Origin of the sequence: Halopseudomonas pachastrellae (genome assembly GCF_900114765.1) — a bacterium.
Taxonomy (GTDB): Bacteria; Pseudomonadota; Gammaproteobacteria; order Pseudomonadales; family Pseudomonadaceae; genus Halopseudomonas; species Halopseudomonas pachastrellae.
Genome location: NZ_FOUD01000026.1, coordinates 1 through 43,599 on the forward strand (window position 1 = coordinate 1; position 43,599 = coordinate 43,599).

At 60.4% G+C, this 43,599-nt stretch carries 42 protein-coding genes and 1 other RNA gene; 34 read left to right on the forward strand and 9 right to left on the reverse strand.

Going from position 1 to position 43,599, the window contains the following annotated elements:
- On the forward strand, positions 1-235 hold a 235-nt coding region (locus BM116_RS17290), incomplete at its 5' end, for a transposase (RefSeq protein WP_175494053.1).
- 142 nt (positions 236-377) lie between these two features.
- Here BM116_RS17290 and BM116_RS17295 read toward each other — a convergent pair.
- The 4 genes from BM116_RS17295 to BM116_RS17310 are packed head-to-tail and all read right to left on the reverse strand — an operon-like array spanning position 378 to position 3,743.
- Positions 378-944: a BON domain-containing protein gene (locus tag BM116_RS17295; protein WP_083728280.1), complete on the reverse strand. Its 567-nt coding sequence runs from the start codon at positions 942-944 to the stop codon at positions 378-380.
- Positions 941-1,534, reverse strand: coding sequence for a phosphoheptose isomerase (locus tag BM116_RS17300; protein WP_083728279.1), 594 nt, complete (start codon positions 1,532-1,534; stop codon positions 941-943). Before BM116_RS17300 ends, BM116_RS17295 begins: the two co-directional genes overlap by 4 nt.
- A gap of 11 nt (positions 1,535-1,545) precedes the next feature.
- Entirely contained in the window at positions 1,546-1,911 is a 366-nt protein-coding gene (locus BM116_RS17305; protein WP_175494055.1) for a YraN family protein, read from the reverse strand.
- An 8-nt stretch (positions 1,912-1,919) separates the two neighbouring features.
- Positions 1,920-3,743, reverse strand: a complete 1,824-nt coding sequence (locus BM116_RS17310; protein ID WP_083728277.1) for a penicillin-binding protein activator — start codon at positions 3,741-3,743, stop codon at positions 1,920-1,922.
- Positions 3,744-3,884: 141 nt separating this feature from the next.
- Between BM116_RS17310 and rsmI the strand changes: the two genes are divergently transcribed.
- From rsmI to lpxC, 18 genes are all read left to right on the forward strand, one after another.
- Positions 3,885-4,742, forward strand: coding sequence for a 16S rRNA (cytidine(1402)-2'-O)-methyltransferase (gene rsmI / locus BM116_RS17315; RefSeq protein ID WP_090475291.1), 858 nt, complete (start codon positions 3,885-3,887; stop codon positions 4,740-4,742).
- A 33-nt stretch (positions 4,743-4,775) separates the two neighbouring features.
- Positions 4,776-5,132, forward strand: an RNA gene (rnpB, locus tag BM116_RS17320) — RNase P RNA component class A.
- A gap of 299 nt (positions 5,133-5,431) precedes the next feature.
- Positions 5,432-5,887 (forward strand): division/cell wall cluster transcriptional repressor MraZ, encoded by a 456-nt coding sequence (gene mraZ / locus BM116_RS17325; RefSeq protein ID WP_083728275.1) that lies wholly within the window; start codon positions 5,432-5,434, stop codon positions 5,885-5,887.
- Positions 5,884-6,822 (forward strand): 16S rRNA (cytosine(1402)-N(4))-methyltransferase RsmH, encoded by a 939-nt coding sequence (rsmH, locus tag BM116_RS17330; protein ID WP_083728274.1) that lies wholly within the window; start codon positions 5,884-5,886, stop codon positions 6,820-6,822. Before mraZ ends, rsmH begins: the two co-directional genes overlap by 4 nt.
- Positions 6,822-7,127, forward strand: a complete 306-nt coding sequence (ftsL, locus tag BM116_RS17335) for a cell division protein FtsL (protein WP_083728273.1) — start codon at positions 6,822-6,824, stop codon at positions 7,125-7,127. The genes rsmH and ftsL overlap by 1 nt, the downstream gene beginning before the upstream one ends.
- The gene (locus tag BM116_RS17340) at positions 7,124-8,869 is read left to right on the forward strand and encodes a peptidoglycan D,D-transpeptidase FtsI family protein (RefSeq protein ID WP_083728272.1); all 1,746 of its coding nucleotides are present in this window, start codon (positions 7,124-7,126) and stop codon (positions 8,867-8,869) included. Before ftsL ends, BM116_RS17340 begins: the two co-directional genes overlap by 4 nt.
- Positions 8,866-10,317 (forward strand): UDP-N-acetylmuramoyl-L-alanyl-D-glutamate--2,6-diaminopimelate ligase, encoded by a 1,452-nt coding sequence (locus BM116_RS17345; protein WP_083728271.1) that lies wholly within the window; start codon positions 8,866-8,868, stop codon positions 10,315-10,317. Before BM116_RS17340 ends, BM116_RS17345 begins: the two co-directional genes overlap by 4 nt.
- Positions 10,310-11,698 carry a UDP-N-acetylmuramoyl-tripeptide--D-alanyl-D-alanine ligase gene (locus tag BM116_RS17350; RefSeq protein WP_083728270.1) on the forward strand — a complete coding sequence of 463 codons (1,389 nt, stop codon included), beginning with the start codon at positions 10,310-10,312 and terminating at the stop codon, positions 11,696-11,698. Before BM116_RS17345 ends, BM116_RS17350 begins: the two co-directional genes overlap by 8 nt.
- Before the next feature lies 1 nt (position 11,699).
- On the forward strand, positions 11,700-12,782 hold the full coding sequence (gene mraY / locus BM116_RS17355) for a phospho-N-acetylmuramoyl-pentapeptide-transferase (RefSeq protein ID WP_083728269.1): 1,083 nt from the start codon (positions 11,700-11,702) through the stop codon (positions 12,780-12,782).
- 10 nt (positions 12,783-12,792) lie between these two features.
- A complete protein-coding gene (gene murD, locus BM116_RS17360; protein ID WP_083728268.1) occupies positions 12,793-14,142 on the forward strand; it encodes a UDP-N-acetylmuramoyl-L-alanine--D-glutamate ligase in 1,350 nt (449 codons plus the stop codon).
- Complete coding sequence (ftsW, locus tag BM116_RS17365) at positions 14,139-15,317, forward strand: putative lipid II flippase FtsW (RefSeq protein WP_083728267.1); 1,179 nt, start codon at positions 14,139-14,141, stop codon at positions 15,315-15,317. Before murD ends, ftsW begins: the two co-directional genes overlap by 4 nt.
- The gene (gene murG / locus BM116_RS17370) at positions 15,307-16,380 is read left to right on the forward strand and encodes an undecaprenyldiphospho-muramoylpentapeptide beta-N-acetylglucosaminyltransferase (protein ID WP_083728266.1); all 1,074 of its coding nucleotides are present in this window, start codon (positions 15,307-15,309) and stop codon (positions 16,378-16,380) included. Before ftsW ends, murG begins: the two co-directional genes overlap by 11 nt.
- A gap of 34 nt (positions 16,381-16,414) precedes the next feature.
- Positions 16,415-17,821 carry a UDP-N-acetylmuramate--L-alanine ligase gene (gene murC / locus BM116_RS17375; protein ID WP_083728281.1) on the forward strand — a complete coding sequence of 469 codons (1,407 nt, stop codon included), beginning with the start codon at positions 16,415-16,417 and terminating at the stop codon, positions 17,819-17,821.
- Entirely contained in the window at positions 17,821-18,738 is a 918-nt protein-coding gene (locus tag BM116_RS17380; RefSeq protein ID WP_083728265.1) for a D-alanine--D-alanine ligase, read from the forward strand. The genes murC and BM116_RS17380 overlap by 1 nt, the downstream gene beginning before the upstream one ends.
- Before the next feature lie 11 nt (positions 18,739-18,749).
- Positions 18,750-19,610: a cell division protein FtsQ/DivIB gene (locus BM116_RS17385; RefSeq protein ID WP_083728264.1), complete on the forward strand. Its 861-nt coding sequence runs from the start codon at positions 18,750-18,752 to the stop codon at positions 19,608-19,610.
- Between the two features lie 9 nt (positions 19,611-19,619).
- Positions 19,620-20,852, forward strand: a complete 1,233-nt coding sequence (ftsA, locus tag BM116_RS17390; protein WP_083728263.1) for a cell division protein FtsA — start codon at positions 19,620-19,622, stop codon at positions 20,850-20,852.
- Between the two features lie 87 nt (positions 20,853-20,939).
- Positions 20,940-22,106, forward strand: a complete 1,167-nt coding sequence (gene ftsZ / locus BM116_RS17395) for a cell division protein FtsZ (protein WP_083728262.1) — start codon at positions 20,940-20,942, stop codon at positions 22,104-22,106.
- Positions 22,107-22,213: 107 nt separating this feature from the next.
- On the forward strand, positions 22,214-23,125 hold the full coding sequence (gene lpxC, locus BM116_RS17400) for a UDP-3-O-acyl-N-acetylglucosamine deacetylase (protein WP_083728261.1): 912 nt from the start codon (positions 22,214-22,216) through the stop codon (positions 23,123-23,125).
- A gap of 117 nt (positions 23,126-23,242) precedes the next feature.
- Here lpxC and BM116_RS17405 read toward each other — a convergent pair whose 3' ends face one another.
- On the reverse strand, positions 23,243-23,707 hold the full coding sequence (locus BM116_RS17405) for a DUF721 domain-containing protein (RefSeq protein WP_083728260.1): 465 nt from the start codon (positions 23,705-23,707) through the stop codon (positions 23,243-23,245).
- A 156-nt stretch (positions 23,708-23,863) separates the two neighbouring features.
- On the opposite strand from BM116_RS17405, the gene BM116_RS17410 reads away from it, so the two are divergent.
- From BM116_RS17410 to argJ, 3 genes are all read left to right on the forward strand, one after another.
- Positions 23,864-24,739, forward strand: a complete 876-nt coding sequence (locus tag BM116_RS17410; RefSeq protein ID WP_139056993.1) for a M23 family metallopeptidase — start codon at positions 23,864-23,866, stop codon at positions 24,737-24,739.
- A 182-nt stretch (positions 24,740-24,921) separates the two neighbouring features.
- A complete protein-coding gene (secA, locus tag BM116_RS17415) occupies positions 24,922-27,654 on the forward strand; it encodes a preprotein translocase subunit SecA (protein ID WP_083728258.1) in 2,733 nt (910 codons plus the stop codon).
- Between the two features lie 132 nt (positions 27,655-27,786).
- A complete protein-coding gene (gene argJ / locus BM116_RS17420) occupies positions 27,787-29,004 on the forward strand; it encodes a bifunctional glutamate N-acetyltransferase/amino-acid acetyltransferase ArgJ (RefSeq protein WP_083728257.1) in 1,218 nt (405 codons plus the stop codon).
- 40 nt (positions 29,005-29,044) lie between these two features.
- Here argJ and BM116_RS17425 read toward each other — a convergent pair whose 3' ends face one another.
- Positions 29,045-29,569 carry a GspH/FimT family pseudopilin gene (locus tag BM116_RS17425; protein WP_090475293.1) on the reverse strand — a complete coding sequence of 175 codons (525 nt, stop codon included), beginning with the start codon at positions 29,567-29,569 and terminating at the stop codon, positions 29,045-29,047.
- A gap of 129 nt (positions 29,570-29,698) precedes the next feature.
- Between BM116_RS17425 and BM116_RS19360 the strand changes: the two genes are divergently transcribed.
- From BM116_RS19360 to BM116_RS19230, 6 genes are read left to right on the forward strand one after another with little or no spacing between them, the layout of a single operon-like run.
- Entirely contained in the window at positions 29,699-30,163 is a 465-nt protein-coding gene (locus BM116_RS19360; protein ID WP_083728255.1) for a GspH/FimT family pseudopilin, read from the forward strand.
- Entirely contained in the window at positions 30,160-30,666 is a 507-nt protein-coding gene (pilV, locus tag BM116_RS17435) for a type IV pilus modification protein PilV (protein ID WP_133065870.1), read from the forward strand. The genes BM116_RS19360 and pilV overlap by 4 nt, the downstream gene beginning before the upstream one ends.
- The gene (locus BM116_RS17440; protein WP_083728253.1) at positions 30,663-31,457 is read left to right on the forward strand and encodes a PilW family protein; all 795 of its coding nucleotides are present in this window, start codon (positions 30,663-30,665) and stop codon (positions 31,455-31,457) included. The genes pilV and BM116_RS17440 overlap by 4 nt, the downstream gene beginning before the upstream one ends.
- Position 31,458: 1 nt before the next feature.
- Positions 31,459-31,980, forward strand: coding sequence for a pilus assembly PilX family protein (locus tag BM116_RS17445; protein ID WP_083728252.1), 522 nt, complete (start codon positions 31,459-31,461; stop codon positions 31,978-31,980).
- Positions 31,981-31,997: 17 nt separating this feature from the next.
- The gene (locus BM116_RS17450) at positions 31,998-35,240 is read left to right on the forward strand and encodes a PilC/PilY family type IV pilus protein (protein ID WP_083728251.1); all 3,243 of its coding nucleotides are present in this window, start codon (positions 31,998-32,000) and stop codon (positions 35,238-35,240) included.
- 5 nt (positions 35,241-35,245) lie between these two features.
- Positions 35,246-35,641, forward strand: coding sequence for a type IV pilin protein (locus tag BM116_RS19230; RefSeq protein ID WP_083728250.1), 396 nt, complete (start codon positions 35,246-35,248; stop codon positions 35,639-35,641).
- Between the two features lie 7 nt (positions 35,642-35,648).
- Here BM116_RS19230 and trmA read toward each other — a convergent pair whose 3' ends face one another.
- Positions 35,649-36,734, reverse strand: coding sequence for a tRNA (uridine(54)-C5)-methyltransferase TrmA (trmA, locus tag BM116_RS17460; RefSeq protein ID WP_083728249.1), 1,086 nt, complete (start codon positions 36,732-36,734; stop codon positions 35,649-35,651).
- Positions 36,734-38,026 (reverse strand): NCS2 family permease, encoded by a 1,293-nt coding sequence (locus tag BM116_RS17465; RefSeq protein ID WP_083728248.1) that lies wholly within the window; start codon positions 38,024-38,026, stop codon positions 36,734-36,736. Before BM116_RS17465 ends, trmA begins: the two co-directional genes overlap by 1 nt.
- A 123-nt stretch (positions 38,027-38,149) precedes the next feature.
- Here BM116_RS17465 and BM116_RS17470 point away from each other — a divergent pair, with 123 nt between their 5' ends.
- Positions 38,150-38,767, forward strand: coding sequence for a BamJ family beta-barrel-assembly machinery protein (locus tag BM116_RS17470; RefSeq protein WP_083728247.1), 618 nt, complete (start codon positions 38,150-38,152; stop codon positions 38,765-38,767).
- Between the two features lie 92 nt (positions 38,768-38,859).
- Here BM116_RS17470 and ispB read toward each other — a convergent pair whose 3' ends face one another.
- A complete protein-coding gene (gene ispB / locus BM116_RS17475) occupies positions 38,860-39,828 on the reverse strand; it encodes an octaprenyl diphosphate synthase (RefSeq protein WP_083728246.1) in 969 nt (322 codons plus the stop codon).
- 255 nt (positions 39,829-40,083) lie between these two features.
- Between ispB and rplU the strand changes: the two genes are divergently transcribed.
- From rplU to BM116_RS17500, 5 genes are all read left to right on the forward strand, one after another.
- On the forward strand, positions 40,084-40,395 hold the full coding sequence (gene rplU, locus BM116_RS17480; protein WP_083728245.1) for a 50S ribosomal protein L21: 312 nt from the start codon (positions 40,084-40,086) through the stop codon (positions 40,393-40,395).
- Between the two features lie 24 nt (positions 40,396-40,419).
- The gene (gene rpmA, locus BM116_RS17485; RefSeq protein ID WP_083728244.1) at positions 40,420-40,677 is read left to right on the forward strand and encodes a 50S ribosomal protein L27; all 258 of its coding nucleotides are present in this window, start codon (positions 40,420-40,422) and stop codon (positions 40,675-40,677) included.
- Positions 40,678-40,775: 98 nt separating this feature from the next.
- The gene (gene cgtA, locus BM116_RS17490) at positions 40,776-41,981 is read left to right on the forward strand and encodes an Obg family GTPase CgtA (RefSeq protein WP_083728243.1); all 1,206 of its coding nucleotides are present in this window, start codon (positions 40,776-40,778) and stop codon (positions 41,979-41,981) included.
- A gap of 66 nt (positions 41,982-42,047) precedes the next feature.
- Entirely contained in the window at positions 42,048-43,166 is a 1,119-nt protein-coding gene (gene proB / locus BM116_RS17495) for a glutamate 5-kinase (RefSeq protein ID WP_083728242.1), read from the forward strand.
- 203 nt (positions 43,167-43,369) lie between these two features.
- Positions 43,370-43,599: transposase (locus tag BM116_RS17500; RefSeq protein WP_175494056.1), on the forward strand; the 230-nt coding region annotated here is incomplete at its 3' end.

A 43,599-nucleotide genomic window follows, 5' to 3' on the forward strand; every position in this document is an offset into this window, starting at 1 on the left:
CAGGCGCAAGGAAACCGTCGAGCGCAGCTTTGCGGACGCCAAGGAGCTGCACGGGCACCGTTATGCCCGATTCCGTGGACTGCGCAAGGTAATGAAACAGTGCCTGCTGGCAGCCGCCTGCCAAAACATGAAGAAGATTGCCCGCCTGCTGGCGATGCTTTTACGCCTGCAATCCGGGATAAGGCGCGGCACTTGCCTGCGAGGCTGGAAATGGAGCTGCTCGGACGGTTTTTAGCGGTTAGCAGGCTAAATTACCCGACACCTGCAAAATCATTACAAACACCCCAGAAAAACGAAACCCCGCGAAAACGCGGGGTTCGTCAGCAGTCTGAGCCCCGCAAATGCGGGGCTTTTTGTTGTAGCTGGGGTGCGTATTGTCAGTCGAGGTATTCGAACAGCTTGACGATACGTTGTACCCCGCCGATCTGCTGCGCTTGCTGCACGGCAAGGTCGGCTTCATGGTGGGTAACCAAGCCCATCAGGTAGACCACGCCGGCCTCGGTGACCACCTTGATGCGGCTGCCAGGAATGGTGCCATCGGTGAGCAGGCGGGTTTTCAGGTTGGCGGTAATCAGGCCGTCCTGGTTGCGCGCTAGCAGTGACAGGCGCGGGCCGGCGGTCAACTCGTTATGTACCACCTTGACGCGCTGTACCTGTTTGGCCGCTTCGCCTGCGCGGGCGATCAGGTCGCCACGGGGCACCTGTCCGGCAAGCAGTACGACGCCGTTGTAGCTGGTGGCAACAATGCGCCCTTCAGACTCGATGGCGGTATCGGCCTTGTTGACGTTGACCGCTACCTTGGTTTCGATCAACTGGTCGTCGATGGTGCTGCCGAAGGTGCGGGTGCCATGGTTGTCTTCAATCGGTGTGTCACGCGTGGCGGTCAGTACGCTGCTGCAACTGGCGAGCAACAGCGACAGGGCAATAATGGACGCTCTGATCATTCTTCACTCCCGAACAGCTGGCGGTCGATCAGGTCGCACAGGCAGTGGATGGCCAGCAGGTGGACTTCCTGGATGCGCGCGGTGGATCGCGCCGGTACGCGGATTTCGACATCTTCCGGCAGCAGCAGTGACGCCATGGCGCCGCCGTCACGCCCGGTCAGGGCGACTACCTGCATTTCGCGGTCGTGGGCTGCCTGGATGGCCTGCATCACGTTGCCGGAGTTGCCGCTGGTCGAGATGGCCAGCAGCACGTCACCAGGTTGCCCCAGCGCGCGAATCTGCTTGGAGAAGACTTCCTGGTAGCTGTAGTCGTTGGCAATCGAGGTGATGGTGGAGCTGTCGGTGGTCAGGGCGATAGCCGGCAGGCTTGGGCGCTCGCGTTCAAAGCGGTTGAGCAGCTCGGAGGAGAAGTGCTGGGCGTCGCCGGCAGAGCCGCCGTTGCCGCAGCTGAGAATCTTACCTTCGCTGAGCAGGGCGTTGACCATGAGCTGGCTGGCCTGCTCGATGCTGGGGCAGAGCACCTCCATTGCGCGGGTTTTGGTTTCGATGCTGTCGGTGAACAGCTGTCTGATGCGGTGTTGCATATCCATAGGGAAACTCGCTAGCAAGTGAAAGCTTCTCGGATCCAGGTGTAGGAAGAGGGATCCGCGGGGTTGCCTTCGGCGGCAATGACGTCAAAGCGACATGGGCGGTTCGCCAGGCGGGGGTGGGTCAGCAGAAAGTGTTCGGCGGCGCGGATGACGCGCTGTTGCTTGCTGCGCCCGACGCTCTCTGCTGCACTGCCCCAGCGGCTTTGCTGCCGGTAGCGCACTTCGACAAATACTACTGTATCGCCGTCACGCATGACCAGATCAAGCTCGCCCTGACGACAGCGGTGATTGCGCGCCAGACAGCTTAGACCGGCCTGGCGCATGATTTGTTCAGCCATGCGCTCAGCCTGATTACCGGTTTTTTGCCTGCTGGTCAGGCGCAGCATCAGAGGGCGTTGGCGCTGCTGTCCGGGGCTGGCTCCAATACGCCGTTCTGGATTTCACCCCAGGACAGTTGGCGTTGGATGCGGCCACCCTGATCCAGCGAGAGGGTGCCGGTGGCGCCTTCTATGCGGGTATCCGGGTATTGGCGCATTTGCGGCAGGCGCGCAAACACGCGCTGGGTGTCCACGCCCATGGCGTACAGGCGCCCCAGGGCACCACTGGCCTGGGGCCAATTGCCTGTGACGGCGCCATACAGCGGGTCGTTGTGATCGAGCAGCCAGGGGATCTCGGCAATCAGCAGGCCTTCCAGGTCGGCGTTCTGCAGGCCGCTGGGGTCAATCTGGTAAGAGTGAGAAGTTGCATAGACCGGCAGGTCGGCGGCGTACTGGAAGGCCAGCGTCGGCTTGATCTGGCGTGCCTGCAGCGGCGTTGCGGCCAGGAACAGGGCATCCAGATCCTGGCGCGGCGTCGGTTGGGTCAGGACGTTGCCGAGAATGCCCTTGACGCGGTTGGCGCGTCGCTCGCTCTGCTGAATCTTCAGCAGCTCGCCCATCTGGTTGGCGACGGCGGCTGGCTGGTCAACCAGCTCCTGGCCAATGATGCTGCCACCCATGCCTTCCCACTCGGTAATGAAGGCGCGGTTGGCGCGCTGGCTCCAGTCATCGTGGGTGCTTAGCGTAGCAACGCGGCGGTGGCCGTCGCTCCAGGCGCGCTGGGCGGCAGAGCGGGCTTCATCCTCCGGTGCCAGGCCGAATTGGTAGAAGGTGCTGCCGGCGGCCGGTTGCTCGGCGTAGTTCAGTGCCAGCGTGGGCAGGGGCAGGCTTGAGGCGCTTGCCAGCTGGGCTACCTTGTCTTTTTCCAGCGGCCCGATCATCCACTGAACGCCCTCGCTCTGCGCCTGGTTGAGCGCATCAACCACTTGCGCGTACTGGGTGCTGTCGTACAGGGTGACCTGAGGCTGTTCCAAGCCTTCGCTCTGGGCCTGGTATTGGGCGGCCAGGAAACCGTCACGCAGCGCCTGAGCGGCACCGGCCAGCGGGCCGTTGAACGGCAGCAGCAGGCCAATGTGTGTCGGGCGGCTGGCGTGCAGCGATTCGATCTGTTGTACCGGCTGCGGCAGTTGGGCGGCAGCGGGATGGTTGGGGTGTTCTTCCTTCCAGGTTTGCAGTGCACGAATCTGCAGGTCGAGATTGCGCTCGGTGCGGGTGATCAGTGCCAGCTCCAGCCAGCCTGCATAGTCGCCGCTGGCGTTCTTGCTGGCTTGTTGCAGTGCGGCCGTATCTGCGGCGCTCAGGCTTTCCCAGATGGCCTGGCGGTTGCTGGCCTGGCGGCCGGCCGGGAGCAGGCCGTCGATATAGACGCGCTCTTGGGCGGCTTCGATGGGCTGGTTGTTGGCTTCCAGGATGTCGGCGCGCAGTTGCTGGATGCGCAGCTGTTCTTCAACGGGGCGCAAATCCAGTTGCTGCAGTGAGTTGTGCTGAATGGCGCGCAGTGCGCGCGGATTCTCGCCCAGTGCCAGTGCGCTGGTCGCTTGCAATTCGCTGAACCGAATTTGCTGGTCGGTCGGCAGGTCGCTTTGCGGGACGCGCTGCAGGATCTTCTGGGTTTGCTCGGGGTTGCCGGCATTGAGCGCCGTCTGGGCTGCGTGCAGGCGCAGCAGGTTTGCCTCGGCGCCCTCGCGGCGGTCAGCGTCCTTGAGGATTTCATCGACCGAGGCCTGTGGCGTGCGCGGCAGGTCGTCGAGGCTCTGAGGCGTGGAGGCGCAGCCCGCCAGTAGCGCAGACAGGGTCAGGGCGAGGGCGGACAGGCGAAGCGTGCGAGGCATGCGGAGGGTATCCTTACGTGCGGGCAAAGCAGACGGTTGGTTGGCGCTATTGTAGCCGTCGCGTTGGCCAATCTCCAAGGCGGGCGGCGACTGTCTGGCCCCTGCTGTACAATGCGTCACAAATCAGCTTCAGGAATCGCCATGACCATCGCTGCCGGCACCTTGTTTGTGGTCGCCACGCCCATCGGTAATCTGCAGGACCTGACACCCCGCGCGCTGCAGGTGTTGCGGGATGTCAGTCTGATCGCTGCGGAGGATACCCGCCACAGTGCGCGTCTTATGCAGCACTTTGGTATCGCCACTCCCATGACGGCCTGTCATGACCATAACGAACGAGACAAGGGGCAACGGCTGGTCGAGCGGATGCTGGCCGGTGATGATATCGCCCTGATCTCCGACGCCGGTACGCCGTTGATCTCCGATCCGGGCTTTCATCTGGTGCGTCAGGCCCGCGAGGCCGGAATAAAGGTGTCGCCGGTGCCGGGCGCCTGCGCCCTGATTGCTGCGCTGAGCGCTGCCGGTATGCCGTCTGACCGGTTTGCCTTTGAGGGCTTTCTCCCGGCCAAGGCGCATGGTCGCCAGCAGCGCCTGCGGGCCTTGCTTGAAGAGCCGCGTACCTGGCTGGTGTACGAGGCGCCGCACCGGCTGCTCGATTGCCTGCGGGACATGCAGCAGGTGCTGGGCGCGCAGCGGCGAGTGCTGTTGGCCCGCGAGCTGACCAAAACCTTTGAAACATTGCATGCGGCGCCGCTGGATGAACTGGTTGCCTGGGTGGCCGCGGATGCCGACCAGCAGCGCGGTGAGTGCGTCCTGGTGGTCGAGGGCGCGCCCGAGCCGGAGGCTGACGAGGTGAGCGCCCAGGCTCTGCATGTGCTGGATTTGTTGTTGGCCGAGCTGCCGGTCAAGCGGGCGGCCAGGCTGGCTGCGGAGATCACCGGGGTGCGCAAGAATCTGCTTTATCAGGTAGCGCTTGAGCGTGGTGATGGCACGGCGCGTTGACGGGGGCTGCGCCTGCCGCTACTCTTGCCGCCGAGAGTTGGCCGGGCAGTCGCTGTGGTGGTGCGCAAGCACTGTCATGGAGGAAAGTCCGGGCTCCACAGGGTAGAGTGCCAGGTAACGCCTGGGAGGCGCGAGCCTACGGAAAGTGCAGCAGAAAGCAAACCGCCTAAGCGCGCAAGCGCCGGTAAGGGTGAAAAGGTGCGGTAAGAGCGCACCGCGCAGCTGGTAACAGTCTGTGGCGTGGTAAACCCCACTCGGAGCAAGACCAAATAGGAATCCGTTGGTGTGGCCCGCACTGGATTCGGGTAGGTTGCTAGAGGTTGTCAGTGATGGCGATCCCAGAGGAATGACTGTCCTCGACAGAACCCGGCTTACAGGCCAACTCTTAATTTCTTTCCTGTGTGACATCCTTCGCTTTTAGAGCAAAAAAATCTTATTCCTCACAATTCACTTTAAGTTGTGGGGCGATCTTTTTGCTTTGGCTGTTTTTTGTCCTCCCTTATATACCCTCTTTGCATCCCCATTCCCGGTAAATAGCGCTAAACCACTGCTACGCAAGGGTTTTTTCCTCTGTGCGGCTATTGACGCTGTATGGGCGCATTTCTATAGTGTCGCAAAGTGGTGTTAAGTGGGTCGAAGTGGGAAATTTTGGCGCTTTCGACCGCCAACCAAGGAAAAAGGACTGCAGCGTGTTTCGCGGAGCCAATGCCATCAATCTCGACGCCAAAGGGCGACTCGCGGTGCCAGCGCGCTACCGCGACCGCCTGTTGGAGTCGTGTGGCGGGCAGTTGGTCGCGACTATCGCGCTGGAAGAGCGCTGCCTTTGGATCTACCCGCTGCATGAATGGGAAGTGGTCGAAGAGCAGCTGCGTAAGGCGCCGAACATGAATCCTGCGGTCAAGCGTCTGCAGCGCCTGTTGATTGGTAATGCCAACGATCTGGAGCTGGACGGCAACGGCCGCTTTGTTATTCCGCCGCTGCTGCGCGAACACGCCGGGCTGGATAAGAAAGTCATGCTGGTCGGGCAAATCAATAAATTCGAGCTCTGGAGTGAAGAAGCCTGGACGGCTACCACCAGTGCCTATCTGGACGAATCGCAGGAACCCGGCGAACTGCCGGAACAACTGCATTCGCTAAGTCTATGAGTGCCGCAACCGGCTATTCACATATCAGCGTGCTGCTGAACGAGGCGCTTGAGGGGTTGGCCATTCAGGCTGACGGCCTTTATATCGACGGTACTTTCGGGCGCGGCGGGCATAGTCGCGCGCTGCTTGCGCAGCTCGGGCCGGAGGGCAGGTTGATCGCCTTCGATAAAGATCCGGAGGCCATCCGGGTTGGCGACCAGCTAGCGGCCGAAGACGGCCGCTTTGTCGTTGTACAGCGCTCCTTTGCCGAGATGGCTGAAGAATTGCGCGCACGCGGTCTGGCCGGGCAGGTACAGGGCGTTTTGCTGGATCTGGGCGTGTCCTCGCCGCAGCTGGATGACCCGACTCGCGGCTTCAGCTTTCTCAATGACGGCCCGCTGGACATGCGCATGAATCCCTCTGCGGGGCAGAGCGCGGCCGACTGGATCAACAGCGCCAGCGAGGCGGATATCGCGACTGTGCTCAAGGAGTACGGCGAAGAGCGTTTTGCCAAGCGCATGGCGCGCGCTGTGGTAACCCGCCGCGCCGAGCAGCCGTTTACCCGCACTGCTGACCTCGCTGCCGTCATTAAAGAAGCCAACCCCGCCTGGGAAAAGGGCAAGCACCCGGCAACCCGTGCTTTCCAGGGTATTCGCATCTTTATCAATCGTGAGCTGGATGACCTGGCTGACGGCCTGCGCGCGGCGCTTGATGTGCTGGCGCCTGGCGGGCGGATGGCGGTGATCAGCTTTCATTCGCTGGAAGATCGCATGGTCAAGCAGTACATGCGTCGTGAGGCCAAGGGCGCGCCCATTCCGCGCGACCTGCCTATCCGCGATATCGATATCCCGGTGTCCATCAACCTGGTGGGCAAGGCGATCAAGCCGAGTGCCGCCGAGGTAGACGCCAACCCCCGTGCTCGCAGCGCCGTGCTGCGCGTAGCGGAGAAACGCTAATGACCGCCCCGGCGCCCCAATCCCGCCGCTCAGGCCTGCCTGCCGGCAGCGGCTGGCTGCTGCTGGTCGCGGTGCTGGTGATTGTCAGTGCGCTGGCGGTTGCATTCAGCGCGCACTGGAGCCGTCAGTTGCTGAACGAGCTGGCCGGTGAAATGGACGTGCGTGAAAAAGCGCAGGCCGAATGGGGGCGTCTGGTGCTGGAGCAAAGCACCTGGACGGCCTACAGCCGTATCGAACGCATTGCCACCGAGCAGCTCGGCATGAAGGTGCCCGAGCCCAGCGACGTGATTCTGGTGCAGCCATGAGAAAGTTCGCACTCAAGCCCAATGGCAGCCTCTACCCCTGGCGTTTCCGCCTGGTGGTGGGCGTGCTCGGCTTGTGCTGCGTGGCCGTGGGCTGGCGGATTGCCGAGCTGCACGTGCTGGACGAGGGCTTCCTGAAAAGCCAGGGCGACAAGCGCAGCGTGCGCCATGTGCCGATCCCGGCCCATCGCGGCCAAATTACCGACCGTAACGGCGAGCCGCTGGCGGTCAGCACCCCTGTGCTCACTATTTGGGCCAACCCCTCGCAACTGATCGATCAGCAGTCGCACTGGCCGGCGCTTGCCGCTGCGCTGGGCACTGACCTGTCTACCTTCAGCGAGCGCCTCAAGGCAAACGCCGACAAGGAGTTCATCTACCTGCGTCGCCGCATGACGCCAGCGGAAGGCGAGGCGGTGATGGCGCTGGATGTGCACGGCGTTTACAGCATTGAAGAGTACCGCCGCTTCTATCCAGCTGGTGAGGTCGCTGCCCATCTGGTCGGCTTTACCAACGTCGATGAGCAAGGACAGGAAGGGCTCGAACTGGCTTATGACCAATGGCTGCAGGGCGTGCCCGGTCGCCGCCAGGTCCTGCAGGATCGCCGTGGTCGCTTGATCAAGGATGTGCAGGTGGTTGCCAATGCGCGCCCTGGCAATGATCTGCGCCTGTCCATCGATCTGCGTCTGCAATACCTGGCCCACCGCGAACTGCGCGAGGGCATGCAGGAGTTTGGCGCCAAGGCAGGCTCGGTGGTGATTCTGGATGTGAAGACGGGCGAGGTGCTGGCCATGGTCAACCACCCGTCCTACAACCCGAACAACCGCTCCAACCTGCAGCCCAGCATGATGCGTAACCGCGCCATGATCGATGTGTTCGAACCGGGCTCGACCATGAAGCCGATTTCCATGACGGCGGCGCTGGCCACCGGGCGCTGGAAACCGAGCGATCAGGTAAATGTGTATCCAGGCACCCTGCGTATCGGGCAGTACACCATTCGCGACGTATCTCGCGCCCCGGGCGGCGTGCTGGATCTGGGCGGCATTCTGCTCAAGTCCAGTAACGTCGGCATGAGTAAGGTAGCGCTGGATATCGGCGGCGAGGCCGTGCACGACGCCATGCAGGCGGTCGGTCTGGGCGAGTACACCGGTGTCGGCTTCCCGGGTGAGGGTGTCGGCAAGCTGCCAACCTACCGTACCTGGCGCTCCGCTGAGACTGCCGCGCTGTCCTACGGCTACGGCTTGTCGGTTACTGCCGTGCAGCTGGCGCAAGCCTACGCGATTCTGGCCAACGACGGCCGCAAGGTGCCGATGTCGCTGCTGCAGGTAGATGAGCAGCCTGCTGGAGAACAGGTGTTGCCCGAAGAGGCGACACGCATGGTGCAGACCATGCTGCAAAATGTGATCGAGGCCGACGGCGGCACCTACCGGGCACGTGTGCCCGGTTACCACGTGTCCGGCAAGAGTGGCACCGCGCGTAAGGCCAGTACCTCTGAAAAGGGCTATCGCGAAGATTCCTATCGCTCACTGTTTGCCGGCTTCGGGCCGAGCACCGATCCGCGCATCGCCATCGCTGTGGTAATCGATGAGCCAAGCGAAGGTGGCTATTACGGTGGCCTGGTTGCGGCGCCGGTGTTTGGCGGCCTGATGTCCAACGTACTGCGTTTGATGAACATCGCGCCGGACAACCTGGCCGGCCTGCAGCAGGTAGAGTTGCCCGCGCCGCCTGCGGAAGGGGGGCGTGGATGAAGCTGTCTCAGTTGCTCCCTGACCTGACCCAGGCCGATACCGAGATTCAGGGCCTGGCCCTGGACAGCCGCCGCGTAAAGGCCGGTGATCTGTTTCTGGCCTGTGCTGGCCGCCAGCACGACGGCCGCCGCCACATTGAGCAAGCGGTTGCTGCGGGTGCGGTTGCGGTTGCTTTTGAGCCGGAAGGTTTCAGTGCCCCGGCGCTGGCTGTGCCCATGCTTGCGGTCAGCGGCCTGCACCAGCAGCTGTCGGCGTTGGCCGATCGCTTTTACGGCCAGCCCAGTGCTGCGCTGCAGGTGGTGGGCATTACCGGCACCAACGGCAAAACCAGTATCAGCCAGATGCTGGCCCAGGCGCTGAACCAGTTGGGTTCGCGCTGTGGCGTGATCGGTACCCTGGGCAGCGGTTTCCCCGATGCACTGATCGATCATGGCATGACCACCCCCGATGCCCTCGCCGTGCAGCGCCAGTTGGCCAGTCTGCAGGCAGAGGGCGCGCGTCAGGTCGCCATGGAGGTGTCGTCCCACGCGCTGGATCAGCAGCGGGTCGCGGCCGTGCGCTTTGCGGTCGGCGTGTTCACCAACCTGAGTCGCGACCATCTGGATTACCACGGCAGCATGCAGGCCTACGGTGAAGCCAAGGCCGAGCTGTTCAAGCGCCCGCTGAGTGCGGCGGTGATCAACCTGGATGACCGCTTTGGTCGCGAGCTGGCCGCCAGCTGCGCCTGCCCGGTCATTGGCTTCAGCCTGCAGGACAGCGGCGCTGCTCTGTATTGTGCCGACGTGCAATCCGACAGTCTGGGCCTGAGTGCCCGCCTTTTCATTCAGGGTAAAGAATTCAACCTGCGCAGCCCGCTGCTCGGTCGCTTCAACCTCAGCAACCTGCTCGCCGTGCTCGGCAGTCTGCTGGCGCTTGGAGTGGATGCTGACGCTGCGTTGGCGCAGGTGGCGTCACTGCTGCCGCCAGCAGGGCGCATGCAGCGCCTGGGTGGCGGCGCGCTGCCGCTGGTGGTGGTGGATTACGCGCACACACCGGATGCGCTGGAAAAAGCACTGGTCGCCTTGCACGAGCACGCGGCCGGTCGTGTTATTTGCGTGTTTGGTTGCGGTGGCGACCGCGACAACGGCAAGCGGCCGCTGATGGCGCGCATTGCCGAGCAGCACGCAGCGAAAGTTGTGGTGACCGACGACAACCCTCGTACCGAGGCGTCGGCACAGATCATTGAACAAGTTTGTCAGGGCGCGGAACACCCGCAGGCGTTGACCGTCATACCCAACCGTGCACAGGCAATCGCGCAGACGATTGCTGCTGCACAGACCGGCGATGTCATTCTGCTCGCCGGCAAGGGTCACGAGAATTACCAGGAGATCGACGGCGTGCGTCACCCCTTCAGCGATATTGAACAAGCCGGTCAGGCTCTGCAGCAGTGGGAGGCCAGCCATGCTTGAAGCGCTGCGTCTGAGCGACCTGCTGAAACCCCTGATGGCGACCCTGAACGGGGTCGATACTCATTTTGACAGCGTCAGCATTGATGCCCGTACCGTCGAGCGTGGCGGTCTGTTTGTTGCCTTGGCTGGCAGCCGCAGCAACGGTCATGACTTTGTTGCCCAGGCCCGTGAAAACGGCGCAGCTGCGGCGATGGTCGAGTACCTGGTGGACGATCCGCTGCCGCAGTTGCTGGTGCATGACTGCCAGTTGGCGCTGGGTAGCCTGGCCGCTCTGGTGCGTAAGCAGTTCACCGGCACGGTAATCGGCATTACCGGCTCCAGCGGCAAAACCACCGTCAAGGAAATGCTGGCCGCCATTCTGCGCGAATGCGGGCCGGTACTCGCCACGCGCGGCAATCTGAACAACGAACTGGGTGTGCCGCTGACGCTGCTGCAACTCACCAGCGAGCACCGCTTTGCGGTCATCGAGATGGGCGCCGCTCAGGTGGGCGACATCAATTACAGCATGGGCCTGGTCAAGCCGCAGATCAGCGTGCTGACCAACGCCGAGATGGCGCACGTTGGCCGCTTTGGCAGCCCAGAGAGCATTGCCAAGGCCAAAGGCGAAATTGTTTCTGCGCTGCCGGCCGGTGGTCATGCGGTGCTGAACCTGGATAGCCCCTGGTTCGAGCAGTGGTATCAGTTGCTCGGCAGCCGCCGCACCGCCAGCTCTTTCAGTCTGAAGAATCCGACCGCGCAGCTGCGCGCCGAGGCGCTTGAACTGGACGAGCAGGGTCGCCCGCACTTCAACCTGATCACGCCGGCAGGTGGCGTGTCCGTGCAGCTGCAGCTGCGCGGCATGCACAACGTTGCCAACGCGCTGGCCGCTGCCGGCGCCGCCTTGCAGGCTGGTGCCGACCTGAGCGCCATTGCCGCGGGCCTGGCTGCACTGGCACCCGTTGATGGTCGTGGCAACTGGGCGGTCGGCCTGGGCGGTGCGCAGATCATCGACGACGCCTACAACGCCAACCCTGCCTCTGTTATCGCCGCCATTGACCTGCTGGCCAGCCTGGACGGGCGCCGCGTGCTGGCGCTGGGTGACATGGGCGAGCTGGGCGAGTGGGCTGAGCAAAGCCACCGTGAGGTTGGTGAGCACGCTCGCAAGGTCGGCCTGGACGCCCTTTATGCCACCGGCCGGCTGTCCGCCCTGGCCGTTGATGCTTTTGGCGAGCAGGGCTGCCTGTTCGATAGCCGCGAGGCGCTGGTTGCCGCGCTGGCTCCCACTCTGGATGCCAACACCCGTGTGTTGGTGAAAGGCTCGCGCAGTGCGGGCATGGATACTGTCGTCGCCGGCCTTCTGGCCCCGGCTGACGCGCACAACAACGACAACGGGGCCAGCTGAAATGTTGCTTTTCCTTGCCGAGTTTCTCCAGCAGTACTACTCCGGCTTTTCGGTATTCCAGTACCTGACCCTGCGCGGCATTCTGGGTGTGCTGACCGCGCTGGCTATCGCGCTGTGTCTGGGGCCCTGGATGATTCGTACCCTGCAGGTGCGTCAGATTGGCCAGTCGGTGCGTACCGATGGCCCGCAGTCGCACCTGTCCAAAAAGGGCACGCCCACCATGGGCGGCGCGCTGATTCTTGTCGCTATCGGCATCGCCACGCTGCTGTGGGCTGACCTGCGCAACCTGTATGTCTGGGTGGTACTGGGCGTGACCATCAGCTTTGGTGCAGTGGGCTGGGTTGATGATTACCGCAAGGTGATCGAGAAAAACTCCCGTGGCCTGCCGTCGCGCTGGAAGTATTTCTGGCAGTCCGTTTTTGGTCTGGCAGCGGCAATCATCCTTTATATGGCGGCAAAGACGCCGGTCGAGACCACGCTGATCGTGCCGTTCTTCAAGCAGGTCGAGTTTCAGCTGGGCGTGCTCTTTGTCGTGCTGACCTACTTCGTCATCGTCGGCTCCAGCAACGCGGTCAACCTGACTGACGGGCTGGATGGCCTGGCCATTTTGCCGACCGTGATGGTTGGCGGCGCGTTGGGCATCTTTGCCTACCTGTCCGGTAACGCCAAGTTTGCGGAATACCTGCTGATCCCCTATGTGCCGGGCGCGGGCGAGCTGATCATTTTCTGCGGTGCGCTGCTGGGCGCCGGTCTTGGCTTTCTCTGGTTCAACACCTATCCCGCCCAGGTCTTCATGGGCGACGTGGGCGCGCTGGCACTCGGCGCGGCGCTGGGTGTGATTGCCGTGATCGTGCGACAGGAAATTGTGCTGTTCATCATGGGCGGCATTTTCGTGGTCGAAACGCTGTCGGTCATCGTGCAGGTGGCGTCGTTCAAGCTGACCGGGCGCCGGGTGTTCCGCATGGCGCCGATCCATCACCACTTTGAACTCAAAGGCTGGCCGGAGCCGCGCGTGATTGTGCGCTTCTGGATCATCACCGTCGTACTGGTGCTGATCGGTCTGGCCACATTGAAGCTGCGTTAAGGAGCAGGGCGTGTCACTGATTACCACGGACAAGAAACGGATCATCGTCGGGCTCGGCAGTAGCGGGCTCTCGGTCGCCCGTTATCTGGCGGGCCAGGGCCTGTCCTTTGCCGTGGCCGACACCCGTGAAAACCCGCCCGGGCTGGAAAAGCTGAAGCGTTTTGCCCCCATGGCTGATCTGTACCTCGGCGAGCTGGATGAGGCGCTGCTGTGTGCTGCCGACGAACTGATTGTCAGCCCTGGCGTGGCGCTGGCAACGCCTGCACTGCAGACCGCCGCCAAGGCAGGCGTCAGCATCGTGGGTGATATCGAACTCTTTGCCCGTGTTGCCAAAGCGCCGATCGTGGCGATCACCGGCTCCAACGCAAAGAGCACCGTGACCACGCTGGTCGGCGAGATGGCCGCTGCAGCCGGCGTCAAGGTGGCGGTGGGCGGCAACCTGGGCACGCCTGCGCTGGATCTTTTGGATGAGCAGCCGGAGCTGTACGTGCTGGAGCTGTCGAGCTTTCAGCTGGAGACCACGGCTAACCTCAATGCCATGGTCGCCACCGTGCTCAATATCAGTGAAGACCATATGGATCGCTACAGCACGCTGGCTACCTATCACCTGGCCAAGCACCGCATCTTCCGCGGCGCGCAGCAGGTTGTGGTGAACCGCGATGACGCGCTGTCGCGTCCGCTGGTGGCAGACGATCTGCCGCGACTGACCTTTGGTCTGTCGCGTCCTGACTTCAAGGGCTTTGGTCTGATCGAGCAGGCCGGCGAGAGCTGGCTGGCTTATGAATTCAAGGCGCTGATGCCGACCCGCGAGCTGAAAATGCGCGGCGCGCACAATCAGTCCAATGCGCTGGCGGCGTTGGCGCTCGGGCAGGCGGCTGGTCTGCCGATGGCTGCGATGCTCGATACGCTGCGCAGCTTCACCGGCCTGCCGCACCGCTGCCAGTGGGTCGGCAGCCATAACGACGTGGCGTACTTTGATGATTCCAAGGCAACCAACGTGGGCGCTGCGCTGGCGGCGATCAACGGCTTTGCTGCGGACATGGACGGCAAGCTGGTGCTGATTGCCGGTGGCGATGGCAAGGGCGCCGACTTTGCGCCGTTGCAGGCTCCTGTTGCCGCGCACTGCCGTGCGGTGGTGCTGCTTGGCCGTGACGCTGACCGGTTGAGCGCCGCGCTGGGCGATGCGGTGGTGCAACGCCGTGTCGGCTCAATCGAAGACGCCGTCAGCGTGGCCGCTGAACTGGCAGAAGCCGGCGATCTGGTGCTGCTGTCGCCCGCCTGCGCCAGCCTGGACATGTTCCGCAACTTTGAAGAACGGGGCCGGCTGTTTGCCGACGCGGTCGGGAGGCTGGGCGCATGAACCTGTCTCTGAACCTGCGTGAGGCCGCTGCTCCGCTGTTTGGCGCGCGCCGCTTTGATATGGACCTGCCGCTACTGGTGGGGGCCTTTGGGCTGCTGGCGCTCGGGCTGGTGATGGTGACTTCCGCCTCGATGGAAGTCGCAGCCGGTCGCCTTGGCAGCCCGCTGTACTACATGAACCGTCAGATCGTTTATCTGCTGGTTGGCCTGGGCGCGCTGGCGGTGACCTTGTCGGTGCCGGTGGCTGTGTGGGAGCGTTTCCGCTTCCTGCTGCTGTTCCTCGGCTTTGCCTTGCTGGTGGCGGTACTCATCCCGGGCATTGGGCGTGAGGTGAACGGTAGCTGGCGCTGGATTGGTGTCGGCCCGATCAACATTCAGCCCTCGGAATTGGCCAAGCTGTTTGCCGTGGTCTTTCTGGCCGGTTACCTGGTGCATCGCCAGGATGAGGTCAAAGAGGCCTGGTTCGGCTTTATCAAACCCTTCATGGTGCTTGGGCCCATGGCCTGCCTACTGATTGTCGAGCCGGACTTTGGTGCCACTGTGGTGCTGCTGGGCGCGGCCACCGGGATGCTGTTCCTGGGCGGCGTCGGGCTGTTCCGCTTCCTGCTGCTATTCGGCTCGCTTGGCGCGCTCGCTGCGCTGGCCGTCTGGGCCGAACCCTACCGTCTGCAGCGCCTGACCGGTTTCCTCGACCCGTGGCAAGACCCGTACGGCACCGGTTACCAGCTGACCCAGGCGCTGATCGCCTTTGGCCGTGGCGAGTGGTTTGGCGTTGGTCTGGGCAACAGCATTCAGAAGCAATTCTATCTGCCCGAGGCGCACACCGACTTTGTGTTTGCCGTGCTGGCCGAGGAGCTGGGCATGATCGGTGCGCTGGCAGCCTTTGCCCTGCTGATCTTTGTTGCGGTACGTGGCCTGTACGTGGGTCTGGCTGCCGAGCGCGAGGGCATGCTGTTCCACGCCTATCTGGCTTACGGCCTGGCAATCATGTGGTGTGGCCAGATTCTGATCAACGTGGGGGTCAACATCGGCCTGCTGCCAACCAAGGGGCTGACGCTGCCGTTCCTCAGTTATGGCGGTAGCTCGCTGGTGGTCTGCTGCATCTGTCTCGGTCTGTTGCTGCGCATCGACTGGGAGCGCCGTCAACCGCGCCAGGAGGCCAGCAATGAGCAATAAGGTACTGGTAATGGCCGGCGGCACCGGTGGACATGTCTTCCCGGCACTGGCTTGCGCGCGTCTGCTCAAGGAGCAGGGCTATGAGGTGCATTGGCTGGGTACCCGACGCGGTATCGAAGTGGACCTGGTACCCCAGGCTGGCTTCCCGATCCATTACATCGACATTCAGGGGCTGCGCGGCAAGGGCAAGCTGGATCTGCTGAAAGCGCCGTTCCGCATCCTGCGCGCGCTGGGGCAGTCGCTGAAGCTGCTGAAACAGCTGAAGCCCATCTGCGTACTGGGCGCTGGTGGCTACGCCACCGGGCCGGGTGGTCTGGCTGCCTGGCTGCGCCGTATCCCGCTGGTGATCCACGAGCAGAACGCCGTGGTCGGCACCGCTAATCGCTTGTTGGCGCGTCTGGCCAAACGTCGCTGTGAAGGCTTTGCCGGCAGTTTTGCCGAAGGCGCAGACCGCCGCAGCACCGGCAACCCGGTGCGTGAGGATATCTTTGCCACGCCAGCGCTGAGCTGGGACGGCAGCCGTCCTCTGCGCCTGCTGGTACTGGGTGGCAGCCTCGGCGCCATGCCGCTGAACAAGCTACTGCCGGCGGCGCTGGCCAAGATTGATCCCGCGCAGCGGCCGCAGGTGGTGCACCAGTGCGGCAAGCAGCATCTGCTGCTGGCGCGCGAAGCCTATGAGCAGGCCGGTGTGCGCGCCGAGGTTGAAGCCTTTATCGCCGACATGGCTGGTGCCTACGCCTGGGCTGATCTTGTGATCTGCCGAGCCGGTGCCCTGACGGTATGCGAGCTGGCCGCGGCTGGCCGGCCTTCGCTGCTGGTGCCGCTGCCGCACGCTATTGACGATCACCAGACCGCCAACGCCCGTTACCTGGCTGACCGCGGCGCCGCTGTGCTGATGCCCCAGAAAGAGCTCGATGCCGAGCAATTGGCCAATACCCTGACGACTTACATGAATAACCCGGAGCAGCTGCAACAGATGGCCCAACGAGCCCGTGAACAAGCCACCCCCAACGCCACCGCCGACGTCGTGCGTGCTTGCCTGGAGGTTGCCCGTGAGCACTAACAAAACCACTCAGGCCACCTTCACGCTGCCGGGCATGCGGCGTATCCGCCATATCCACTTTGTTGGTATTGGCGGTGTGGGCATGTGCGGTATTGCCGAGGTGTTGCTGAACCTTGGCTACGAGGTGTCGGGCTCGGACCTCAAGCGTTCCGCCGTAACCGAACGACTGGCGTCCTTTGGTGCGCGCATCGACATCGGTCATCGTGCCGAGAACCTGCTGGAAGCCGATGTGCTGGTGGTATCCAGCGCGATCAACCCGCAGAACCCGGAAGTAGCCGCCGCCATCGAGCGTCGCATTCCTGTGGTGCCGCGCGCCGAGATGCTGGCTGAGCTGATGCGCTATCGCCACGGTATCGCCGTTGCCGGCACCCACGGCAAGACCACTACGACCAGCCTGATTGCTTCGGTGCTGGCTGCCGACGGCATGAGCCCGACCTTTGTTATTGGCGGCAAGCTGACCGCTGCCGGCACCAACGCCCAGCTGGGTGAAAGCCGCTATCTGGTGGCCGAGGCCGATGAAAGCGACGCGTCGTTCCTGCATTTGCAGCCGATGGTGGCGATCGTTACCAACATCGATGCCGACCACATGGAGACCTACGAGGGCGACTTCAGCAAACTCAAGCGCACCTTTGTCGAGTTTCTGCACAACCTGCCGTTCTACGGCCTGGCCGTGCTGTGCATTGATGACCCGGTCGTGCGCGAGATTCTGCCGCAGATCAATCGGCAAGTGGTGACCTACGGCCAGTCCGAAGACGCCGACATCCGTGCCGTGAACATCCACCAGCGTGGCATGCAGACCTTCTTTACCGTGCTGCGTGAAGGGCGCGAGCCGCTGGACGTATCGGTCAACATGCCGGGCGTTCACAACGTGCTCAACTCGCTGGCAACCATCGCCGTGGCCACCGACGAGGGCGTGTCTGACCGCGCGATTGTTGACGGTCTTGCCGGTTTCCAGGGTGTTGGTCGGCGCTTCCAGGTACAGGGCAACTTCCGCTGGGGTGCAGGCGAAATCATGCTGGTGGACGACTACGGTCACCACCCGCGCGAAGTGGCTGCCGTGATCAAGGCCGTGCGCGCCGGCTGGCCGGAACGCCGCCTGGTGATGCTCTATCAGCCGCACCGCTACAGCCGTACCCGCGATCTCTACGAAGATTTTGTGCAGGTGCTGGGTGAAGCAAATGCGCTGCTGCTGATGGAAGTCTATCCCGCCGGCGAAGAGCCGGTGACGGGCGCAGACAGCAAACACCTGTGCCGCAGCATTCGCCAGCGCGGCCAGCTGGATCCGATCTACGTCGAGCGTGATGCCGACGTCATGCCGCTGCTCGAAGCAGTGCTGCAACCGGGCGACATCCTGCTGACCCAGGGTGCCGGTGATATTGGCGGGTTGTCGGTGCAGTTGGCCGATGCCCTGGCAACTCATTCCCGGGAGGGTAAAGCCTGATGGCCGACGTATCTGTATTCGGGCGGGTAGCGGTGCTGTTTGGCGGTAGTTCTGCCGAGCGCGCGGTGTCCCTCAAATCCGGTGCTGCCGTGCTGGCTGCACTGCAGGCCGCTGGCGTAGACGCCTACGGCATCGACGCTGGCGCGCAATTGGCCGAACAGCTGTTGAATGAGCGGCCGGACCGGGTGTTTATCGCGCTACACGGGCGCGGCGGTGAGGATGGCAGCCTGCAGGGCCTGCTTGAAAGTTTGCGTATTCCCTATACCGGCAGTGGCGTCATGGCCTCGGCGATCGGTATGGACAAACTGCGTACCAAACAGATCTGGCAAAGCCTGGGCCTGCCGACGCCGGCTTACGCCATGCTGCGTGATGGCGAGCAGTGTGCCGAGATTGTCGAGCGTCTGGGCACGCCGCTGATCATCAAGCCGCTGCACGAAGGTTCCAGCATCGGCATGGCCAAGGCTGACAGTCTGCAGCAGCTGCAGGATGCCTGGCAGGGCGCGCAGTCCTACGACAGCGAAGCGCTGGTCGAGCAGTGGATACAGGGCGCCGAGTTTACCGTCGCCGTGCTGGACGGTCAGGCGCTGCCGCCGATCCGCCTGCGTACGCCGCACACCTTTTATGACTATGAGGCCAAGTATCAGGCCAATGACACCCAGTACCTGTGCCCGTGCGGTTTGCCGCCCGAGCAGGAAGCGCAGCTCAAGGCGCTCAGTCTGCGTGCCTTCGAGGCCGTGGGCTGCAAAGGCTGGGGCCGGGTAGACGTGATGCAGGACGAGCAGGGCAACTTTTACCTGCTGGAAGTCAACACCGTGCCGGGCATGACGGACCACAGCCTGGTGCCCATGGCGGCCAAGGCCACGGGGTTGAGTTTTGGCGATCTGGTACTGGCCATTCTGGCTGGCACCCTGAACTGATGGATAACTGAATGCAGGCTATTCGCGATACACGCAGTGCACCGCCGCCGCCTCGCCGTAAGGCAGGCAGCCGTGGCGCCGTGCGCGTGCAGCCGGCGCAGCCACGGCAAATGCCGCGCCTGCGTCTGCCGAGCGCGGGCCTGCAGGGTATCGGGCGGCGTTTGCAGCAACTGCTGTGGCCGCTGCTGCTGGTGGCCCTGGGTATGGGCCTGTACGAGCTGGGCAGCCGCCTGATGCCCTTGGCTGATCGCCCTATCGCGCTGATCAGCGTTGAGGGCGACCTGCAATACATTGATGGCGATGCGGTGCAGGGGGTGATTGAACCCTATCTGCAAGACAGCTTCCTGGGCATCGATCTGGACGGTCTGCACACCGACCTGCAGGCCATGCCCTGGGTCGCTCAGGCGTCAGTGCGCCGGGTCTGGCCGGATCGTCTGGTTATTCAACTGGATGAGCAACTGCCGGTTGCTCGCTGGGGCGACAGCGCGCTGCTCAACAACGAGGGCAAGGCATTCATGCCGCAGAACATCGGCAGCTTCAGCGAGCTGCCGCGCTTGAGCGGGCCCGAGCGCGCCAAGCGCAAGGTCATGCGCCAGTACCAGCAGTTCAGTGGCCTGCTGCGCCCGCAGGGCATGGTGGTGAGCAGCCTGGAGTTGCGCGACCGCGGCAGCTGGTTCCTGACCACCGAGGACGGCATGCAGTTGCTGCTCGGTCGCGACAATCTGGTGGAAAAGATGCAGCGGTTCATGACCGTCGAGCAGCTGATGCTGTCCGACCGTCGTGACCTGATCGCGCGGGTTGACCTGCGCTACAGCAACGGTATGGCCGTGGCCTGGCGAGAAGCCGCCACGGCGGAAACAGCGGGGGAGTAACGGGAGATTATGGCAAGCAAGCAGGGCAGCAGAATGATTGTGGGCCTGGACATCGGCACCTCCAAGGTGGTCGCGCTGGTCGGTGAGATCGGCTCGGACGGCGAGCTGGAGATCGTCGGTATCGGCTCGCATCCCTCGCGCGGACTCAAGAAAGGCGTGGTGGTGAACATCGAGTCGACCGTGCAGTCGATTCAGCGCGCCATCGAGGAAGCCGAGCTGATGGCCGGCTGCCAGATTCACTCGGTCTACGCCGGTATCGCCGGTAACCACATCCGCAGCCTCAACTCCAACGGCATTGTTGCGATCCGCGACCGTGAAGTGGTGCAGGCCGATATCGAACGCGTATTGGATGCAGGTCAGGCGGTCGCCATTCCGGCGGACCAGAAGGTGCTGCACATCCTGCCGCAGGAATACGTCATCGATAACCAGGAGGGCGTACGCGAGCCACTGGGCATGTCGGGCGTGCGTCTGGAAGCCAAGGTGCACCTGGTGACCTGCGCGCTGAACGCGGTGCAGAACATTGAAAAGTGCATCCGCCGCTGCGGCCTGGAAGTCGAAGACGTGATCCTGGAGCAACTGGCCTCCAGCTACGCGGTGCTGACCGAGGACGAGAAAGAGCTGGGCGTCTGCTTGGTAGATGTTGGTGGCGGCACCACTGACATCGCGATCTTTACCGAAGGGGCGATTCGCCACACTGCGGTGATTCCGATCGCCGGTGATCAGGTCACCAACGACATCGCCATGGCGCTGCGTACGCCGACCCAGTACGCCGAAGAAATCAAGATTCGCTACGCCTGCGCGCTGGCCAAGCTGGCCGGCCCGGAGGAAACCATCAAGGTGCCCAGTGTGGGCGAGCGCCCGCCGCGCGACCTGTCGCGTCAAGCGCTGGCGGAGGTGGTCGAGCCGCGCTACGACGAGCTGTTCACGCTGATTCAGGCAGAGCTGCGTCGGTCCGGCTTTGAAGACATGATCCCGGCCGGCATCGTGCTGACCGGTGGCACCGCGAAGATGGAAGGGGCCATTGAGCTGGCCGAAGAGATTTTCCACATGCCGGTTCGCCTTGGTATGCCCCAGGAGTTCAAGGGGCTGACCGATGTGGTCCGCAACCCGATTTACGCCACCGGTGTGGGCCTGCTGCATTACGGCATCAAGCACCACGGTGAGCAAAGCTCTCAGCCAACTGACAGCAACAAGGCGTCAGTGGTCGAGCGTATGAAGAAGTGGTTCCAGGGCAACTTCTAGTCGCCCGCAGTTATCAGACCCGCCAGAGCGGGCATATGCAGTAAACGAAACGACAACGAAACAAAGAGTGATTCAAGGAGAAAGGCCATGTTCGAACTTATCGATAATGTTCCCCAGAACGCAGTAATCAAAGTCGTCGGCGTTGGCGGCGGTGGCGGAAACGCCCTCCAGCACATGGTGGTCAACAACGTGGAAGGCGTTGACTTCATCTGCGCCAATACCGACGCGCAAGCGCTGAAAAACGTCAGCGCCCGCACTGTCCTGCAACTCGGCTCCGGCGTGACCAAGGGTCTGGGTGCCGGCGCGAATCCGCTGATCGGCCGTGAAGCGGCGATCGAAGACCGCGAGCGCATTGCAGAAGTCCTGCAAGGCTCCGACATGGTGTTCATTACCGCAGGCATGGGCGGTGGTACCGGTACCGGTGCTGCGCCGATCGTTGCTGAAGTTGCGCGAGAAATGGGCATCCTAACTGTTGCCGTGGTGACCAAGCCGTTCCCGTTTGAAGGTCGCAAGCGTCTGCAGGTTGCCGAAGAAGGTATCCGCGAGCTGAGCCAGCACGTTGACTCGCTGATCACCATCCCGAACGAAAAACTGCTCACCGTACTGGGCAAAGATGCCAGCCTGCTGGCTGCTTTCAGCAAAGCCAACGACGTGCTGCTGGGCGCGGTACAGGGTATTGCTGACCTGATCATGCGCCCGGGTATGATCAACGTCGACTTTGCCGACGTGAAAACCGTCATGAGCGAAATGGGCATGGCAATGATGGGTACCGGCCACGCCAGCGGCCCGAACCGCGCCCGCGAAGCGGCCGAAGCGGCTATCCGCAGCCCGCTGCTCGAAGACGTTAACCTGATGGGCGCTCGCGGTATCCTGGTTAACATCACCGCTGGCCCCGACCTGTCGCTGGGTGAGTTCTCCGAAGTGGGTAGCACCGTTGAGGAATTCGCTTCTGAGTCTGCGACTGTTGTTGTGGGTACCGTTATCGATCCTGAACTGCGTGACGAGCTGCGCGTTACCGTGGTTGCCACTGGTCTGGGCGCACGCGAGAAGCCGGTCAAGGTTGTCGACAACACCGCTGCTGCTGCACCGACTGCCCGTCAGTCCGACGCTGCTGCACCCAACTATCGTGACCTGGATCGCCCGACCGTGATGCGTAATCAGCCTGCAACCAGCGCTGCGGCGCACCTGAGCAAGCCGGCAGAAGATCTGGACTACCTGGATATCCCGGCCTTCCTGCGTCGTCAGGCCGATTGATCTAGTTAATCGGAGGCATAGGGGTAATTGGTATTCATCAAAAGCGGTCTTTGCTATGATGCACGCCAATTTATTGAGGGTTTTTCGCAACCAGAGCGGAAGCAAACATGATCAGACAACGCACACTGAAGAACGTCATCCGGGCAACCGGTGTAGGTCTGCATTCGGGTGAGAAGGTATATCTCACCCTGAAGCCGGCACCGATTGACACGGGTATCGTGTTCCGTCGCGTGGATCTCGACCCTGTGGTCGAGGTCCCTGCCCGAGCCGAGTGCGTGGGCGAGACGACCATGTCCACCACCCTGATCAAGGATGGTGCCAAGGTCGATACCGTCGAGCATCTGCTGTCTGCCATGGCCGGTCTGGGGATCGATAACGCCTATGTCGAGTTGAGCGCGCCGGAAGTCCCGATCATGGACGGCAGTGCCGGTCCCTTCGTATTCCTGATTCAGTCGGCAGGTATTGCCGAGCAGGATGCAGCCAAGCAGTTCATCCGCATCAAGCGGGAAGTGACTGTCGAGGAGGACGGCAAAACCGCGACCTTCGTGCCTTTCGAGGGCTTCAAGGTCAGCTTCGGGATTGATTTCGACCACCCTGTGTTCCGTGGTCGTAGCCAGTACGCCAGCGTCGACTTCTCCAGTACCTCCTTTGTTAAGGAAGTCAGCCGGGCACGCACCTTTGGCTTCATGCGCGATATCGAGTACCTGCGTTCACAGAACCTGGCGCTCGGCGGCAGCGTTGACAACGCCATTGTCGTTGACGAATACCGCGTGCTGAATGAAGACGGTCTGCGCTACGAAGACGAGTTTGTGAAGCACAAGATCCTGGATGCCATTGGTGACCTGTACTTGCTGGGCAAAAGCCTGGTTGGCGAGTTCCGTGGTTACAAGTCCGGTCATGCGCTGAACAACAAGCTGCTGCGCGCGCTGCTGGCTAATCAGGATGCATGGGAGCTGGTGACCTTCGATGACGCAGGCACCGCACCAATTTCCTTCATGCGTCCGGCCACTGCTGTATGAGGGCCTGAGCCCACACCTTTCTCGTTTCGTTGTACTTTGTTTCGGCCACCCTCGGGTGGCCGTTTTCTTTTTTGGTGGGCAGGGAACTTTATGGTGGCTTGGGTGTCCCTGTGTGCCTCAGGACTGTCCCTGGCCATCGTCGTGGTGACGAGCCAGGCGTTGCAGGGCGGCTTTCAAGCCCGGGTCTTCCACGTAGTCAGCGGTTTCTCGCAGACTGGCACTGGCTACCTGTGAGCGCGGCATAATGCGAACCGGTGGTTCTTTTTTGACCAGTGGTGGTTGTACCTTGCAATGAATTTTCGTTAAGGTGGCGAATTCGTTGAACGCCTGTAGCTGGCGAATCAGCCGTTTTTGCTGATAGCGCAGTCTGGTTGCCCAATGGCTGCTGCTGACCACCAGGCGCAACGTGCCGCTATCCAAAGCCGCAACATGACAATGTGGGCGAGCTGCCGGTTCCAGTCTGGACTCCAGTAGCGCCTGCAATCGCTCAATTTGACGGGATTTTTCCAGCAGCGCCTTTAGCGTGCTGTTGGTGCGTAACAGGTCGGTTGGTCGACGTGCATCCAGTGGACGGAATGCCATAGGGGTTGCTGCCAGCCAGAGAAGTGAAGGAGCGGCCATGCTAACAGAAGCGCCGCTACGATTGTTTGGGGTCGTTATTTGAATATCATCATTTTAACCGGGCGCCACGGTGCGTCGCGGACCGTGACGCTAGGGGCGCACTGGGTTGCCGCGGGAGTGAGCCTGTTGCTCGCCTTGCCGTTGGTTGCTTCCCTTGTGACCTGGCAATTGCTTTCCGGTTCCGGAAGTGCTGGTGTCGACGACTCGGCCCTGCCGGCCTGGCAGCAAGCTCTGCAGGAATATGAAGTAGATCCGCTGCTCGAAGACGATGGTACGCAAGCGCAGATCGAGCGTATGAGTCAGCAGCTGGCACGCTTGCAGATGCGCCTGACCCGTCTGGATGCGCTCGGTGTGCGGTTGACCGAGCTGGGCGAGTTCAGTGATGGCGAGTTTGATTTTGGTGTCGAGGCCGATTTTGGTTTGAGCTCTGAGGTTCAGCCCGGCATGGGTGGGCCCGAACTGCGCGATGATGACCTGAGCTACAACGCGCCAGACCTGCAGAGCCTGATCGAGCAATTGTCTGCGCGAGTGGATAACCGCACTCGCCAACTGCAGCTGCTGGAAGATTTGATGGTCAGCCGGCAGACCGATGTCGACGCCGTTCTCGATTTCATCCCGGTGCCTGACGGGCGCCTGTCTTCCGGTTTTGGTCGTCGTACCGACCCGATCACCGGTCGCTTCTCGATGCATAACGGTCTGGATTTTGCCGCCCCCCGCGGTACCCCCATTTATGCGGTTGGGGCTGGCGTGGTTACCTTTGCCGCCCGCAACGGCGCCTACGGCAATATGGTAGAAATCAATCACGGCAATGGCCTGAAAACCCGTTATGCCCACGCCAATGAGCTGAAGGTGAGCAAGGGCGATCTGGTCCAGAAGGGGCAGGAGGTTGCCACGGTCGGCAATACCGGGCGCTCTACCGGCGCGCACCTGCATCTGGAAGTCTACCGAAATGGCATGGCGGTCAACCCGCGCCGTTTCCTGGCATTGAATTAGTCTCGCGCCGCCCCCACTCATATCCTTTCATACCGGCCTTTGCCTGAATTGTTCTGGCAAAGGTCGCGCCGGCTGCGCGGTTTAATGTGCAGCAAGAATCAGAGTAGAATGCCTTTTTCAGTGCTGGTCCGGGCTGCACGGGACTGAGCTCGTCACCTCTCACATGGATACCTAATTCGATTATGTTTGCGCCGTTAGTCAGAAAGCTGTTGGGAAGCAAGAACGATCGTGAGTTGAAGCGCATGGGCAAGGTGGTTGTTGCCATCAACGCTCAGGAAGAGGGGTTGAATGCGCTGAGCGATGAACAGCTGAAGGCGAAGACCGGCGAGTTCAAGCAACGCCTGGCCGATGGTGCCACCCTGGACCAGCTGCTGCCCGAAGCCTTTGCCGTTGTCCGCGAGGCGGGCAAGCGGGTGATGGGCATGCGTCACTTTGATGTCCAGTTGATCGGCGGCATGACACTGCACGAAGGCAAGATCGCCGAGATGAAAACCGGTGAGGGTAAGACGCTGGTAGCAACGCTGCCTGTCTACCTGAATGCGCTGGCCGGCAAGGGCGTTCACGTGGTGACGGTCAACGACTATCTGGCTAGCCGTGACGCCAATACCATGCGTCCGCTGTACGAGTTCCTTGGCATGACCGTTGGTGTGGTGGTGCCATTCCAGGACCCACAACAGAAGCGCGCTGCCTACCAGTGCGATATTACTTACGGCACCAACAACGAGTTGGGCTTTGACTACCTGCGCGACAACATGGCCTTCCGTTTGGAAGACAAGTTCCAGCGCGAGCCCTATTTCGCGGTGGTCGATGAAGTTGACTCCATTCTGATCGACGAGGCCCGTACGCCGTTGATCATCTCCGGCCCCGCCGAAGACAGCTCGCAGATGTACGCAGCGATCAACAAGCTTATCCCCCTGCTCAAGCGTGGCCAGGCCGCCGAAGAGGGTGTGGAGGCGGTCGATGGTCATTATCTGATCGACGAGAAGGCGCGTCAGGTTGAACTGACCGAAAGCGGTCACCAGTTTATCGAAGACCTGCTGGTACGCGAGAAGCTGCTCAATGAGGGCGACAGCCTTTATGCCGCGCAAAACCTGGGCCTTTTGCATCACGTCAATTCTGCGCTGCGTGCACATACCCTGTTCCATCGCAACGTCGAGTACATCGTGCAGAACAACCAGGTGCTGCTGGTTGACGAGCACACCGGGCGCACCATGCCGGGCCGTCGTCTTTCCGAGGGCCTGCATCAGGCTATCGAGGCGAAGGAAGGTCTGCAGATTCAGGCCGAGAGCCAGACTTTGGCCTCCACTACCTTCCAGAATTATTTCCGTCTGTACCAGAAGCTGGCCGGTATGACCGGTACTGCGGATACCGAGGCCTTCGAGTTTCGTCAGATTTACGGCCTCGACGTGCTGGTCATTCCGACCAACAAGCCGATGGTGCGCAAGGATTACAACGACCTGGTCTATCTCAGCATCGAAGAGAAATTCGCCGCCATCGTCGCCGATATCAAGCATTGCATGGAGCAGGGCCGCCCGGTGCTGGTAGGTACTGCATCCATCGAGTCTTCCGAGGTGGTGGCGCAACTGCTCAATCGTGAGAAGGTGCCGCACAAGGTCCTCAACGCGAAATTCCACGAGAAGGAAGCCGAGATCGTGGCCCAGGCGGGTCGTCCGGGCGCGGTTACCATCGCTACCAACATGGCAGGTCGTGGTACCGATATCATCCTCGGTGGTAACTGGGAGGCCGAGGTCGCGGCCCTCGAGAACCCCACCGATCAGCAGATCGCGCAGATCAAGGATGAGTGGCAGCTGCGCCACCAGCAGGTGCTGGAAGCCGGCGGCCTGCACATCATTGCCTGCGAGCGTCACGAGTCCCGCCGTATCGACAACCAGCTGCGTGGTCGTGCCGGCCGTCAGGGCGATCCGGGCTCCAGCCGCTTCTACCTGTCGCTGGAAGACAACCTCATGCGCATCTTTGCCTCTGACCGGGTGAAGAACTTCATGAAAGCACTGGGCATGGAGAAGGGCGAGGCGATCGAACATCGCATGGTCACCAATGCCATCGAGAAGGCCCAGCGCAAGGTTGAGGGGCGCAACTTCGACATCCGCAAGCAGTTGCTGGAATACGACGACGTTGCCAACGAGCAGCGTAAGGTGATCTACGGGCAGCGCAACTCCATCCTGGCCAGCGAGTCGGTCGAGGAAACCATTGCCGCCATCCGTCAGGATGTGGTCACCGACATGGTTGCCATGCACATGCCGGCAGGCAGTCTGCCCGAGCAGTGGGACATTGGCGGCCTAGAGCAGGCGCTGGCCGGCGAGCTGGGCCTGCATCTGCCGATCCAGCAGTGGCTGGATGAGGACGAGCGGTTGCAGGAGCAGGGCGTAGCCGAGCGCATTCTGGACGCGTTGGTTGAGGCCTATCGCGAGAAGGAAGCGCTGGCCGGCGCTGAAGCCCTGCGTACCTTTGAGAAGCAGATGCTGCTGCGCGTGCTGGATGATCTGTGGAAAGAGCACCTGGCGACTATGGATCACCTGCGTCAGGGTATTCATCTGCGTGGTTATGCGCAGAAAAACCCCAAACAGGAATACAAGCGCGAAGCCTTCAACCTGTTCCAGGAGATGCTGGAAACGCTCAAGCGCGACACCATTCGCGTGCTGAGCCATGTACAGGTACGTCGCGAGGACCCGGCCGAAGAAGAGGAGCGTCTGCGCCGCCAGGCTGAGGAAATGCAGCGTCGCATGCAGTTCAAGCATGAAGAGGTCAATGCCGTCGCAGACGAGGCAGAGCCTGCCGAAGAGCCCCAACAAGCTGCTGCGCCGCAGACCCGTGAAGGGCCCAAGGTTGGCCGAAATGACCCCTGTCCCTGTGGCTCCGGCAAGAAGTACAAGCACTGCCACGGGCAGATAAGCTAAGCCTGAAAAGCAGTTGTAAGCTTCAAGCGGCAAGCTACAAGGTAAACCCGTTAACCCTCGGCTTTATAGTCGGGGGAATCTGTATGCTTTTGAAGCTTACAGCCTCTCTCCCTCTTTTTTGGAGCGTCAAACATGCCTGTCGGTCTCGGCCCGTTACCTGCGTTGCACCCTGTCTCCGGTTTTCGTCTTGGTATTGCTTCGGCCGGTATCAAGCGTGTTGGCCGCAAGGATGTCGTGGTTATGGAGGCCGCTCAGGGCTCCAGCATTGCTGGCGTGTTTACCCGTAATGCCTTTTGCGCTGCACCTGTCACCCTCTGTCGCCAGCGGTTGACCGGTTCGCCGCAGTACCTGCTGGTCAATACCGGTAACGCCAATGCCGGTACCGGCAAGCCTGGTATGCAGGCTGCCGAGCGCACCTGTGAGGCGCTGGCCGAGAAGGTGGGTTGTGAGGCGGCGCAAGTGCTACCGTTCAGTACCGGTGTGATTGGCGAGTTGTTGCCTGCCGACAAGGTTATCGCCGCGCTGCCGGCTGCTCTGGCGGACCTGGCCGAAGATAACTGGGCGCATGCTGCTGAAGGCATCATGACCACCGATACCCAGCCCAAGGGCTGCAGTCGGCGTATCGAGATTGCCGGTCAGGTCATCACCATTACCGGTATCTCCAAGGGCGCCGGCATGATTCGTCCAAACATGGCAACGATGTTGGGCTATATCGCTACCGATGCACCGGTAGCGCAGCCGCTGCTGCAGGCGTTGCTGCGGGAGGCGGCCGACCTGTCGTTCAATCGCATCACCATTGATGGCGACACCAGCACCAACGATTCCTGCATGCTGGTTGCTACCGGCAAGGCGGACATCCCGCTGATCGATAGCCCCGAAGCCCAGGGCTACGAGGAGCTGGCAACCGCCATCAAGGATGTGATGCTGACACTGGCGCAGGCTATTGTGCGTGACGGTGAAGGGGCGACCAAGTTCGTAACCATTCGGGTCAACGGTGGCGCCAACAACGATGAGTGTCTGGATGTCGCTTATGCAGTAGCCCATTCTCCGCTGATCAAGACCGCGCTCTTTGCTTCCGACCCCAACTGGGGGCGCATTCTGGCCGCCGTTGGCTATGCCGGTGTGCCGGATCTGGATGTCGAGAAAATCGACGTTTATCTGGATGACGTCTGCATTACCCGCCAGGGCGGTCGTGCGGCAGAGTACGAAGAGTCTCAGGGTGCGCGTGTGATGGGGCAGTCAGAGATCACCATTCGCATCGAGCTGGGGCGCGGCGAGGTGAGTGAAACCTTGTGGACCACCGATCTCTCCCACGAATACGTGCGGATTAACGCCGAGTACCGGACCTGAGGTGCTGAGGCGCACACCTGGTCACAGGTGTGCGCCTCACTCATGGCATAGCTGCGCATTGCCGTGCCTCAAACTGGCGAGATTCCGTGCGCAGGCGGCCGACACGATTGATGATCAGCGCTCGGCCGCGCTGCGCTAAATCTGGCGGGCACAGCCTGAAGCTACCGGCCAGAAAACCGCCGTACACCTGTTCTGACTCGCCCAGCGCGTTGTAGCGCAGGTAGCCTTGCAGTTGGCCGCTAGCAGTGACGCTCGACACCAATGCCGCCTGATCTTCCAGCAACAGGACGTCATCGGCGCCAAGGGCAAGGTTGTTGTCACGGTCGACAAACACCTGCCAGCCTCTGTTCCAGTCCCCCGCTAGCGGCATCATGACCACCGGTTCGTTGCGGTCGATGGCCTCGTTTCGAGTAAACCTGATGCTGCGCTCCAGCGCGTCCTGCGCGCTGTCCAGGCGATGCTGGTTAATCAGCCTGCTGAACGACGGCACGCCAATACTTACCAGAATGCCCAGCAACGCTAAGGCGACAAGCAGTTCGGTCAGGGTAAATCCGTTACTTTTCATCTGCACTTGGCCCACACCTTCGGATCGGTTGTCAGCTTGTCCGGTGATTATGACCGCCTATCTGCAGTGCCGAGCTATTGATGTAGGCGAGATTTATGATCTACCAATCAAAAAGTGGAGGTTCTGAGAATGCAGCGGGAAAGAGGGTTTACTGTGCTCGAGCTGATGGTGACGCTAGTGGTCGCTGCCATTGTGTTGAGTCTTGCCGTGCCGTCCTTCCAGAGAACTGTTGCAAATAATGCCGTTAGATCAACTACGAGCGACCTAGTCTCCGCCTTGAATGCCGCCAGGGCGGAATCTATGAGTTCTAGGGCGATGGTTACCGTGTCACCCCAGGGTGGGGACTGGGGGAATGGATGGACGATAGTGCATCAGGCCTCTGTAAATAGTGACGACGCTTATCAGCTTGCCGATAAGGTCAGGATTCGTAGTGATATCGCCTCCGTTGTCTTCAGGCCAGAGGGTGGGCTCACTGCTGCGGGAAACAACATCACGATCTGTCACGAAGATGCCACCATTGATGGTAGGCGTATAACCCTCTCTTTTCTGGGGCGTGTGACGGTTGAAACGATCGCAGGGGGGTGTGGAGCGTGAACAGGCTTTCGATGAAGAGTGCTCAAGCAGGTGTGAGCATGGTGGAAGTGCTCATCGCGGTGCTTGTTCTGGCTGTCGGTGCGCTGGGGTTTGCAGGTGTGCAGGTGGTTGCGATGCAGAAATCCGAAGATGCTAATTACCGTAGTGCGGCCATGCTGATCGCCCAGGATGCAGTAGAGCGAATTCAAGCCAACGCGGCTGAGATTGCCGATTACCGGAACGGCACTGCGATCGTCACTCCTTCCAGCGCTCCCGCTCAGACGTGCGGTAATGGGTGTGACGTAGTCGATTTGGACTTGGCTCAGTTGGCGTGGGCGGCGAATCAGACCTTGCCAAATGGGCTGATCAAGATTGATAGCTGCGACTTCAATGGGTTGACCTGTGTGGTGCTGAATTGGGGAGAGCGTGACGGTGCGGTGAATAGTATCGATGCTTGCACTAGCGGTGCCGGTGTGAATCTCGCCGAGGATGCAAATTGTCTGGTAATGGAGTTCGCTCGATGAAGCACTCACAACAAGGGTTGACCCTAGTAGAGCTGATGATTGCATTGTTGCTTGGCTTATTGCTGAGCTTCGCGGCTATACAGCTGTTGGTGAGCAATCAACGAACTTTCTCGCTGCAGGAGGCAGTGGCCGGAGTGAACGAAGATGGCCAGACGGTGTTGCGCTATATCGCTGCTGATATTCGCAACGCTGGGCGCGGTGGTCAGATTGAAGGGTTTGTCCAGCCGGTAGTGTTGGCGCTATCTGTTGATGACTCTGAAGGTAATCCCGTCGCTTTCCAGTCAACAGATGGGGGGGCGAACGGCAACGACGTATTGGTGGTTAGCTACTTGGCTCAGCGGGCTTGTCAGGGTGCCGACTTGACGGCAGGCGGCGCCAATCCAGAGGGCGAGATCGTTGTTAATCGCTACTTTGTCGTAGACGACAGCTTGTGGTGTGCGAGTGTGCGTCAGCTTGAAGGAGGCGGTTATGCCGCGTTAGCCCCCAATGCAGTGGAGCTGATTTCAGGAGTTGATAGCTTCCAGGTTCTATATGGCGTTGATGGAAGTCTCAATGGTGAAATTGGTGCTACCCGCTTTGTATCGGCGACAGATCTAGCTGCAGCTGACTCTGTTGTGTCCATACGAGTAGGTCTGCTTCTTCGTAGTAGCGATACAACATTGCCTGTTCCAGCGGGTGGCCAGACGGTCTCTGTGCTTGATCAGCAGGTTGTGACGCCGGAAGATCGCGCAATCCGCCGTGTCTTCTCTACCACCGCTCAAGTTCGCAACGTCTATTGGGATGGTATTTGATATGAATTCTCTGACTAACAACGGTTCTGCGCAACGAGGGTCTGCATTGATTGTCGCGCTGTTTATTTTGCTTATGGTATCGGTTCTGGGGATATCAGCGATGCGAACAAGCATTTATTCCGCCAAAGTGGCCACGGGTGTTCAGGCGGACACCATGAGTTTTGATGCAGCAGAGTCGGCCGTGGCTATGAGCTTGGAGCGCTTGCGTGGGCTAAATGACACCGAGCTTTCAAGGTCTGTTCTTAATGGTGAGTCAATGCAAACCTGTCTTCTGTCAGATGGTTCGCTGAAAAATAGTGAGTGTGGCAATTCGGATCGGATGGACTCGCGTGAGCTTCTGCAGGCTGGTAGTTATATTGTTCATTTGCAGAATAATTGCCGAATGGTTTCCGGTAGTGATGTCGAGATATATCGAGACTATGTGATTGATATATTGGGTGAAAGTAACATGCAGTCCTATCAGATAGAGAATAATCACTTGCAAGAGGCCTTGAAAGTAGGTCTCGACTGCGTCCAGCTTTGAGTCTGGAGGAGGCGAAAATGAAGGTTTTTACTCGTTACACTCCTGTTGCTTTCTTTGCCGCGGCAGCGGTGTTTTCTTCGGCTCAATTGTGGGCTGAAGATGTTGAGGTGTATTACTCTGAGGTGTTATCAGACGACTCAGTGAATAAGAATGTCGCTAACGTCATGATTATGCTGGATAATTCTGGCTCCATGCGGAACTGTGAAACAGGTACGGGGGCCAGCTGGTGTACGGGGAGTGATTGGCGTGAGCGCAGGATCAATCTATTGCATGATGCAATGGAGACCATTCTGGATGAAGTGGATGAGAACGTAAACATAGGGTTGGGGCGATTCAATAATTCCAGTAACGGTGGTTATGTCATGGTGCCTGTCATGCCGGTGACTGAGAAGACGCGCCCTTACTTTGACGCTGCGCTTGACTCGATCAATCCTAATCGAAATATTCAGTCTCCTTCCGGTAGCACCGCAGACAGGATGCCAAGGACCGGTACGCCAACTTCGCTTGGTTATGAGGAGATGGCGGACTATATGCTTGGCCGTGCCAGTAGTAATTCGTACTCTTCTTCAAATAACCAGTTTTGTATTAAGGATGAGTATGAAGAGCAATGCACTACAGAGTACGAGTACTCTGGTGGCCAGCCAGTAGACTTTTGCGATGTTGATGAGCCGACCTGCTCTGCAAGTTACGGAGGTTGGGCTACATTGCCTGCAAGTCAAAATTGTACTGTTGGTGATCTATGCCAGATCCTCTGGAGTAACCCGATAAGATATGATTTTTGGCGGCCCCAGCCTTCCTGCCCGTCGAGTGCGGCGATCTGTCAGTATAACAACGATAGATGGTGGGACCCGTGGTACAGGACTGGGCTTTATCAGGTGCGAGAGGTTAATTATCTTCAAAGTCAAGTCTTGAATGAGGTTACTTATTGTGAAATGGTGCCTACTGGTAACTGTGCCGAATATGCACAAATCACATCTGGCACCAGATATGACTCTCCCACTGTCCAAGCTAATCAGTGTGAGTCAAATCACATCATTCTGTTTACTGATGGCGCGCCCTCTGGCGATAGCCCTAGCGATGTTAATCTCGTTAGCTGTACGTCGGGATCTTACAATTGTCAGGAGCGCATTGCCCGGCATCTGAATCGCGAAAATAATGCGATTGGGCGTGAGATTAAAACCCACAATATCGGGTTGTATATGGGGAGTGGCACTCTGGCAAATATGCAGGGCGTGTCTGCGGCAGGTGGTGGAAGTACTTACAATTCCGACAACGCAGATAGTCTGCTGCTTGCGTTTCAGTCAACCCTGGACCTGATCGCTGACGAAGCCAGCACAATGGTGTCACCGGGTGTGGCGGTGAGCCAAAGTCAGCGTTTTCAGCATCTTGATGAAATGTATTTTTCGTTATTCAAGCCGCTGCAAAATAGTTTCTGGAACGGCAACCTCAAGCGCTACCGGGTTGAGGTGGATGATGGTGAGGCGACTTTCTACGATGCGTCCGGTAGTAATGCGATGACCGGCAGTGAGTTCTCTTCCTCGGCCCGCAGTTGGTGGAGTCGTTCGGTCGACGGCGCCGATATCATGCTGGGCGGCGCTCGTGATCGACTGCAGACTACGTCGCGCCGGCTCTTCTATACAGCCGCGCCTGGCGGCAGTCTGCGCCGGTTTGATCTGAATGATTTCACCAATGCGCAGCTGCTGTTACCCCCGGAGGCTACCGATGCGGTGCGTGGGAACGTAGAACGTGAGCTGCTCAATATGTGGGGCGACCCGCTGCACAGTCGGCCGCTCATGGTTAACTATGGTGGTACTACTGTGGGTGAGGACTTTGTTGAAGACAACATTGTTTTCGTCTCAACCAACGCCGGCATGCTGCACGCAATCGATACCAGTAACGGCGATGAAAAATTTGCCTTTATGCCCTACGAGTTTATCTCGAAAGCCTCTAGCTACACGGTTAATCGCCCGCCGCTTGCCGGGGGGAACAAACGCCAGACATACGGGTTGGATGGTAGCTGGTCGGTGTTGCGGCAGCCTGGCGCCTCGCTTGAGGACGCACCATCAAAGGTCATGATTTATGGTGGGATGCGGCGTGGAGGTAATAGCTATTTTGCGCTGGACGTCACCAATGTAAGCAGTCCGCAGCTCGCATGGCAGATTAGTGGCGGCACCGGTGACTTTGTCGACTTGGGCCAGACTTGGTCTACGCCGAAGGTGGCTCGTTTCCCAACTAGTGATGGTGGGAGTATTCCGGTGGTGATCTTTGGTGGGGGGTATAGTCCAGCAGATCACGATGACCACAAGGAGCGCCGCGCTCAGGATGAAAAGGGCAACGCAATCTATGTGGTAAATGCCAACACCGGCGAGTTGGTTTGGTCTGCGGGTAGCCGGAGCGGGAATGTAGCAACAACCGTGTCAAGTATGACGCACTCGATTCCAGGGAGCATCGCGGTAGTTGATGCTGATTCTGATGGGGTGGTTGATCATTTGTATTTCGCCGACCTTGGTGGGCAGTTGTTCCGCGCTGACATCGATGGTTCGGAAGCTGGTGCCCATAGCGTCACGCTGCTGGCGCGACTCGGTGGTACTGGCGAGAACCACCGTCGATTCTATGAGCAGCCGACGGTTTCATATGTGCGCGATGGAGCTTATTCCAGTTACTACGTGTCGCTGGCATCGGGGTATCGTAGCCACCCACTGGATGTTGATGCGCAAGATGCGCTCTTTGTGTTGCGTGACCGGGAGCCTTTTGGTGGTCCCGCGAAATCGGCGGCGACACTTGGCGACTTCACTAATGTGTCGACCGGAGCTGAGCCCGATACAACTAAGCGTGGCTGGTATATGGCGTTGAATAAGGCCGAGGGCGAGAAGTCGCTATCCTCGCCGGCCGTCTTCAATTACGAGGTGCTATTCACAACCTACTCTCCAGCTACCTCTTCGGATGATGAGGCTGATCCCTGTTCGGTCAGCTACGGGCAATCTTACCTGCACCGGGTTAACTTGCTGACGGGGCAGGGTGAGCGCTATACGCTGCTGCAGCCCGGCCTGCCGCCGGGAGTCACTGTTCTGTTTGGCGAGGACGGTGATACAGCCATCGTTGTTGGAACCGAAACCATTCCGGAGGGCGCTGGCGGTGGCGGTGGCGGTGGCGGTGGCGGCACGTTGCGTGATCTGCGCCATGGTCGCTGGATGCAGTTGACGCCGGACGCTGCTGGGGCTATCAAACTGCCTCAGGATGAAGGCGGGGAGGGGGATTAACCGTGATGAGAAAAGCGATGAAGTTCTCGCGTAGTACCGGTTTTACGATAGTCGAGGTGATGATTGTGGTAGCGATTGTGGGGATTCTTGCCGCAATCGCTTATCCCTCTTATCAAGAGCACATTCGCAATACGCGAGAGGCGGAGGCTAAGGGGCAGATAATGGAGTATGCAAGTGCGCTGGAGGCCTTTAGAGCTAAGACTTTTGCATATCCTGTTGATGATGCTGCGGCCAGGGCATTGGCCCCTGATGGGCTATATGGCGGCGACTTCTATACACCGGTATACAGCCGCGATAGTCCTCATGCCTTTACTATCACGGCGACCCCGAAAGGTATTATGACGGGCGAGCAGACGCTTGAGTTTGAGACCGTAAATGGTGGGCCGCAGTGGGCAGACTGAGGGGCCCTTACATCTGCTCCAGCAACACCCCCGACTCCATATGGTGGGTATAGGGGAATTGATCGAACAGAGCGCACCGCACTACGCGGTGCGTTTTTGTAAGCGTCTGCAGGTTGTCTGCCAGGGTTTCCGGATTGCAGGAGATGTAGAGAATGCGCCGGTAATCCTTGATCAGGTCCAGCGTGGCGGGGTCTAGGCCAGCCCGCGGCGGGTCGACGAAGACGGTGCCGAACTCAAAGCCGCTCAGGTCGATGCCTTGTAAGCGGCGGAAGGGGCGTACGCCGGTCAGCGCCTGGGTCACCTCTTCGCTGGCAAGGCGCACCAGGGTGACATTGTCCATGTTGTTCAGACGCAAGTTTTCCTGTGCGGCGCGTACCGAGCTTTTGGCTAGCTCGGTGGCCATAACCCGGCGGAACGCGGTAGACAGCGGCAGCGTGAAGTTGCCGTTGCCGCAGTACAGCTCCAGCAGGTCGTCACTGTTGCTGCCGGCGGCATTCAGCGCCCACCCTAGCATGTGCTGGTTGACGCCGCCGTTGGGCTGGGTGAACCCGCCTTCAATCTGCTGGTACTGCCACTGGCGGCCGGCCACTTCCAGCACTTCCACTACATGATCTGTCTGCAGCACACGTTTTTGGCCGCGGCTGCGGCCGATCAGTTGTACCCCGAGTTGCTCGGCCAGTGCGAGGGCGGGAGCATCCCAGGTGTCGTCCAGTGGGCGGTGGTAGCACAGGGTGATCAGTGCCTGGCCCGATAGCGTTGTCAGAAACTCAACCTGGAACAGCTTGCGGCCCAGAATGGGATCGGCCTTGCAGGCGTCCAGCAGGGGCATCATCAGTGCGTTGATCTGGCGGCTGGCGATGGGCAGTTGGGTTATCAGGATAGGCTTGCGTTTGTCGCCCTGCTCAAACATCGCGTAGTGCGGTTCGCCATTCTCGTACCAAAGACGAAACTCGGCGCGCAGGCGAAAGTGTTCGCGCGCTGATTCGAATACCTCGGGGCCGGGGGCGTCAAAGGGGGCGAGTAACTGCTCCAGACGTTCGCGCTTGGCTGCCAGTTGGCTTTCGTACTGCTCGGGTTGGAATGCGGTACTCATCAGCTGAACAGCGCCAGTTTGATTACGAACAGGCCAGCCAGAACGTACAGGCTGGGGTTGAGCTCACGCCAGCGGCCCGCCAGCAGCTTGATCACGGTCCAACTGATAAAGCCCAGCGCGATGCCGTTGGCGATCGAGAAGGTCAGCGGCATGGCTAGCGCGGTCACGACGACCGGGGCGGCTTCTGTCAGGTCATCCCAGTTAATCTGCACCAAGCCGTGGGTCATCAGTACTGCAACAAACAGCAGCGCAGGTGCCGTCGCATAGCCGGGTACGGCCGTCGCCAGTGGAGAGAAGAACATGCTGAGCAGGAACAATAGCGCCACCACGCAAGCGGTAAGGCCTGTGCGGCCGCCAGCGCTGATGCCTGCGGTCGACTCGATATAGCTGGTGGTAGTCGAGGTGCCGAGCGCGGCGCCTGCCATGGTGGCCGTGCTGTCGGCCATCAGCGCGCGGCCCAGGCGCGGCATCTTGCCGTCGGCTTCGACCAAGTTGGCCTTTTGTGCCACGCCGATCAGAGTGCCGGAAGTGTCGAACAGGTCGACGAACAGGAACGCAAAGACCACGCTCAGCAGGCCGACTTCCAGGGCTCCCTTGATGTCCAGCTCCAGAAAGGTCGGTTTCAGGCTGGGCGGTGCCGACACAAGGCCGTCGAGGTGGCTAAGGCCAAGCAGGAAGCTGGCAGCGGTCACCAGCAGGATGCCGATCATTACGGCGCCTGTGACCTTGCGGTAGGAGAGGGCAACGATCACGGCAAAGCCGGCTGCCGCCAGCAGTGGCTCGGGCTGGCCCAGATTGCCCATGGTGACCAGCGTGACCGGGTGATCAACCACCAGGCCTGCGCTCTTCAGTGCGATCAGCGCGAGGAAGAGTCCGATGCCCGCTGCGATGGCGGAGCGCAGTGGTAGCGGGATGCTGTCGATGATCCACTCACGAATGCGGAACAGGCTGAGCAGAAAGAACAGAAAGCCGGACAGGAATACCGCGCCGAGGGCGACCTGCCAGCTGTAGCCCATGGAGCCGACTACGGTGTAGCTGAAAAACGCATTCAGCCCCATGCCGGGTGCCAGCGCGATGGGGTAGTTAGCCCACAGGCCCATGACCAAGGAGCCGATGGCCGCTGCGAGGCAGGTGGCGACGAAGGCGGCACCTGGGTCGATGCCGGCATCGGCCATCATCATCGGGTTAACGAAGATGATGTAGGCCATGGTCAGGAAGGTGGTAACGCCAGCGAGCACCTCGGTGCGTACGTTGCTGCCGTGTTCGCGCAGTTTGAACAGTTTTTCCAACATGGTTGTGGCGTTCCGGGCTGAGTGCGAAAAGCCGGCAATTGTAGCGGATTCGCCGCTGCGGGTGAATTTTTGCCGACAATGTGTCAGGCTTGTCGGCCATTTTTCTAGCGGAGTGCCGCCACCATGAGCAATACAATCGATACCGACGAAAAGCGCGTCAGCTACGGCATTGGCCGCCAGATGGGTGACCAGTTGCTGGCCAGCAATATTCCTGATCTGGATCTGGAGCTGGTTGCCGCCGGTCTCAAGGACGCCTTTGGTCAGCAGGCCAGTCAGGTGCCGGAAGCCGAGCTGCAGGCTGCCTTCCAGGTGCTGCAGGGCAAGATGCAGGCCGCTGCCGAGGCTGCTGCAAAAGAGGCGGCGCAGGCCGGTGTCGATTTTCTGGCTGAGAACGCCAAGCGCGAGGGCGTTGTGACTCTGCCTTCTGGCCTCCAGTACGAAGTGGTTACCGCGGGCACTGGCGCTACGCCTGAAGCGAGCTCCACTGTGCAGACCCACTATGAGGGCACGCTGATTTCCGGTGAGGTGTTCGACAGCTCTTACAAGCGTGGTCAGCCGGCAGAATTTCCGGTTGGTGGCGTGATTGCAGGCTGGACCGAAGCGCTGCAACTGATGCAAGAAGGTGCCAAATGGCGCCTGTTTATTCCCTCCGAGCTGGCCTATGGCGCTCGCGGCGCGGGCAACAGCATTCCGCCGCACAGCGCGCTGGTGTTCGATATCGAGCTGCTGAAAGTGCTTTGATCGGGTTGCGGCCACGGTATGCCGTGGCCGTAAGGCGGTGCGTGGCCCGTTCCTTCGTAGGGCCACGACATGTCGTGGCCGCGTTGTGCAGGTTAGAAGCTGCGCTTGACCGCAAAGCGTGCCAACTGCTCCAGCGCGTCGCGGTATTCAGACGCGGGCAGAGTGTCCAGCAGCGCGATGGCGCGATCAGCATGTTGCTGGGCAAGGCGGGCGGTGTAGTCCAGTGCGCCAGATGCGGTTACGGCTTCGCGAATGGGCGTGATGTCCTCGGTGCCACCTTTCTGGATTGCCTGGCGAACCAGCGCTGCCTGCTCTTCAGTGCCGTGGCGCATGGTGTAGATCAGCGGTAGCGTGGGTTTGCCTTCGGCCAGGTCATCGCCGACGTTCTTGCCCATCTCGGCTGCATCACCGCTGTAATCAAGCAGGTCGTCCATCAGCTGGAAGGCAATGCCGAGCGCGTCGCCAAACTCGCGCAGTGCCTCGACCTGGTCAGCCTTGGCGCCGGCAAGGACTGCAGCGCTGTGGCTGGCCGCTTCAAACAGCATCGCCGTCTTGCTGCGGATGACTTCCATATAGGTGGCTTCGTCGGTATTCGCGTCGCGTACCTTCGAGAGCTGCAGTACCTCACCTTCGGCGATCACGTTGGTCGCGTTCGCCAGGATCTGCATGACCTGCATGTTGCCCAGCGCCACCATCATCTCGAAGGCGCGGGAGTAGAGGAAGTCGCCGACCAGTACGCTTGGCGCGTTGCCCCACAGCGCGTTGGCGGTAGAGCGGCCGCGGCGCAGGTCGGAGGTGTCGACCACGTCGTCGTGCAGCAGGGTGGCGGTATGCAGGAACTCGATGATTGCAGCGAGCGAGTGCTGCTCGCTACTGTCGGCGCCGCAGGCGCGCGCGCTGAGTAGCACCACCAGTGGACGCAGGCGTTTGCCGCCCGCGCTGATGATATAGTGGCCAATCTTTTCCACAAGCGGGACCCGGGAATGCAGTTGATCCAGGATCAGCTGGTTGACCGCAGCAAAGTCTCCGGCGACCGGCTCATAGAAAGGCAGCGTGCTCATTGAATGCAGAATTCCAGAAAAGGTTCCGCGGCATGCTAGGTTGCGGGCTGCGGGCTGTCAAGAAAGGCGGGTTGTCGCAGTGTTTCAAGGCTTGCTTAATAGTAGGTGGTTGAGTAAAATCCGCGCCCTGAGATAGAAAGCATCCCTGTTTTGACAATGGCAAGGTGGATCTCGATAGGCGAGGTCACTTGCAGCCATGCCAGCCAATAACCATTAGACAAAGCGCTGGGTGAGCAGGATTACGGAGAAAGCAACATGTACGCAGTCATTGTTACCGGCGGCAAGCAATACAAGGTCGCTGAAGGCGAGTTCCTGAAAGTAGAAAAACTGGACGTTGAAACCGGCGCCAGCATCGAGTTTGACAAGGTGCTGCTGGTAGGCAACGGTGATGACGTCAAGATCGGCGCGCCGGTCGTTGAAGGTGCCAAAGTGACTGCAGAAGTCAGTGCACACGGTCGTGGCGACAAAGTTCGCATCATCAAATTCCGTCGTCGCAAGCACCACATGAAGCGTCAGGGCCACCGTCAGTGGTACACCGAAATCAAGATCACCGGCATCACTGCCTAAGCTGATTCAGGAGAGTAAAGACTCATGGCACACAAAAAAGCAGGCGGTTCCACGCGTAACGGCCGCGATTCAGAATCCAAACGACTTGGCGTGAAAATCTACGGCGGTCAGGCCATCATCCCGGGCAACATCATTGTCCGTCAGCGTGGCACCGAGTTCCACGCCGGCAAAAACGTCGGTATGGGCAAGGATCACACCCTGTTCGCCAAGGCGGAAGGCGTGGTCAAGTTTGAAGTCAAAGGCAAATTCAATCGCCGTTACGTTAGTGTCGTAACTGCCTGATTGGCCCGAGATTGCAAAAAGCCCTGTCTTGCGACGGGGCTTTTTTGTTTGTAGCGTATTCTTTCCATTAGCCCGTCCCTTCCGGGAAGGGGAGCAGAATGAAATTTGTTGATGAGGTAGCCATCACGGTCAAGGCTGGTGATGGTGGTAATGGCTGCATGAGCTTTCGGCGTGAGAAGTTCATCCCCAAAGGCGGCCCTGATGGCGGTGACGGTGGCGATGGCGGCTCCATCTTTCTGGAGGCGGACGTCAATCTCAATACCCTGGTGGACTACCGCTACACGCGGCGTTTTAACGCCAAGCGCGGCGAGAATGGCCGTGGCAGTGACTGTACCGGCGCCAAGGGCGAGGACATGGTTCTTCCCGTCCCGGTGGGCACCACGGTAATTGACGCGGGTACTCAGGAGATCATTGGTGATCTGACGGAGCCTGGGCAGCGCTTGCTGGTTGCGCAGGGCGGCTTTCATGGTCTGGGTAACACTCGCTTCAAGTCCAGTGTGAACCGCGCGCCACGGCAGACCACCCAGGGCTCGCTGGGAGATCTGCGTGATCTCAAGCTGGAGCTGAAGGTGTTGGCTGATGTCGGCTTGCTGGGTCTGCCTAACGCCGGCAAGAGTACCTTTATTCGTTCTGTTTCCGCCGCCAAGCCCAAAGTGGCTGATTATCCCTTTACCACTATGGTGCCCAATCTGGGTGTGGTGGATGTTGGTCAGCTGCGCAGCTTTGTGATTGCTGACATTCCGGGTGTTATCGCTGGCGCCGCCGATGGTGCGGGTCTGGGGACGCGCTTTCTCAAGCACCTGTCGCGTACGCGTCTGCTGCTGCATCTGGTTGATATGGCTCCGCTGGATCAGTCTGATCCTGTTGAGGCGGTTGAAACTATCCTGCATGAGCTGGGCAAGTTCAGCCCTTCGCTGACCTTGCGTGAGCGTTGGCTGGTGCTGAACAAGTGCGACCAGCTGCTCGAGGACGAGCAGCAGACGATTCTGGATGATGTCGTCGAGCGTCTGGAGTGGGAAGGTCCGGTATATGTTATTTCGGCGTCTGAGCGACAGGGTACTGCTGAGCTGGCCAAGGATGTCATGAATTGGCTGGATGAGCGTGAGCATCGACTGGTCGAGGATGAAGAGTACGCCGAGGCGATGGCGGAGCTTGATCAGCGCATTGAAGATGAGGCTCGGGCGCATATCCAGGAGCTGGATGATCGGCGTGCGCTGCGCAAGCAGGGTATCGGTACCGGCGATCTGGATGATGACGACGATGAGGATGATGAAGACGGACCTGAGATCATCTACGTCCGTTGAGTGAGCGCCGTGGTGGCGGCCGCAGTCGCCACGGGTAGGCTTTGACAATTTGTTGATGGAATCAGCATGCGTGAAAAGGTAACCGGGGCCCGTCGCTGGGTGGTGAAGATTGGCAGTGCGCTGCTTACTGGCGACGGTCGTGGCCTCGATCAGGCGGCCATGGCGGTATGGGTTGAGCAGCTGGCGGCCTTGCGCGCCTCGGGTGCTCAGGTGGTGCTGGTGTCCTCGGGGGCGGTGGCGGCCGGTATGAGTCGTCTTGGCTGGAGTGAGCGGCCCAAGACTACCCATGATCTGCAGGCGGCGGCGGCCATTGGGCAGATGGGGCTTGTACAGGCCTGGGAGTCCAGCTTTCAGCGTCACGGGTTGTCGACTGCGCAGGTGCTGCTGACCCATGATGATCTGTCAGATCGCAAGCGCTACCTGAATGCCCGTAGCACGCTGCGCGCCTTGCTGGATCTGGGTGTTATTCCGGTTATCAACGAAAACGACACCGTCATCACTGACGAGATCCGCTTTGGCGACAACGATACCCTGGGTGCCTTGGTGACCAATCTGGTTGAGGCCGACCTGCTGGTTATTCTGACTGATCGTGATGGCTTGTTTACCGCCGATCCGCGCAGCAACCCAAATGCTGAGCTGGTGTCCTCCGCCATGGCGGATGACCCTGAGCTGGATGCAATGGCGGGCGGAAGTGCGGGTGCGCTGGGCCGTGGTGGTATGGCGACCAAGTTGCGCGCTGCGCGTCTGGCCGCCCGTTCCGGGGCGGCCACGGTGATTGTGGGTGGCCGGCTGGAGCGAGTGATTGATCGGCTGCGCGCGGGCGAGTCGCTGGGTACGCTATTGCTGTCCGAGAAGGGCATGCTGGTGGCGCGCAAGCAGTGGTTGGCGGGGCACCTGCAAACCCGTGGTCGCCTGTTGCTGGATGCGGGGGCTGTTAGGGCGCTGCGCTCGGGCAAGACCAGTTTGCTGCCGGTGGGTGTTGTGGGGGTTGAGGGCGGTTTTCGGCGCGGCGAAATGGTCGTCTGTGTTGGGCCTGATGGGCGCGAGGTGGCGCGAGGCCTGGTCAATTACGCTGCGCAGGATGCGGCGCGCATTGCCGGCAAGTCAACCGACGAGATTGCCAGCATTCTGGGTTATATCGATGATCCGGAGATGGTGCATAAGGACAATCTGGTCCTGGTGTGATGCGCAACTGGCCACGGCATGCCGTGGCCCTGCGGATTCGTGCGGTAGGGTGGGCAAAGCTGCAGGTGTGCCACCGAGCGCTGGTGGTCTATGCGCACGCACAAAAAAACCGGCCTAGGCCGGTTTCAGACTGCTGACAAAGCCCCTAGCCGAAAGGCGGGGGCTTTTGTTTAATGGGTTGTCGTTTATCGCAGGCCAACCCGATGCTCAAACCCCCTTCACCCAAACAACACGCGCTGGAGATGGTCACCCTCGAAGAACTGGTGCCAGCTGACCATCTGCTGCGCAAGATCGCCCAGCACATTGATTTCGAGTTCATTCGTCCTGCCACCCAGCACCTGTATTGTGCTGACAACGGTCGCCCGGCGATTGACCCGGTCACTCTGTTCAAGATGCTGTTTATTGGCTACCTGTTCGGCGTGCGCAGCGAACG

What these genes read in the sequence shown, in the direction of transcription:
- BM116_RS17440 (WP_083728253.1), top strand. Translation starts at nt 30,663, where the DNA reads ATGAAGCACTCACAACAAGGGTTGACCCTAGTAGAGCTGATGATTGCA.
- ftsW (WP_083728267.1), top strand. Translation starts at nt 14,139, where the DNA reads ATGAACCTGTCTCTGAACCTGCGTGAGGCCGCTGCTCCGCTGTTTGGC.
- BM116_RS17470 (WP_083728247.1), top strand. Translation starts at nt 38,150, where the DNA reads ATGAGCAATACAATCGATACCGACGAAAAGCGCGTCAGCTACGGCATT.
- BM116_RS17340 (WP_083728272.1), top strand. Translation starts at nt 7,124, where the DNA reads ATGAGAAAGTTCGCACTCAAGCCCAATGGCAGCCTCTACCCCTGGCGT.
- BM116_RS17350 (WP_083728270.1), top strand. Translation starts at nt 10,310, where the DNA reads ATGCTTGAAGCGCTGCGTCTGAGCGACCTGCTGAAACCCCTGATGGCG.
- rplU (WP_083728245.1), top strand. Translation starts at nt 40,084, where the DNA reads ATGTACGCAGTCATTGTTACCGGCGGCAAGCAATACAAGGTCGCTGAA.
- BM116_RS17445 (WP_083728252.1), top strand. Translation starts at nt 31,459, where the DNA reads ATGAATTCTCTGACTAACAACGGTTCTGCGCAACGAGGGTCTGCATTG.
- BM116_RS19230 (WP_083728250.1), top strand. Translation starts at nt 35,246, where the DNA reads ATGAGAAAAGCGATGAAGTTCTCGCGTAGTACCGGTTTTACGATAGTC.
- secA (WP_083728258.1), top strand. Translation starts at nt 24,922, where the DNA reads ATGTTTGCGCCGTTAGTCAGAAAGCTGTTGGGAAGCAAGAACGATCGT.
- cgtA (WP_083728243.1), top strand. Translation starts at nt 40,776, where the DNA reads ATGAAATTTGTTGATGAGGTAGCCATCACGGTCAAGGCTGGTGATGGT.
- murG (WP_083728266.1), top strand. Translation starts at nt 15,307, where the DNA reads ATGAGCAATAAGGTACTGGTAATGGCCGGCGGCACCGGTGGACATGTC.
- ftsL (WP_083728273.1), top strand. Translation starts at nt 6,822, where the DNA reads ATGACCGCCCCGGCGCCCCAATCCCGCCGCTCAGGCCTGCCTGCCGGC.
- ftsZ (WP_083728262.1), top strand. Translation starts at nt 20,940, where the DNA reads ATGTTCGAACTTATCGATAATGTTCCCCAGAACGCAGTAATCAAAGTC.
- proB (WP_083728242.1), top strand. Translation starts at nt 42,048, where the DNA reads ATGCGTGAAAAGGTAACCGGGGCCCGTCGCTGGGTGGTGAAGATTGGC.
- trmA (WP_083728249.1), bottom strand. Translation starts at nt 36,734, where the DNA reads ATGAGTACCGCATTCCAACCCGAGCAGTACGAAAGCCAACTGGCAGCC.
- mraY (WP_083728269.1), top strand. Translation starts at nt 11,700, where the DNA reads ATGTTGCTTTTCCTTGCCGAGTTTCTCCAGCAGTACTACTCCGGCTTT.
- BM116_RS17310 (WP_083728277.1), bottom strand. Translation starts at nt 3,743, where the DNA reads ATGCCTCGCACGCTTCGCCTGTCCGCCCTCGCCCTGACCCTGTCTGCG.
- BM116_RS17450 (WP_083728251.1), top strand. Translation starts at nt 31,998, where the DNA reads ATGAAGGTTTTTACTCGTTACACTCCTGTTGCTTTCTTTGCCGCGGCA.
- BM116_RS17300 (WP_083728279.1), bottom strand. Translation starts at nt 1,534, where the DNA reads ATGGATATGCAACACCGCATCAGACAGCTGTTCACCGACAGCATCGAA.
- rsmH (WP_083728274.1), top strand. Translation starts at nt 5,884, where the DNA reads ATGAGTGCCGCAACCGGCTATTCACATATCAGCGTGCTGCTGAACGAG.
- murC (WP_083728281.1), top strand. Translation starts at nt 16,415, where the DNA reads ATGCGGCGTATCCGCCATATCCACTTTGTTGGTATTGGCGGTGTGGGC.
- BM116_RS17345 (WP_083728271.1), top strand. Translation starts at nt 8,866, where the DNA reads ATGAAGCTGTCTCAGTTGCTCCCTGACCTGACCCAGGCCGATACCGAG.
- BM116_RS17405 (WP_083728260.1), bottom strand. Translation starts at nt 23,707, where the DNA reads ATGGCATTCCGTCCACTGGATGCACGTCGACCAACCGACCTGTTACGC.
- ftsA (WP_083728263.1), top strand. Translation starts at nt 19,620, where the DNA reads ATGGCAAGCAAGCAGGGCAGCAGAATGATTGTGGGCCTGGACATCGGC.
- BM116_RS17465 (WP_083728248.1), bottom strand. Translation starts at nt 38,026, where the DNA reads ATGTTGGAAAAACTGTTCAAACTGCGCGAACACGGCAGCAACGTACGC.
- argJ (WP_083728257.1), top strand. Translation starts at nt 27,787, where the DNA reads ATGCCTGTCGGTCTCGGCCCGTTACCTGCGTTGCACCCTGTCTCCGGT.
- rsmI (WP_090475291.1), top strand. Translation starts at nt 3,885, where the DNA reads ATGACCATCGCTGCCGGCACCTTGTTTGTGGTCGCCACGCCCATCGGT.
- ispB (WP_083728246.1), bottom strand. Translation starts at nt 39,828, where the DNA reads ATGAGCACGCTGCCTTTCTATGAGCCGGTCGCCGGAGACTTTGCTGCG.
- lpxC (WP_083728261.1), top strand. Translation starts at nt 22,214, where the DNA reads ATGATCAGACAACGCACACTGAAGAACGTCATCCGGGCAACCGGTGTA.
- BM116_RS19360 (WP_083728255.1), top strand. Translation starts at nt 29,699, where the DNA reads ATGCAGCGGGAAAGAGGGTTTACTGTGCTCGAGCTGATGGTGACGCTA.
- rpmA (WP_083728244.1), top strand. Translation starts at nt 40,420, where the DNA reads ATGGCACACAAAAAAGCAGGCGGTTCCACGCGTAACGGCCGCGATTCA.
- BM116_RS17425 (WP_090475293.1), bottom strand. Translation starts at nt 29,569, where the DNA reads ATGAAAAGTAACGGATTTACCCTGACCGAACTGCTTGTCGCCTTAGCG.
- BM116_RS17385 (WP_083728264.1), top strand. Translation starts at nt 18,750, where the DNA reads ATGCAGGCTATTCGCGATACACGCAGTGCACCGCCGCCGCCTCGCCGT.
- BM116_RS17295 (WP_083728280.1), bottom strand. Translation starts at nt 944, where the DNA reads ATGATCAGAGCGTCCATTATTGCCCTGTCGCTGTTGCTCGCCAGTTGC.
- BM116_RS17380 (WP_083728265.1), top strand. Translation starts at nt 17,821, where the DNA reads ATGGCCGACGTATCTGTATTCGGGCGGGTAGCGGTGCTGTTTGGCGGT.